Origin of the sequence: Natronincola peptidivorans (assembly GCF_900111615.1) — a bacterium.
Taxonomy (GTDB): Bacteria; Bacillota; Clostridia; order Peptostreptococcales; family Natronincolaceae; genus Natronincola_A; species Natronincola_A peptidivorans.
The window spans coordinates 1-57,671 of the sequence record NZ_FOHU01000017.1 but is presented as its reverse complement, the minus strand read 5'-3'; the positions used below and the strand labels follow the sequence as shown (position 1 = coordinate 57,671).

At 35.8% G+C, this 57,671-nt stretch carries 59 protein-coding genes, 1 rRNA gene, 1 pseudogene and 3 riboswitches (1 of these 64 running past the window's edge); of the genes and pseudogenes, 46 read left to right on the top strand and 15 right to left on the bottom strand.

Features of this window, described 5'->3' with window-relative positions:
* The 3 genes from BMX10_RS14735 to BMX10_RS14725 all read left to right on the top strand — a co-directional run.
* Positions 1-1,738, top strand: the 3' portion of a protein-coding gene (locus BMX10_RS14735) for a catalase (RefSeq protein ID WP_090445998.1). Its footprint begins 404 nt before the window's first position; the window shows 1,738 of its 2,142 coding nt (coding positions 405-2,142); its start codon lies off the left edge, out of view; its stop codon occupies positions 1,736-1,738.
* A 397-nt stretch (positions 1,739-2,135) separates the two neighbouring features.
* Positions 2,136-3,131, top strand: a complete 996-nt coding sequence (locus BMX10_RS14730; RefSeq protein ID WP_090445995.1) for a hypothetical protein — start codon at positions 2,136-2,138, stop codon at positions 3,129-3,131.
* 170 nt (positions 3,132-3,301) lie between these two features.
* A complete protein-coding gene (locus BMX10_RS14725) occupies positions 3,302-4,531 on the top strand; it encodes a serpin family protein (RefSeq protein WP_090445992.1) in 1,230 nt (409 codons plus the stop codon).
* Positions 4,532-4,586: 55 nt separating this feature from the next.
* Here the strand turns inward: BMX10_RS14725 and BMX10_RS14720 are convergent, their stop codons facing one another.
* Positions 4,587-6,242, bottom strand: coding sequence for a polysaccharide deacetylase family protein (locus BMX10_RS14720; protein WP_090445988.1), 1,656 nt, complete (start codon positions 6,240-6,242; stop codon positions 4,587-4,589).
* A 451-nt stretch (positions 6,243-6,693) separates the two neighbouring features.
* Positions 6,694-8,439: a DUF4153 domain-containing protein gene (locus tag BMX10_RS14715; protein WP_170834843.1), complete on the bottom strand. Its 1,746-nt coding sequence runs from the start codon at positions 8,437-8,439 to the stop codon at positions 6,694-6,696.
* A gap of 206 nt (positions 8,440-8,645) precedes the next feature.
* Here BMX10_RS14715 and BMX10_RS14710 point away from each other — a divergent pair, with 206 nt between their 5' ends.
* Positions 8,646-9,197, top strand: coding sequence for an ion transporter (locus tag BMX10_RS14710; RefSeq protein ID WP_090445982.1), 552 nt, complete (start codon positions 8,646-8,648; stop codon positions 9,195-9,197).
* Positions 9,198-9,444: 247 nt separating this feature from the next.
* A complete protein-coding gene (locus tag BMX10_RS18360; protein ID WP_090445979.1) occupies positions 9,445-10,401 on the top strand; it encodes a LysM peptidoglycan-binding domain-containing protein in 957 nt (318 codons plus the stop codon).
* 228 nt (positions 10,402-10,629) lie between these two features.
* Here the strand turns inward: BMX10_RS18360 and BMX10_RS14700 are convergent, their stop codons facing one another.
* Positions 10,630-11,613 carry a D-cysteine desulfhydrase family protein gene (locus BMX10_RS14700; RefSeq protein ID WP_090445977.1) on the bottom strand — a complete coding sequence of 328 codons (984 nt, stop codon included), beginning with the start codon at positions 11,611-11,613 and terminating at the stop codon, positions 10,630-10,632.
* Between the two features lie 259 nt (positions 11,614-11,872).
* On the opposite strand from BMX10_RS14700, the gene BMX10_RS14695 reads away from it, so the two are divergent.
* The 3 genes from BMX10_RS14695 to BMX10_RS14685 all read left to right on the top strand — a co-directional run bounded on the left by BMX10_RS14695 (position 11,873) and on the right by BMX10_RS14685 (position 13,880).
* A complete protein-coding gene (locus tag BMX10_RS14695; protein ID WP_090445974.1) occupies positions 11,873-12,475 on the top strand; it encodes a hypothetical protein in 603 nt (200 codons plus the stop codon).
* 180 nt (positions 12,476-12,655) lie between these two features.
* A complete protein-coding gene (locus tag BMX10_RS14690; protein WP_090445970.1) occupies positions 12,656-13,048 on the top strand; it encodes a hypothetical protein in 393 nt (130 codons plus the stop codon).
* Between the two features lie 52 nt (positions 13,049-13,100).
* Complete coding sequence (locus BMX10_RS14685) at positions 13,101-13,880, top strand: J domain-containing protein (RefSeq protein WP_090445967.1); 780 nt, start codon at positions 13,101-13,103, stop codon at positions 13,878-13,880.
* 176 nt (positions 13,881-14,056) lie between these two features.
* On the opposite strand, the gene BMX10_RS14680 is transcribed toward BMX10_RS14685, so the two are convergent.
* Entirely contained in the window at positions 14,057-14,434 is a 378-nt protein-coding gene (locus BMX10_RS14680; protein ID WP_090445964.1) for a rhodanese-like domain-containing protein, read from the bottom strand.
* A gap of 684 nt (positions 14,435-15,118) precedes the next feature.
* Between BMX10_RS14680 and BMX10_RS14675 the strand changes: the two genes are divergently transcribed.
* A complete protein-coding gene (locus BMX10_RS14675; RefSeq protein WP_090445962.1) occupies positions 15,119-15,523 on the top strand; it encodes a hypothetical protein in 405 nt (134 codons plus the stop codon).
* A 31-nt stretch (positions 15,524-15,554) separates the two neighbouring features.
* Here the strand turns inward: BMX10_RS14675 and BMX10_RS14670 are convergent, their stop codons facing one another.
* Complete coding sequence (locus tag BMX10_RS14670) at positions 15,555-15,812, bottom strand: hypothetical protein (RefSeq protein WP_090445958.1); 258 nt, start codon at positions 15,810-15,812, stop codon at positions 15,555-15,557.
* A 637-nt stretch (positions 15,813-16,449) separates the two neighbouring features.
* Positions 16,450-16,537: riboswitch (cyclic di-GMP riboswitch) on the top strand.
* Between the two features lie 288 nt (positions 16,538-16,825).
* Here BMX10_RS14670 and BMX10_RS14665 point away from each other — a divergent pair.
* The 4 genes from BMX10_RS14665 (at position 16,826) to BMX10_RS14655 (ending at position 19,927) form a co-directional block, all read left to right on the top strand.
* A complete protein-coding gene (locus BMX10_RS14665) occupies positions 16,826-18,133 on the top strand; it encodes a methyl-accepting chemotaxis protein (RefSeq protein WP_090445955.1) in 1,308 nt (435 codons plus the stop codon).
* A 43-nt stretch (positions 18,134-18,176) separates the two neighbouring features.
* Positions 18,177-18,341 carry a hypothetical protein gene (locus BMX10_RS18100; protein WP_170834842.1) on the top strand — a complete coding sequence of 55 codons (165 nt, stop codon included), beginning with the start codon at positions 18,177-18,179 and terminating at the stop codon, positions 18,339-18,341.
* A gap of 397 nt (positions 18,342-18,738) precedes the next feature.
* A complete protein-coding gene (locus BMX10_RS14660) occupies positions 18,739-19,305 on the top strand; it encodes a hypothetical protein (RefSeq protein ID WP_090445952.1) in 567 nt (188 codons plus the stop codon).
* Between the two features lie 196 nt (positions 19,306-19,501).
* Positions 19,502-19,927 (top strand): hypothetical protein, encoded by a 426-nt coding sequence (locus BMX10_RS14655; protein ID WP_090445949.1) that lies wholly within the window; start codon positions 19,502-19,504, stop codon positions 19,925-19,927.
* Positions 19,928-20,328: 401 nt separating this feature from the next.
* Here BMX10_RS14655 and BMX10_RS14650 read toward each other — a convergent pair whose 3' ends face one another.
* Positions 20,329-20,826 (bottom strand): flavodoxin family protein, encoded by a 498-nt coding sequence (locus BMX10_RS14650; protein WP_244272733.1) that lies wholly within the window; start codon positions 20,824-20,826, stop codon positions 20,329-20,331.
* A gap of 398 nt (positions 20,827-21,224) precedes the next feature.
* Here BMX10_RS14650 and BMX10_RS18355 point away from each other — a divergent pair, with 398 nt between their 5' ends.
* The 3 genes from BMX10_RS18355 to BMX10_RS14635 all read left to right on the top strand — a co-directional run bounded on the left by BMX10_RS18355 (position 21,225) and on the right by BMX10_RS14635 (position 22,193).
* Positions 21,225-21,377 carry a nucleotidyltransferase family protein gene (locus tag BMX10_RS18355; RefSeq protein WP_244272730.1) on the top strand — a complete coding sequence of 51 codons (153 nt, stop codon included), beginning with the start codon at positions 21,225-21,227 and terminating at the stop codon, positions 21,375-21,377.
* Between the two features lie 146 nt (positions 21,378-21,523).
* The gene (locus BMX10_RS14640) at positions 21,524-21,829 is read left to right on the top strand and encodes a nucleotidyltransferase domain-containing protein (RefSeq protein ID WP_090445943.1); all 306 of its coding nucleotides are present in this window, start codon (positions 21,524-21,526) and stop codon (positions 21,827-21,829) included.
* Positions 21,801-22,193 carry a nucleotidyltransferase substrate binding protein gene (locus BMX10_RS14635; protein ID WP_090445940.1) on the top strand — a complete coding sequence of 131 codons (393 nt, stop codon included), beginning with the start codon at positions 21,801-21,803 and terminating at the stop codon, positions 22,191-22,193. Before BMX10_RS14640 ends, BMX10_RS14635 begins: the two co-directional genes overlap by 29 nt.
* A 166-nt stretch (positions 22,194-22,359) precedes the next feature.
* Here BMX10_RS14635 and BMX10_RS18095 read toward each other — a convergent pair whose 3' ends face one another.
* Together BMX10_RS18095 and BMX10_RS14630 are read right to left on the bottom strand one after the other, a co-directional pair.
* Positions 22,360-22,533 (bottom strand): hypothetical protein, encoded by a 174-nt coding sequence (locus BMX10_RS18095; protein ID WP_170834841.1) that lies wholly within the window; start codon positions 22,531-22,533, stop codon positions 22,360-22,362.
* The gene (locus tag BMX10_RS14630; protein ID WP_090445937.1) at positions 22,523-22,789 is read right to left on the bottom strand and encodes a hypothetical protein; all 267 of its coding nucleotides are present in this window, start codon (positions 22,787-22,789) and stop codon (positions 22,523-22,525) included. The genes BMX10_RS18095 and BMX10_RS14630 overlap by 11 nt, the downstream gene beginning before the upstream one ends.
* A gap of 411 nt (positions 22,790-23,200) precedes the next feature.
* Between BMX10_RS14630 and BMX10_RS14625 the strand changes: the two genes are divergently transcribed.
* Together BMX10_RS14625 and BMX10_RS18495 are read left to right on the top strand one after the other, a co-directional pair.
* Positions 23,201-23,593 (top strand): hypothetical protein, encoded by a 393-nt coding sequence (locus BMX10_RS14625; RefSeq protein ID WP_090445934.1) that lies wholly within the window; start codon positions 23,201-23,203, stop codon positions 23,591-23,593.
* Between the two features lie 196 nt (positions 23,594-23,789).
* The gene (locus tag BMX10_RS18495; RefSeq protein ID WP_280140780.1) at positions 23,790-23,924 is read left to right on the top strand and encodes a hypothetical protein; all 135 of its coding nucleotides are present in this window, start codon (positions 23,790-23,792) and stop codon (positions 23,922-23,924) included.
* Between the two features lie 544 nt (positions 23,925-24,468).
* Here the strand turns inward: BMX10_RS18495 and BMX10_RS14620 are convergent.
* Together BMX10_RS14620 and BMX10_RS14615 are read right to left on the bottom strand one after the other, a co-directional pair.
* Positions 24,469-25,158, bottom strand: coding sequence for a radical SAM protein (locus tag BMX10_RS14620; RefSeq protein ID WP_090445931.1), 690 nt, complete (start codon positions 25,156-25,158; stop codon positions 24,469-24,471).
* An 18-nt stretch (positions 25,159-25,176) separates the two neighbouring features.
* A complete protein-coding gene (locus tag BMX10_RS14615; protein ID WP_090445928.1) occupies positions 25,177-25,884 on the bottom strand; it encodes a B3/B4 domain-containing protein in 708 nt (235 codons plus the stop codon).
* Positions 25,885-25,940: 56 nt separating this feature from the next.
* A riboswitch (guanidine-I (ykkC/yxkD leader) is annotated at positions 25,941-26,036 on the bottom strand.
* Between the two features lie 318 nt (positions 26,037-26,354).
* On the opposite strand from BMX10_RS14615, the gene BMX10_RS14610 reads away from it, so the two are divergent.
* From BMX10_RS14610 to asnB, 4 genes are all read left to right on the top strand, one after another.
* Complete coding sequence (locus BMX10_RS14610; protein ID WP_244272729.1) at positions 26,355-27,128, top strand: L,D-transpeptidase family protein; 774 nt, start codon at positions 26,355-26,357, stop codon at positions 27,126-27,128.
* Positions 27,129-27,207: 79 nt separating this feature from the next.
* Complete coding sequence (locus tag BMX10_RS14605; RefSeq protein ID WP_090445923.1) at positions 27,208-27,933, top strand: hypothetical protein; 726 nt, start codon at positions 27,208-27,210, stop codon at positions 27,931-27,933.
* A gap of 13 nt (positions 27,934-27,946) precedes the next feature.
* A complete protein-coding gene (locus BMX10_RS14600; RefSeq protein ID WP_090445920.1) occupies positions 27,947-28,330 on the top strand; it encodes a CBS domain-containing protein in 384 nt (127 codons plus the stop codon).
* A 149-nt stretch (positions 28,331-28,479) separates the two neighbouring features.
* Positions 28,480-30,321 (top strand): asparagine synthase (glutamine-hydrolyzing), encoded by a 1,842-nt coding sequence (gene asnB, locus BMX10_RS14595; RefSeq protein WP_090445917.1) that lies wholly within the window; start codon positions 28,480-28,482, stop codon positions 30,319-30,321.
* Positions 30,322-30,393: 72 nt separating this feature from the next.
* Here the strand turns inward: asnB and BMX10_RS14590 are convergent, their stop codons facing one another.
* The gene (locus BMX10_RS14590; protein WP_090445914.1) at positions 30,394-31,224 is read right to left on the bottom strand and encodes an undecaprenyl-diphosphate phosphatase; all 831 of its coding nucleotides are present in this window, start codon (positions 31,222-31,224) and stop codon (positions 30,394-30,396) included.
* A 216-nt stretch (positions 31,225-31,440) separates the two neighbouring features.
* Between BMX10_RS14590 and BMX10_RS14585 the strand changes: the two genes are divergently transcribed.
* The 10 genes from BMX10_RS14585 (at position 31,441) to BMX10_RS14540 (ending at position 42,130) form a co-directional block, all read left to right on the top strand.
* On the top strand, positions 31,441-33,300 hold the full coding sequence (locus tag BMX10_RS14585) for a sigma 54-interacting transcriptional regulator (RefSeq protein ID WP_090445911.1): 1,860 nt from the start codon (positions 31,441-31,443) through the stop codon (positions 33,298-33,300).
* Positions 33,301-33,665: 365 nt separating this feature from the next.
* Entirely contained in the window at positions 33,666-34,967 is a 1,302-nt protein-coding gene (gene lysA / locus BMX10_RS14580) for a diaminopimelate decarboxylase (RefSeq protein WP_090445908.1), read from the top strand.
* Positions 34,968-35,011: 44 nt separating this feature from the next.
* On the top strand, positions 35,012-36,100 hold the full coding sequence (locus BMX10_RS14575) for a dipeptide epimerase (RefSeq protein WP_090445905.1): 1,089 nt from the start codon (positions 35,012-35,014) through the stop codon (positions 36,098-36,100).
* Positions 36,101-36,226: 126 nt separating this feature from the next.
* Complete coding sequence (locus BMX10_RS14570) at positions 36,227-36,844, top strand: nucleoside recognition domain-containing protein (RefSeq protein ID WP_090445901.1); 618 nt, start codon at positions 36,227-36,229, stop codon at positions 36,842-36,844.
* A gap of 15 nt (positions 36,845-36,859) precedes the next feature.
* Complete coding sequence (locus BMX10_RS14565; protein ID WP_090445898.1) at positions 36,860-37,396, top strand: spore maturation protein; 537 nt, start codon at positions 36,860-36,862, stop codon at positions 37,394-37,396.
* Positions 37,397-37,486: 90 nt separating this feature from the next.
* A complete protein-coding gene (locus BMX10_RS14560; protein ID WP_090445895.1) occupies positions 37,487-38,416 on the top strand; it encodes a S66 peptidase family protein in 930 nt (309 codons plus the stop codon).
* Complete coding sequence (locus tag BMX10_RS14555) at positions 38,416-39,648, top strand: M20 metallopeptidase family protein (protein WP_090445893.1); 1,233 nt, start codon at positions 38,416-38,418, stop codon at positions 39,646-39,648. Before BMX10_RS14560 ends, BMX10_RS14555 begins: the two co-directional genes overlap by 1 nt.
* On the top strand, positions 39,611-40,477 hold the full coding sequence (locus BMX10_RS14550) for a serine hydrolase (protein ID WP_090445890.1): 867 nt from the start codon (positions 39,611-39,613) through the stop codon (positions 40,475-40,477). The genes BMX10_RS14555 and BMX10_RS14550 overlap by 38 nt, the downstream gene beginning before the upstream one ends.
* Before the next feature lie 173 nt (positions 40,478-40,650).
* Positions 40,651-40,884 (top strand): thioredoxin family protein, encoded by a 234-nt coding sequence (locus BMX10_RS14545; RefSeq protein ID WP_090445887.1) that lies wholly within the window; start codon positions 40,651-40,653, stop codon positions 40,882-40,884.
* Positions 40,885-40,957: 73 nt separating this feature from the next.
* A complete protein-coding gene (locus BMX10_RS14540; RefSeq protein WP_090445885.1) occupies positions 40,958-42,130 on the top strand; it encodes a permease in 1,173 nt (390 codons plus the stop codon).
* A 92-nt stretch (positions 42,131-42,222) separates the two neighbouring features.
* Here BMX10_RS14540 and BMX10_RS14535 read toward each other — a convergent pair whose 3' ends face one another.
* A complete protein-coding gene (locus BMX10_RS14535; protein WP_090445882.1) occupies positions 42,223-42,591 on the bottom strand; it encodes an ArsR/SmtB family transcription factor in 369 nt (122 codons plus the stop codon).
* A 262-nt stretch (positions 42,592-42,853) separates the two neighbouring features.
* Here BMX10_RS14535 and BMX10_RS14530 point away from each other — a divergent pair, with 262 nt between their 5' ends.
* The 7 genes and pseudogenes from BMX10_RS14530 (at position 42,854) to BMX10_RS14500 (ending at position 49,068) form a co-directional block, all read left to right on the top strand.
* Entirely contained in the window at positions 42,854-43,546 is a 693-nt protein-coding gene (locus BMX10_RS14530; RefSeq protein ID WP_090445879.1) for a DUF421 domain-containing protein, read from the top strand.
* Positions 43,547-43,549: 3 nt separating this feature from the next.
* Positions 43,550-43,930, top strand: coding sequence for a DUF4363 family protein (locus BMX10_RS14525; protein WP_090445876.1), 381 nt, complete (start codon positions 43,550-43,552; stop codon positions 43,928-43,930).
* 94 nt (positions 43,931-44,024) lie between these two features.
* Entirely contained in the window at positions 44,025-45,296 is a 1,272-nt protein-coding gene (locus BMX10_RS14520) for a LysM peptidoglycan-binding domain-containing protein (RefSeq protein WP_090445873.1), read from the top strand.
* Between the two features lie 201 nt (positions 45,297-45,497).
* Positions 45,498-45,692 carry an H-type small acid-soluble spore protein gene (locus BMX10_RS14515; RefSeq protein ID WP_170834840.1) on the top strand — a complete coding sequence of 65 codons (195 nt, stop codon included), beginning with the start codon at positions 45,498-45,500 and terminating at the stop codon, positions 45,690-45,692.
* Positions 45,693-45,831: 139 nt separating this feature from the next.
* Positions 45,832-46,191 carry an ArsR/SmtB family transcription factor gene (locus tag BMX10_RS14510; protein ID WP_090445867.1) on the top strand — a complete coding sequence of 120 codons (360 nt, stop codon included), beginning with the start codon at positions 45,832-45,834 and terminating at the stop codon, positions 46,189-46,191.
* A 114-nt stretch (positions 46,192-46,305) separates the two neighbouring features.
* Positions 46,306-48,390 (top strand): annotated as a pseudogene (locus tag BMX10_RS14505) (heavy metal translocating P-type ATPase); the annotation flags it as partial.
* A 138-nt stretch (positions 48,391-48,528) separates the two neighbouring features.
* Positions 48,529-49,068, top strand: coding sequence for a peroxiredoxin (locus BMX10_RS14500; RefSeq protein ID WP_090445862.1), 540 nt, complete (start codon positions 48,529-48,531; stop codon positions 49,066-49,068).
* Positions 49,069-49,158: 90 nt separating this feature from the next.
* On the opposite strand, the gene BMX10_RS14495 is transcribed toward BMX10_RS14500, so the two are convergent.
* From BMX10_RS14495 to ytaF, 3 genes are all read right to left on the bottom strand, one after another.
* Positions 49,159-49,764, bottom strand: coding sequence for a flavodoxin family protein (locus tag BMX10_RS14495; RefSeq protein WP_170834839.1), 606 nt, complete (start codon positions 49,762-49,764; stop codon positions 49,159-49,161).
* A gap of 236 nt (positions 49,765-50,000) precedes the next feature.
* Positions 50,001-50,375 carry a DUF1622 domain-containing protein gene (locus tag BMX10_RS14490; protein ID WP_090445856.1) on the bottom strand — a complete coding sequence of 125 codons (375 nt, stop codon included), beginning with the start codon at positions 50,373-50,375 and terminating at the stop codon, positions 50,001-50,003.
* A gap of 165 nt (positions 50,376-50,540) precedes the next feature.
* Positions 50,541-51,179, bottom strand: coding sequence for a sporulation membrane protein YtaF (gene ytaF / locus BMX10_RS14485; RefSeq protein ID WP_170834838.1), 639 nt, complete (start codon positions 51,177-51,179; stop codon positions 50,541-50,543).
* A 145-nt stretch (positions 51,180-51,324) separates the two neighbouring features.
* Positions 51,325-51,451: riboswitch (FMN riboswitch) on the top strand.
* A 207-nt stretch (positions 51,452-51,658) separates the two neighbouring features.
* Here ytaF and ribD point away from each other — a divergent pair.
* The 7 genes from ribD to BMX10_RS14450 all read left to right on the top strand — a co-directional run.
* A complete protein-coding gene (gene ribD / locus BMX10_RS14480; RefSeq protein ID WP_090445850.1) occupies positions 51,659-52,741 on the top strand; it encodes a bifunctional diaminohydroxyphosphoribosylaminopyrimidine deaminase/5-amino-6-(5-phosphoribosylamino)uracil reductase RibD in 1,083 nt (360 codons plus the stop codon).
* Between the two features lie 6 nt (positions 52,742-52,747).
* The gene (gene ribE, locus BMX10_RS14475; protein ID WP_090445847.1) at positions 52,748-53,398 is read left to right on the top strand and encodes a riboflavin synthase; all 651 of its coding nucleotides are present in this window, start codon (positions 52,748-52,750) and stop codon (positions 53,396-53,398) included.
* Positions 53,399-53,415: 17 nt separating this feature from the next.
* Positions 53,416-54,630, top strand: a complete 1,215-nt coding sequence (locus BMX10_RS14470) for a bifunctional 3,4-dihydroxy-2-butanone-4-phosphate synthase/GTP cyclohydrolase II (protein ID WP_090445844.1) — start codon at positions 53,416-53,418, stop codon at positions 54,628-54,630.
* A 2-nt stretch (positions 54,631-54,632) separates the two neighbouring features.
* Positions 54,633-55,097 (top strand): 6,7-dimethyl-8-ribityllumazine synthase, encoded by a 465-nt coding sequence (gene ribH, locus BMX10_RS14465; RefSeq protein WP_090445841.1) that lies wholly within the window; start codon positions 54,633-54,635, stop codon positions 55,095-55,097.
* 316 nt (positions 55,098-55,413) lie between these two features.
* Positions 55,414-56,721, top strand: a complete 1,308-nt coding sequence (locus BMX10_RS14460; RefSeq protein WP_090445838.1) for a DUF1576 domain-containing protein — start codon at positions 55,414-55,416, stop codon at positions 56,719-56,721.
* A gap of 4 nt (positions 56,722-56,725) precedes the next feature.
* Positions 56,726-57,067, top strand: coding sequence for a hypothetical protein (locus tag BMX10_RS14455; protein WP_090445835.1), 342 nt, complete (start codon positions 56,726-56,728; stop codon positions 57,065-57,067).
* 471 nt (positions 57,068-57,538) lie between these two features.
* Positions 57,539-57,671 (top strand): 16S ribosomal RNA (locus BMX10_RS14450); the annotation flags it as partial.

The following is a 57,671-nucleotide window of genomic DNA, read 5'->3' as shown; positions in this document are numbered from 1 at the left end:
AAGAGGTTTTGCAACTAAATTTTATACAGAAGAAGGTAATTATGACCTTGTGGCCAATAATATCCCTGTATTTTTCATCCAGGACGCCATTAAGTTTCCAGATGTGGTACATGCCATCAAGCCAGAACCTCATAATGAGATACCCCAGGCTTCTGCTGCCCATGATACATTTTGGGATTTTGTTGTAAACACTCCAGAGACTGCCCACATGATTATGTGGCTGCTCTCCGATAGAGCCATTCCCCGAAGTTTTAGGATGATGGAGGGTTTTGGGGTCAACACCTTTAGGTTTGTCAATCAGCAGGGGAAGGCGCGTTTTGTAAAGTTTCATTGGAAGCCTTTGCTAGGTGTACATTCTCTAGTTTGGGACGAAGCTCAAAAACTGGCAGGCAAAGACCCAGATTATCATAGAAGGGATCTATGGGAAGCCATCAACATGGGTGAATATCCAGAATATGAACTAGGAGTACAAATGATAGAGGAAGAGGAAGAATTTAATTTTAATTTTGATATCCTTGACCCAACTAAAATCTGGCCGGAGGAAATTGTCCCTGTTAAACGAATCGGCAAGATGACCCTAGATGGCAATGTAGACAATTTCTTTGCAGAAACAGAGCAGGTGGCATTCCATCCTGGTCATGTAGTGCCTGGGATTGACTTCAGTAATGATCCGCTATTGCAAGGGAGATTGTTTTCCTATTTAGATACCCAGCTTATTCGGCTAGGGGGGCCAAATTTTCATGAGATTGCCATTAACCGTCCTATAGCTCCTATTCATAATAATCAGAGAGACGGGTATCATCGCATGACGATTGATTGTGGGTCTGTCAGCTATTCACCAAATTCTTTACAGGCTAATGCACCAATGCCAGCCTCTGAAGCTGAAAACGGATATGTTCATTATCAGGAGAAGGTAGAAGGACAGAAGGTACGACAGCGCAACGAGAGCTTTAATGACCATTTCTCACAGGCAACCCTATTTTGGAATAGCATGTCCAGTACCGAGAAACAGCATATTGTTGAAGCCTTTCACTTTGAGGTGGGAAGTGTTATGGACAAAGAAATCAAGCAACGGGTGGTAGATATGTTCAATAATGTAGACGGTCAATTGGCTGTACAAATTGCAGCTGGTATTGGAGCAATGCCGCCAAAAGCTCCAATGATCCCAACGGTTACTAATCAATCTCCAGCTGTAAGTCAGGAGAATACCATCAAGGATGCACGCAGCAGGAAGGTGGCTATATTATTAGAAAATGGATTTAATCATACTGAGATATCTCAGGTGATGGAGTCCCTAGCAGGTGCTGGAGTGCAGACAGAAATTATCAGCAAAAACCTAGGCATGCTGACTAGTGTTGAGGGGCAGCAGCTAGAGGTTGGTAAGAACTATGTAACCACTGGGTCCATTAAATACGATGGACTTTATATACCTGGAGGTCAGCAAAGTGTAAGTACCTTAACGATGCAGGGAGAGGCACTACATTTTATTAATGAGACCTTTAAGCATGCCAAAACAATTGGAGCTACAAGTGAAGGAGTAGATTTATTGATGGCCTCTGCTATCCAAGGTGTTGCTATGGCCGGAGCAGATACACAAGATCAGCTCATGTCAGAGATGGGTGTAGTAACAATACGGAACGCTTCAGACATCAATACCTTCACTCAAGAGTTTATCAATGCCATTGCCCAGCATCGTCATTGGATTCGACAGAATAAAAAACAGATGATTCCTGCATGATGATCAATAACCAATTTAGCAAAGGCAGAGAAACAATTAAATTTATACAAGCTTTTTTAAAAGCAAAAGATAGAAAATGCAGCAGCATGAGTACTTATAGAGGTTATCAGGTTAAGATAGAAGGATAAATAATAAAAAAGCAGTGGCTTATAGGAATATATACTCTTAAGAAGCCACTGTTATTTTTTTTAACTACAACATATTTTATAAGTAAGGGTTAATAGTAAAAAATCTTTTGTAAAAACTATGGCAGGGATAGTGGATTTCAGATAGAAATTATATATAGGATCACATTAAATTCTTTAGCATGTGAGTAAAGGACAATCCATTATCGTAGGAATGACAAAGATACCTGATAAAACATCATTTCTATATGTTGTAGAGGAGAGAAAATACTATGTATTCATCAAAAAAGTTTTATTTTGGCATCAGTATCCTTATTGCAGTAGCTTTAACAATTCTTCTGCCTGGCAGAGCTTTTGAAATGACTTCAGGAGGAATGGTGAGATATGAATTTGGGCTGCCTTTTCATTATATAACCATCTATCAATACCAGTCCACAAGCAACTGGTTGATTCCTAATCTTTTTAATGGGAATAGGGGTCTTGGGGTAGATCCATTGCCATTACTAATGAATGCATTTATTGTATATCTTATTATAGATTTTATTAGACCCTCCTCCTCTCTAGAGGAGAAAAGAGTGTTGGATAAAGAGTTTTTAAAATATCTAGGCATCCTGTTTATAGGTTTTTTACTAATCCATAGATTACCTCATAACTCCTATTCTGTGATGCAGTATATCATCCCGCCCATATCTTTGCAAAGTGGAGGAACTCTATATTTATCCGGTTTGCCTATTGCAATCCTTTTTATCTATTGTCTTGTAAAAATAATTAATCTGCCAAGGTTTGCTGAGAAAAGTAAGTTCTTTATTTTTTTAATCCTTATTTTGGCGATTATGCCTTTGATGAGGGAGAGTATTCATCTCACCAGAAGCGCTTATCATGCTGTTGTAGGAAGTAATTTAACAGCAGTGGACTGTAATTTTGATAATAGCAGTATAAATATAGGTACAGGAGAAGATAGAGAAGTATTTATTAACGTAAGACTAGAATTGGTAGACTATGGTAGGAATCATAATCAGTTTAAAGTGCGGGTTCATATCCCTGAGAAATGGAAAGCTTTTTTTGATGTGGATTCTTTACAGTTAGAAAATGTATATACTACTAATGGTTATAGAAATACCATAAGGATTCAAGAGGAGCTGAAGCTGCAAATTGCTGAAACCTATACTGAAGCATATATATGGGATCATGGATGGTACAATGAGACCTTTCATTATGAACTATATAACGATGAAGAAAGCATCATGATTGTAGATCATGGGAGATAAAAAATTTTTTAGCCGTCTATAATTGATACATACCTTCTGGTAGGTAGCATTCTTTAAACCTAAGTGGATATCAGGACAAAAGGGAAAAGTTGCTTACTTGGAACTTTTATAACACATTTTACGTCTAAAGAGTAATAGGGTATATATCAATAAAAGAGGAGGTGCAACAAATGAGAAAGATAATCTGCAGCATGATAATAGCTTCCTTATTGGTTGTTTCACTAGTAGGATGTAGTATAAGCTCAAATAGAAGCAATGGAAATTATGCTTATGATGGAGATAAGATTGATGCAAGATTTTTAGAAGGTAATCAAAGATTTACTTTTGATATTTTTAAGGAGCTTAATAGAGAAGACCAAAACCAAAGCATTTTTATTTCGCCGTTTAGTATTTCAACCGCGCTATCTATGACCTATCAAGGCGCTGGGGGGGCAACCAAAGAAGGGATGGCAGAAGCATTAAATTATATAGGAATTGAAATGGAAACTCTTAATGACAGTTATAGGAAATTGTTAGCTTATTTAGAAAATATTGATGATCAAGTACAGCTGAATATCAGCAATTCTATATGGGCTAGAGAAGGTGGCGGCTTTAATGAAGACTTTCTTGATGTAAATAAGGATGTATTCGATGCCTATGTTACTGAGTTGGATTTTTCAAGGGCAGATGCAGCAGACATCATTAACACATGGATTGAGGATGCAACAGAGGGGAAAATAGACAAAATGCTGCAGCCTCCAATTCCTGGTAATGTCGTCATGTACCTTATCAATGCTATTTATTTTAAAGGAGAATGGACAGAAAAGTTTGATGAAAATAGAAGCTTTGAAGGAAGCTTTCATACAGAAGAAGGTCAAATAAGAGATATAACAATGATGAGCAGGAATGAGACAACGGAATATGGTGAAGGAGATGGGTTTAAGGTAGTTAGACTACCTTATGGCAATGGTAAAACTGCTATGTATAGTATCCTACCAGATGAAAATACTTCCATTAACGATTTTATTGAAGCTATGGATGCTGATAAATGGCGTGAAATAAGGGAAAGTATTTCTGAGGAAGAGGATGTGGTGCTACGAATTCCAAGATTCAAGATAGAATATGGGATAAAAACCTTAACGGATAGCTTAATTCAGCTGGGAATGGGAGAAGCCTTTAACGAAAAGGCTGATTTTTCCAACATTAGGCCAGGGATCTTTATTGAAGATGTACTTCACAAAGCCGTAATCGACGTCAACGAAGAAGGGAGTGAAGCGGCAGCAGCAACAGTAGTAATAATGGCTGAATCAGCTGTAATGGATCCAACTACTTTTATTGCAGACAGACCCTTTCTCTTTATCATTGCTGATGATGCATCAGATACAATACTTTTTATAGGGAAATTATTTGATATTCATTAAAGAAAGTAAAGGATCTCATAAGACATGTCTAAATATCAACAAATAATTTCCTTCATCATTTTATTTTATTTAAAAATCCTCTTATACTATCATAATAATCTATTCTGATTCTTCTTAAATCGTACATTCCTTGTAACCTATCGGCCTTACCATAGGTTGTTCTTACCGCTGTTTTATAGCCTAAATCCTTTAAGGTTTGTCTGGCATAGGGAGTGACGCCTCCTATTGGATAGCAAAAATGCTTTATTTCTGAGCCGATTATATCCTCTAAAGCTTCTTTTGATTCTTTGTATTCTTTTACTATATTAGCTTTACTGCTATATCTTGCATCGAGGTGAGTTACTGTATGACTGCCTATTTCCATACCTTCCTCATACATTTCTCTAAGTCTATTAGAAGTTCTTAAATGATCTACATCTATCATAGAGGTTATAATATAAAAGGTTCCAGTCATACCCCTTTTACCTAATTCCACTGACACAAAGTGATAGTGAGAAGCATACCCATCATCAAATGTCAGAACTACAGGTTTGGGCGGTATGGGTACATGATGAGCCCAGTGACTATATAGCTGATCCATGGTGATTGTGTTGTATCCTCTTTCTTTTAAAACATCCAACTGCTGTAAAAAACTATTTTGGCTTACATATAAGCCAGTTGGGCCTTCCTTTGGCAGCGTGTTTATTTCGTGGTACATTAGGATTGGAATAGGATTTCTTTCAATGTACTCAGGTCTTTCCGGAATGACAGGATTAGACAATCTACTGATGATTTCTACTGCTTCTTGTCGTGTTAATACTTTGCTGGGAAATAGATGACCATGAGCATCTGCAAGAAGGATTCCTTCGCTATACAGCTTTAACATATTGATATTTGAAGTGTCATTAATTTCATATCTATAATACAAATAATTGTCATAGGTTACTTCTATATCTTCGATTAAAAGATCAGCTAATATTTTTATGGTTACTGGCTGCCTACTGGGGGAGTATTTACCTAACAGAGAATAAATAAAGCTCTTTGTCGCCAATGCCTCCTCATCATAGAGATCAATCACTACCGGCATAGACAAGGGTTCTTTCTTAATCTCCTGGAACCATAGATCAATAAAATAAGCCATCTCTCCTCTGGTTACTTCTACTTCTGAGGCTTCTTCATTTACTTGATTTAATCCCCAGAGTGCTTCTAATACTTCTGCTCTAGTTGCATTTTCTTGCAGTTTAAATTCATGAGGAGATTTAGTTTTCATCACACCCTCCTCTAATACCAAAACAATAGAGGAATAGGACCAGTGATTTTCGTCCACATCCTCTAGATGGAGAGGTATATTTTCGACTTCTTTCAAATCTAATAGCTTGGCTAAAATGACAGCCAGTTCTCCTCTTGTAACAGACTTGTATGGAGCAAATAACTCTTGGCTGACTCCCGTCATAATGCCTGCATTGGCTACCTTATAAATACTCTCATAATAAGGATTTGTATTCAGGGAATAGACATCTAAAAATTCATTTATTTCTATTACTTCGACATCTTCTGCTATTTCTACTACTCCTACATCTTCTATATCTTGTACACCTTCTACTACTTCTACCCCTGCCTTGATTTTCTCTGCCGCTTCTATTTCCTCAGCTAAAACGGGGTCCATTATTACTATGAATGCTATTATTATGAATAAAACCAGCATTAGTCTACAGCGTATTCTTAAATACATAGGTATCTCTTCTCCTTCTCTTATAGTATGTTTAAGCTGTGTTATTATTGAAGTATTAAACAAGCTTTCGGGTCTTTATAAATATATATATTAAAGAAAACCTTCAGCATGCCACATTTTTGCATTCTTTGTTTTTGTCTATTGCCAGACATGAAGATTCTTAATATCTTCTTGAGAAAATTTTTGAAGAGAAAGGTTCAATATTTTTTTGAAATAGTACGCCTATGCAGATAAAATCTAGGTGCTATAAAGAAGCATAAGTTGGCATAGTGTAGGCAAGAAGTATTTCCTATAGATTCAAAAAAAGAAGCCTATGAAATGTATAAGATTCGGTAGGATGATTAAAGAGTAAAATAAAGAACTCCTCTGTTTTTATAGACAGAGGAGTCCTTTGATACCATTTTTATTAAATTGAAAGACTGGTTCTTTATGAAAAGAGTGGTTTGAAGTACTATTTTATCTTTACAAAAACATAATGCTCCATTCCATCAATAGTGAAGGTATCGTCGGCCATGTTTTTGAAGCCATGGATATTTCTAAAGATTATATAAATCTGGGCTTTTTCATTTTCATCGGTAAAGGTCATTTCCTCTTGAGAAAGGTTATTTCTTTGGGTTGGACTTTTTTGATGAAGGTCAGCCACTACTGTTCTCAAATCTTTTTGATATATTACTTCTTCATTATGTTTTATTACAAATTCATGATTTTCGTTATGAGAAATGGAATAGTTATCATCCATGGATTGAAGGTTTTCTTGCTGATAGCTTATATATTCTGCAAAATAATCAAAGCTTCTTATATCAATCACAATACTCCTGTTATCTAAATAATAAGCAAAGTACTCATTATTTCTAAAATCTCCTCTTCCCCCACCCATAAAGGGGAAACCAAATAAATCATCCATATCATCTAGCTGAAAATCTTCTGGTAGATACCTTATGTCATGTAAATCATAATTATTGTTAAAATACATAATGATGCTATTGATTTCTTTTTTATCAGCTTCCACCAACTCTTTTTCTGGTTCTTGTATGCCAGATTCAGAGTCAACCATACCATAGGCTAGAAGTATCTCTTCAAATCTATGATTTTGACTGAGCTTTGACACAGAATAAGCACTCCAGGGCCCAGTAACGGCCAAAAACCCTATAATAGCCAAGGATATGGTGATGATAATGGTATGGATATTCTTCTTTACGGCATAATAAATCATTACACCTGTTACCCATAAGCCCACTATCAGCACAAAATATCTACTTTCCGTTATCCCATAAGCGTTAATTCGAGTGGCGATGGCCACAAACATCATAGCCACCAGCGGAAGAATTGCTTTCGGGAAAAAAGCCAGAAAGAATTTAACCCATTGATTTGAATTCTTTAAAGGATAAATGAAAAAAAGAATAATAACACTTATTATGGAATACCACAAAACCAAATTACCTATAATGCCTTGAGGTAGTTGCATCGTGATGATGCTTTTTCCAAAGTAAGCATATAGGATAAGTGTGTAGACAGTCAGGAGGGGGAGGATAATAAATTGTAGCAAAACCCCTAAAACTTTTGGATAACTATCTATTATAATCTCTTCATTCCATTTAGGTATATCTGACAAGAAAAAAGCTGGAGCGAAAATTCCTGCCACTATAACAGCCATGTCGAAAAAGAGTTTTCCAGGTATATTTGCATTAAAAAGCAAGTTGATGGTTCCTAATATTGCTGCAAGGCCTAGGTAGAGAATAACAGAATATACATAAGAAACAACAAAACGGCTAAAGAGTCTGATGACATAAAGCTCATAGTTCTCCTTTCTATGTAAATAAGGTATAAAGCTAAAGAGGAGATAAAAGCTAATGGTATAGGCTGTATACCTTGTGCTTGTCACCATGTTTAAATCATTCAAAAGAAAAAGGTAATATACAAATAACAGAATGATTACTGCGAAATGATATAACACTTGATGACGCTTACTTGTATCTGTTTTTCCTTCAAAATACACATGAACTGACAAAGTTAAAGGAATCCCCAAGGCTAAGGTCATAGCAATACGTGAATAGGTTTCTTGTAGATGGTAACTGCTATGATTCATGATCATAATAATTATTGTTACTAATCCTGCTAAAAGTAATGACATAGGAAAGCGTTTATAGCTAAAGGAAAGCTTGTTGATGAGTTTTTTTAACTTTGAAAAGATTTTCATATTTATCATCCTTTTAAACTGTTTTTATAGTTATTATATCATTTTATTAGAAAAGGGATATAAGATGATTGACTGATACTAGATTACTAATAAATTTGACTACTTCCTCTGTTAATAAGAAAATATAAGGTGTATACTAATGATAATATGACCTTTAATTACTTGGAGGTTTATCACAGATTTTTAATTGAAGGGGGAAGCATATTTTGAACAAAATCATCCAAAAAATCAAAAAGATAGTTAGTAAATATGTCAGTATACCTAAAACGTTATATAGCAAGCTAATGGATGTATCCTCAAAAGAAGCAATTTATGAAAGTGTGCTTATATTTGCTACTATTTTAATATTAGCCTTATCAACAATCGATATGTTCTTTATCCATAATCTAACTTTTACAAAATTTGTAGAAATACTAGATTTAATCATTTGTGCAGCTTTTGCTACTGATCTGTTTTTAAGATATAAAAAGTCAAAGCAGCATCTTACAAAGCTTCAATTTATAAAATCAAACTTCATTGAACTTTTTGCTATTATACCATTAGATGTTGCTTTTAGAGCTTTTAGATTAGTTAGGATTTTTAGGCTTGCAAGATTATCAAGGCTTTCAAGGTTAGGTAGAGTAGGCAACTTAATGTTGAAATTCATCAATAAATTTGCCAATCCTAGCTATTTGAGATATAAAAGATTTAAAACACTTATACAAGCAAAGGGTATGGAAGAAGAAAAAGTTGAAAAAGGTGAAGATGTCAAAGAGTAAGAATAGAAATAATAATAAAAGCTTATCTCCAAAAAACATCAATGCCTCGATAATTCTCTATAGAATAGACACAGAAAACATTGTTAATTAAACTTTCCTAATGATTTACAAAAATGTGTTTTTATACTCACTTTAAAACAGATCCAGTGATACTACTAGAACACTATTTACCTCATAGGAATATATTATAGTAGAAAATATTGAAACAATATATTCTACTATAATAAGTAAAGAAGGAGGTAAAATTATGTTTCATGGTTACTATAATCAATCGACGTGCCCCCCTGGAACAATACCATATATTATCCGGGCAGGAGACACTTATTTTGGATTAGCAGCTAGATTTAACACTACTGTGCAAGCCATGATAGCAGCCAATCCCACTGTTAATCCTGATATGTTGATGATTGGTCAGCAAATCTGTATCCCAGTGACAGCACCACCACCACCAACCACTTGTCCAGAGGGAACAACCCCTTACACTATTAGAGCAGGAGACACCTTTTATAACATTGCTAGAAGGCTAAATATATCACTAGATGCTTTGGTAGCAGCGAATCCTGGTGTAGATCCAGATAGATTGTTTATCGGGCAAGTAATTTGTATACCAGCAGCACCACCACCAACCACCTGCCCAGTGGGAACAACCCCTTACACCATTAGAGCAGGAGACACCTTTTATAACATTGCTAGAAGACTAAATATATCATTAGATGCTTTGATAGCAGCGAATCCTGGTGTAGATCCAGATAGATTATTTATTGGGCAAGTAATTTGTGTGCCAGGGGTGACACCACCACCTACACCCGTATGTCCTACCTTAAGACGCGGCAGTAGAGGGGATTCAGTAAGAAAGCTGCAACAGTTATTAGCAGATGCTGGCTTTGATCCAGGTCCTGTTGATGGTATTTTTGGACCTAGAACAGAGGAAGCAGTAAGAGCATTTCAAAGAAACAAGGGTCTTACTGTTGATGGTATAGTAGGTGTGGCTACATGGACTGCTTTAGGTGTAGATTGTGCTGCTCCACCGCCGCCAACTACTTGTCCAACAGGAACTACTGCTTACACCATAAGGTCAGGTGATACCTTTTATAATCTTGCTACAAGATATAATACAACTGTAGATGCTATAAGAAGAGCTAACCCAACTGTAGATCCAGATAATTTACAAATCGGGCAAGTGATTTGTATACCAACAACGTAAGTATAGTGAGGGCACCTAATTTCGGTCAGATGAAGCATCATGAAATCGGATGGCAACTGAATTCTATCCCATTAGACCAATTTTTCTAACTAAAGATTAAGAAATCCTAGATGACATTAAGACATCTAGGATTTCTTGATTCTATCCATTGGATAATTTGCAGGAGAATGAAATTGAAGGGCATTTTATTACACATAGGCAAAAAATATTTGAAGAAACAGCTAAAATCTAATAAAACTGGTTTCTGCTAGAAAATAAGCTAAAAATCCCTCCAGTATGGATAAATAAAAGCTTTTTATAATCCTTAAAGGTACCTTTTCTAATTTCCTCTACCAATCCGTACATTGCCTTAGCTGTATATACAGGATCTAGAATGATACCTTCCAGCTGCGCCATTTGCTGGATGAAGATTAGCTCCTCAGGTCTGCTTAAAGCATAGCCGTCTCCCACATAACCATCAATGATCCGCAGTTCTTCCTGTGTATATTGAATTTCTTTTCCTGTATACATAGCGGCTTCCTGTAAAAGCTCATTAATCCTTTTTTTAAAATAATCTGCATCTCCAGCAATATTGATACCATAAATATCAGCGTTACTTTTATTGATTTTATTAGCATAAAATAATCCAGCATAGGTACCACCTGAACCTACTGTTGTGACGATAGCATCAAAATGGATACCCATTTCCTTTTCCTGATGAAGAATCTCTTCCATGGCTTTATAGTATCCAAAGGTGCCAATGCCATTGGAGGCTCCCTCTGGCAAAATATAAGCCTTATGTCCTTTTACGGCGAGGGATTCTTTGATTTCTTCCATAATCATTCCTCTTTTTTCCATATACTCTTCTAGGGTAATGAAATGGATATTAGCTCCAAGGATTTTATCTAAAAAGTAATTGCCATCAATTTCTTCATCACTATTGCCCTTAAGAACTAAATAGGCACCCATCCCTAGCTTTGCTGCAACAGCAGCTGTTGCTCTAGCATGATTGGATTGGATACCACCACAGGTAATTAAATAATCACAGCCTTGATTTAATGCCTCCTGAACAGCAAATTCCAGTTTTCTTACCTTGTTACCAGAAACCTCTGTCCCGGTTTGATCATCTCTTTTCACGTATATTTCCAGATCTCCTAGACTTTTACTCAGCCTTTCCAGCTTTTCAATTTTTGTCGGCAGATTTGCAAGACTTAATGACTTAGGTAACTTCAATAGATATCCCTCCTTAATTACTTTTGCTTAAAGTATATCATTTTTTAACCTTGGAAGGATATATTTTTGCCGAATGGTTTAAAGATATAGAGATTAGAGAAGAACAGAACTGCAATGAATAAATTATGCAGCTGGATATGGTATACTAGAGGGGTAGATTTAGTAAGTATTTAACTCTGCCTTCCCGTTTTTTGGTTGTTTCAAATAGATAAAGGGAAATAAAGAGAAGCTGGGATGAGAAGAAAGGGTGATTGTATTGATGAACAATAAAATAGAATACAATGTGGATAAAAAGAAACAAAGGATATACTTAATCATACTTTTAGTCATAGCTATACCTTTGGTAATTTTCTCTATTAGCAGTTTAGTAGAAGCCAGTAAAAATGTTGCTGTTTATAGAAATAATATTGAAGAGATAACAACAAATGGAATAGGTACAGATGCCTTTATAAGCCACTTAAGGCACCAACGGGCTGTTGAGGAAAGAAATATGAGCATCTTTTTTTTCGTATTAAGCATTAGCATGTTATTTTTCATATTACATTTTCATTTTTTTACAGATAGAAAACTAATATTAGACGAGAAGGGAATAAACCTATATTCAATATACAAAAAAGAACCATCAAAGGTTTTCTTATGGAAGGATATAAAGTCCATACAGTTTGGTGAGATGTATGCTTCAGGAGGGAGAATAGTAAGGTATAGGATGAAGATTAGATATACAAGAATGATAGGGACTGTGTTGAATAATGTTAGTGAAACTATACCTATTAGAAAATTCCAAAAGCACGATGATTTGATAAAGAATATCCAGGAGCTTGGAGAAGTAAATAATATCGAGGTATTTCATATGAATGATTAGAGTTATTAAGAAAAATCAGTATGAATACCTTGGTTACAAAGAAAGCTAAAGTGCTTGAGGTATAGCATTTTTAAATATATAATGATTTAAGAGGCGAGGCTACCTATTTGATGCATACAAATTCTGTAAAAAAAGATAAGATATAAGAGACGATAAGTAGAGCTACTAGGAGTGATGATAATGAACTGGTTAAGAAAGTTTATGGCTGGAAGATATGGAGGGGATCAGCTCTCTCTATTTTTACTGGTTTTATCAATAGTGCTAACATTGATAAGCCGAATTGCTGGAATAACAATATTGATTACCGCAAGCTATATTCCTCTATTTCTGGCTGTTTATAGAATCCTTTCAAAGGATTTGCAAAAACGCAGTATGGAGAATTATAAGTTTGCCATACTGGTAAGCCCTCTTTACTCTAGGCTTAAACAAGGCCAAAGACGTATCAAAGATTTAAAGACCAATAAATATTATAAGTGCCCTAAGTGTAAGACGATGCTGCGGGTGCCAAAGGACAAAGGAAACATCTTGATTACATGTCCCAAGTGTAAAGAGAAGTTTACTAGAAAGACCTAATCAGACTAGCCTTTAGCAAAGCTTAAGGGGGATAAGGAGAGGATAACTGTATATGAGACTAATCAAAAAGATTTTAGGTAAAGTATTATATGGAATAGCTAAGATGATTTCTGCAATCATGGACTTTTTCATACAGCTGATTGTGAATATGGTAGTATTTGTAGGAAGTTTTTTCAAAGGCTGTTTGGCTTTAATGAGTATGGGAGGCTGTTTGTTTTTTTTGTTATTCGCTAATCTGGGTTTAAGAATTTTGATGCATCCTATGGGATTATCTACTATATTGTTTTTACTGGCATTTTTAATGTTTGGAGGCAAATTGGCAGCCTATTTGAAATACATAAAGTATATCATAACGGAGTTTTTGTTTAATACAGCTAATTATCTTATGGATGGAATAAATTATCAATATAAAGGTTTTAATGAATTCAAAGAAGCCTACAGAAAAGCAGAAGAGGATAGAATAAGAGAACAGCAGCAACGTTATTATGAGCAGCAAAGAAAATGGGAGGAACGCTTCAAGCAGCAATGGTATCAACAACATCACCAAGGGGGTCAAGGGGCCTATGGCGGCCACAGTCGCCAGGGAAGCTATGGTCAGGGATTTATAAATCCCAATGTTGAGTTTAAAAACAAGTATGAGAGAAGCTGTGATATTATAGGGGTTCCTTATGATGCAGATAAAGCTCAGATGAAAAGTGCTTATAGGAAAAAGGCAAAGGAGTATCATCCAGACCTTAGCAAAGCTCCCAATGCAACAGAGATTTTCCAAGAGATTTCTGCTGCATACGAGTTTTTGAGTGATGAGCATATACAACGTTATAAAAATATATAAGTCATTTTTGGTAAAGGATATTTAGCATCTAATGATACAGGATCTATGCTTCATGAAAGGCTGACTAAGTTAGGCGGTGAAGTGATGTTAAAGAGGGACATGCATTATGTCTCTCTTTGTTTAAGTGATAAAAGCCACTTTCTGTAGTAAGAGAAAGTGGCTTTTTCAGTATGATATTATTTGATTTCATAAGGCCAGCTATTTATACCTCCAAGATCATATACATTTTTATATCCCAGTGATAATAATAGGTTTACAGCAGTTTTACTTCGATTACCTGACCTGCAATAGACAATAATTGTTTGTTCCTTGTTTGGAAGTTTCTTTTCAGCTTCTTTTTCTAAGGAACTTAGCGGAATTAATAAACTTCCCCCAATATGCTTCTCTTGATGTTCTTCCTTAGTTCTAACATCTAATAATATCACATCTTTGCTTTGCTCTAACATGGTTTTTGCATCAGCAGGTTTAATTACCTGATATCCCTCTTCTTTTTTATTGTTATAAAGAACAAAAGCTATAACGAATATTAAGACAGTGATAATCCATTTATTCAACTATATCATCTCCTACTATGATTGATTAATTAAGAATATTCCTATTTCTAAGTGAATCACGCCCATTACACCCTTGCCCCCTGGGATCCGGATAAACTGTAATATTATTATAATATCAACATACTTAATTGTCAAAGCCGTTTAAAGAAATAAAATTAAAGAGGAATGCCCTTTGAGGTACCTCCTACCTCTTGAAAATAGAGACTAAAATGGTTGCTAAAAAACAGCCTATTTTCTTTGTCTCTTAACTACCACATGTTACAGAAACAGAAAAATAATGGTATAATAAGGGATGATTTGCAAAAAATTATCCTCTAATAAGACAGGTGTGACTTAATCTTTCTTGAATGAAAGCACGATGCATCAGATGGAAAATCCGCCATTATCAGGCGGTCAAAGACCGCCCCTACACATTGACAATATGCAATTGTAGCGACCAATACCTGGCGACCACAGGTCGCCCCTACAATATACGATACCACACAACAGATAGGGGTACCACGCACCATGTAGGGGCGACCTGCGGTCGCCCGAATATGTAATATATTACGCATGATCTTTTTAAAGCGAATCAATTAAAAAAGGTGGAAAAAATATTCTATAGACAATATCACATCTGGATAGACAGGCAAAGAAAATAGCTATTTGCTTATAAACAGAAAGTTGAGAGGGGAATGATGGAAAATGAAAAGAACATTAGTTAGTTTGATTATGGTTTTGGTTTTATTATTCTTGACATCGTGTAATACCACCAATGATATAATCACTCTAAAGGACGGGACTTATATTTTGGAACAAACAGGACCAGAGGCAGCTATGGCTCCTATATCTCCGTGGATTACTATTTCTGATGTTAATATTTCCTTCGTATATGACTCGTTAAGCAGTTATTTACCAGTTGGAGCTTATACAATAGAGGAAAATGTATTAACGATGATGACCAATGATGGATTGTATAAGTATGTATTTCAAATAGATGGAGATAAACTTATTTTTCTAAAAGAGGAGTCGTCAGAGGTGAAATTGACAGATGATAGACTTGGAATTAAGATAACGGATAATGCAGAGTTTAAGCTGCAAGAAAAATAATTTCAATTAGGCAAGGAGAACAATACCTATACTAAAATTTCTTAATTATCATTTTTAAGGGCTTATATAAAGCCAGCAGGAGGATTAAGACAATTATATATAGTATGACAGAATAAGGATCTCCTGAAATAAATATTTCTGTCGGACCATCTGCTCCACCGATGATGCCTATACTTGAAGCATGATTAGGGGAACGGGTAGATCTAACTACTATTCCCGTAATAAATAGAACAATAAAACAAAAGAGTAAATGCTTGTTAAAACTCCATTTAGAAAGTATATTTTTCATAAATTTATTCTCCTTTACTGCTGAGGAATTTTTATCTATTCAATAATAACACATAAAAGGTGTTAAATGATAAGATTCTACACTTGTACTATAGAATGCTATTCTACTCCTTTTATAGTACCACCCTTACCTAAATATTACAAACATACTATAGGTATCTGTTAATGTAAGAATTATTTTATGGCATATCATCTTTTAAATGAAGGGTAGAAAAGAGCCATGGGAGAAGATTTAAAAAAGGTTATCAATGTCAGAGACAAAGCAGATTGCTAAAAAGGTAATCTGTTTTATTTTTTAGTTATACAATATTTCCAACCTTAAAAAAATTTTAGGATTTCTTAAGGTTGAACTATTATGTGCAGTTGTCGATATATGATATAATTATGCTAAACATGTAGAATTATAGGGAAATATGCCGTAAAACTAAACTTCATTTCTTAACTATCTAAGTGCAATTTTCGTATACTTATATATATTTATAATTATCAAATTACAGCTCTTCTAATCTGAAATGTTCATCAATGTAAAATTATTAACTGTAGATTTATATGTATTTAGATAAACTACTAAGAGATACATAAGATTATTTTATAAGGGACAATAGTGAAAATTAAGCAACTTCTAAAATTGAATATTGTATCGATAAAGGCACAGCTATTGAAAGATAGTGTCGCAAAGCTATGGGTCTAAGGAATAACTTATTCTATGATTGCCAGGTTGCCAAAATACAAAGCAGAATTAATTACAATAATTTTTTCTGCAAATTTTGTATGTAAGCGCCTGTCATGAAGAAAATGAGAGGTGATTTTTTATTGTGATTTAGGGAAAACGTTACCAAACACTCGATATCAAGAATTATTACTTAATTATCTTAAAGACATAAAAAAATGGATACTAGGAATGGAAAGATAGCATGCTGTTTTAATTGTTTTCTAAAGAGTTGTATTTAAGAAGCTGATGGAGATATTGTTAATTAGCAATCTTTTTATTAATTCACTTAAGGGGGAGTTCATGTGGAAAAGGTAAATATAATAGAAATTAAAAATATAAGGAAAGTTGGATTAGGTATACAATTTAAGTTAACTGTTTTTATTATTATTGCATTTGCTATTGTTAATGTAGGCAATTCTGCCTTTATACACTATGCATCACAAATCTTTGACAACCCAACCATTCTCAACGTGGCTTCAACACTTACTTCTATTCTTCTAGCTGGATGTGTTGCTTTTTTTATCATAAGATTGTTTATAAAGAAGCCATTAATTGAACTGACAGAATTGGGGAAAAAAATAGGAAACAATAATCTCACTGAAAAAATACAGAGTAAAAGAAAAGATGAGTTTGGACAGCTATCAGATATTTTTAACCATACTGTTGATAATTTACGAGTCTTAATTGAACAAATACAGGATGCCACCCAAACAATTACGTCATCCTCTCAGAAATTAGCTGATAACGCTAAAGAACTAGATGATTCAAGTGAAATTATATCTAATAATACGCAGGAACTAGCTAATGGAGCCAATGAACAAAGTGAAAGTGTTGCAGATATTGGAGAAGCTGCTACTGAAATGGTTAAAAGTATACAAAACATTAATGAGAAGTTAAACATATTAGATAAATCAACAGACTCGGTTATGGGGAAAGCCGAAGTAGGTAATATAGCAGTAAATGAGAATATTAATGTAATGAAAGAAATAGCTGATTTTACAAGTATTTTAGAAGAAAATATTAGAGTATTACAAACTGACTCAGATAAAATTGCACAGATACTAGAAATGATAAGCAGTATTGCTGAACAAACAAATTTATTAGCATTGAATGCTGCTATTGAGTCAGCACGAGCGGGAGAAGCAGGTAAAGGGTTTGCAGTGGTTGCAGAAGAAATTAGAAAGCTAGCCGAACATTCTAGAGAAGCCACTAGAAATATAGAAACCTTAATACAAAACAGTCAGCAAAACACTCATAAAGCTGTTGATTTGATGATTGACGCAAATAAACAAGTAGAAAAAGGTAAGGAAATATCACATAAAACGAAAGAAGCCTTCAGTAGTATTATCGAAGGCACCAAAGAAAGCAACGTACAGATTAAAGAAATTAACAACCTATCTAGTGATATAGCAAGTATAAGTCAACAAATAAGTGCTAGTATCCAAGAAATATCGGCAGTAATTGAACAGTCAGCAGCAGTTACTGAAGAAGTAGCCAGCAGCACTGAACAACAGAGGGGTGAATTTATGAAGATGACGGATTCTATTGGAGAATTAACAGCAATAGGCAAAGAATTAACTGATTTAGTAGCACAATTTAAAACAAAATAAATATGCTGCTTAGCGAGACAATAGTTTAAAGGAGGGCTGCTTCATGGAACTCGTAGCAATCACATATCTTATGTTGGTATTTGCTATAATACTATTGACTGTTGGATTTAGTAAAGAAAGTAAATTTCTTAAAGTCATTGCTATTATCGCAGGAGGATTCTTTACTTGCATGGGGCTATGGTCATTATCATTGTATTTTTTGCTGTAGAATAACGAGCTTGTAGTTAAGTAACCAATTTTTTCTAATAAATACAAACTAGATTGTTGATAAAGCAGTCTAGTTTTTTGTCCCTTAACTGCAACATGCTACAGAAATAGAAAATTAATGGTATAATAAGGGAACGGTTTGCAAGTATTTATCGTCTAACAAGCTAGGGATTGCTTAGTCTACTTTGAATGAGGTTCTGACATACTAGGTTGAACTCACTACACAGGTCAGAAAACACCTTGATATGATTGGTATTACCCACATGGCAGAAACACAATAGTTATATAATAGTGACATATTTATAAAAACACTACCTAACACCACCATTCCCGTAATTATATATTTTACTGAGCCAACGGCTGTAGAGATTTAGACAGAAAAAATTGGAGGGAAAGAGATGAGCATTGTGATTATAATACTAGTTTTGACCTTAATCAGTATTGGATTATTTTTTAAAGGTATATTTTTATTTAAACAAAGTCGTACAAATGCATTGATTATGATGATGCCCATGGCTATATCTATTCTGATTGTAATAGGAGGTTTTTACTGGTTTTCACATACTACTTCTCCAGAATCTCTAGAACTAAAGATATATGGAGAAGGTCCTCAATACACATTGAAGGGTCAATGGAAAGAAAGACATGATCCTTATTCTTACGGTACCGATTTATTAGTGTTCTATATACCAGCCAATCAAAGCATTGAGGTAGAAGATAAAACTAGCGTGGAGAAGATAGTTCATGAGGGACTTCTTGAGGAAGTTATGAATGTGTTAAGAAGCAGTCCTCACTATCCAGCGGGACTTATACCACAATTATATCCAATAGAGCTACAAAGGAACTTTGAAGTAGAATTTAATATGTCTCAACTGACTTTAGATGAGGTGGCTATTCAATATGTTCATATAATAATGGAACCTATGGGTCCAACTACATATTGGATCAAGCCTCTTCAATATTAATCAAAGAAATATAATGATATACTGGATAAGAAAGGGGAATACATCTTATTTTTCAAATGTGGAAGAAGATGAGTAAATCTTATGAAGTGGCTATATAACAGTTGATGTAACTGCATAGTAGGGGCAAAGATACAAAAAAAATTTGCATACTTGATAAAAAATGTGAAGTGAAGACATTTATGGGGGGAGGGTTAAAATGGAGAACAAGATAACAATGACAATGGTTCTATCTATTTTGACTGTTGTTGCTGGCATGATTTTAAATTTTCAAGAGTTCTTGATGGGAAGTCCTGCAACTATAAAAAATCTAATAGTTACATTGGCATATATAATCATTTGGATTTTTATTTTAGTGATCAGTATACAAAGCAAAAATCATAGAGTCATAAAGTACTTGTCTATATTATGGATTCTAACATCATTTGTCTCTATAGTTACAGCATATGTTAATATTACAGGGGCTTCAGCATATTGGGTGATACCTCTTGCGATACTACTCTTAGGTCAATGGTATGGAATCCATTTTTTTGTCACAAGTTTTTTAACATCTTCCATTATAGTTGCATCGATATCTTTAGTGATGTCCATGATTTATATTATAATGATTAGACGCACAAAATGAGTGGATTTTATGGCTTATATTATGGTGATTCATTATTGAATAACTTTTCCACTTTCTTTTCTAATTCTTCAATTCTAGATTCCTGATTCATAAAAACTGTAATTAACACTGCTAATAGGAATGCAATAAAAACAACAATAGCCCAGATATTATCTGAAAAACTTCATTTCACATTTTCATTTTGTATGCCTCAAAAAGAGTTAAGGCAAAAGTGGAATTCGTGTAGGGGACGACCTCTGTGTCGTTCCACGCTGTTAAATACAAATTCTAACGCGGAATGCCACAGTGGGCCTTCCCTACAAAACTATATAAACCCTTCTGCGTCTTGTTCATCTTAGATGCCTCAAAAGAAAATGTAAATTGTATGAGCTATGAATAGCTTTGGTTGAATCTCTTAGGTTTTATAATTGTGCTGCCAAATTCTTCGCCATTTTTTTACATTCACTATTTTCCACATCTTTCCTTGTACTCGCACCAAAAGCCAGAACCATACCGCCTTCCTGCCAATGAAGATAGTGGCACATGGCATAATAATTTGCTTTCAAAGCATCCATTGCCCATTTATCCTTATCAGTACAAGCAGCGATTAAAAAAAGCTTTTTGGGGTTATCACGTAAGACTGAATTCACAGAAAAAAATCGGTCAATAGTGCCCTTGAGTTGAGCTGTTATATTAAAATAATAGACGGGTGTTACTAAAACAATCACATCAGCTGTTAATAGATGGGGATATATTTGGGACATATCATCATCATATATACATCTTCCATCATTTTCGCGACAATAATAACAACCTATACAAGGGTGGACATTCAATTTTGCTGTTGCAAAACGAACTACTTCATGACCTCCTTCCTTTGCACCTGCACAAAACGCATCCCTTTCTATAGTAACACCCACATCCAAACATTACAAACAATACACCACTATGTAGGAATTTACTGTAGATTAAGTCATGAAGATGGAGAAATAGGCTCATGGAAAATTGTCAACAAAGCCCAATGGGGGACTGGATTTGGTACTAGCTGGATGGGGCTGAATGTGCGCTGGTTGACTTCCTAGGAAGAACACCTTTGGGGTAAGCCTCTACCCCTTGAAAGTGAAGGGCAAAGGGAGATTTATGGGAGAAGATAAAACAAGTAGGGCTATTGGTACGCATAAATAAAGCAGACTACTGAAATTAGGCAGTCTGTTTTACATTCTATAGACAAATACACACAGCAAATAAAGCAGTATGGGAATATTTGTTTATTTATCCTTAAAAAAGAGGTATAATATAGATGATAAAAATATAGAGGGTGATAAAAACGAGTACAAAAGCGTTGGTTTTTCAAAAGAGAGAAGATATATTAAGCTTAGCAAACAAGTATGGTGTAATAAAAATTCAATTATTTGGTTCAGTGGCAAGAGAAGAAGAAAGTTCAGACAGTGACATAGATTTTCTTGTTTAATTTCAAGAGGAGCGGACTTTATTTGACTTAATTGCGTTAAAGAATGAGTTAGAAGACCTTTTGAAAGTGAAGGTAGATGTTGTCACTGAAAAGCTCCTGTTCAACAGGGTAATATATAAAATTTAACCTAGAAAGCAGAGATAAAAATGAAGGATTATGTTTTAGTGGATATAAGAGGAGTGGCTACTAAATATAAAATTGAAAAGATTATTCTATTTGGTTCTAGGGCTAGAGGAGATTATTCAACAGTGAGTGATTATGACATTGCAGTATTTGGAAATGGATTGTCATCCATGGACAAAGCATTGTTTTGTTCTGAAATTGAGGAAATTAACACATTGAAAAAAATTGATGTAGTATTTATAGATGAAAGTTTAGATGATAAATTCATAGAGAATGTTATGAGAGAGGGTGTAACTATATATGAACAAACTAGAAACAAAATTGATTAACTTCAAAAATGCTTTAAAAAGGTTGAAGGAAGCGGCTGAAGAATTAAAACAGGAAGATGCCAGTAATGTCATTCGTGACGGTCTTATACAAAGATTTGAATTTACATATGAACTTTCTTGGAAAACCACAAAAGAGTACCTAGAGGATATAGGCATTATGGATAAAAATTCTCCTAAAGCAGTTATTAAAGAAGCCTATGCTCAAAAACTTATAGTTAATGAACAAGATTGGCTAATGATGTTGAGTGATAGAAATATGACCTCCCATGTGTATAAAGAGGAAATGGCTGAAGAGATAGCAGAAAGAATAGTAAATCGCTATATTAAAGAGTTTGAGATGCTTTTAGAAAAGTTGCAAAGTTAATGGATAAGTATCAAGTTGGAAAATAAGATTGAAAACTTTGCATAAATTATTGCTTAATAAAGAGGATGTATAGAAAAAGTCCTCTTAGTAATTGCACTCTGTGACAGTCACTTTTGGCAATCTACTTTTGCTGACACTTTTTGAAAATTAAGTCTGCATATTAGCCTTATATGTGTATTTCTAAAGTATTTAGGTCAATAATTGCTTTTGACTTCATAAGGAGGTCTAAGCCAATGGATCCATTAATACTACCGTTTTCTATATCAATGACTTTTTCTTTTCCTTCAAAATTAAGAGTAATAGAGGTAAAAAGCAAGCCATCTCTAAAATCAATTTTCATGATTACTAATTCCTCTAACCCCAGGGCTTCTTACAACTTCTATTACAATGGTTTCCTCAGCAGTATGATAAACGAATTTCTTACCTTTGGAACGAACTAATTCACGTGTAGCCTCTTTAGAATCGTCAATAGGCTTGATAATGGCGACATCTTCAACATATTTTTTATTCCCTTTAATGTGGAATTCCAATTCTTCTAAAACTACATATTGATTGGGATAAAGTCTCCTTATCTCTGACCATTTGACAAGAAACACCTCTTAATCTTTCATTATATATTTATTATAGCATGTTTAGGGGATAGGTTAAAATAGAAGGATATATAGCCTTAGAAACTAGTGCAGGAATGAGGAGCTAAGAAGAGGAGTAACATTAGTAAGGAAGAAAATTGTAATATCTAGGACTTGTTTGATGTAAAATGAGTAAAAACAATAAAATAATTAGTTATGCGTTTATAGAATTAGGTACAATTAATTTATAATTAAATACGTGAGGTGATTATTTATGAAAGGCTCTGTACTAGCAAAGTGTTGTTAATAGAATAAATGATTTCTCCATAAAATTGGAATTAAATTAATTAAATAACTAAATTTTTCATTTAAGCAAAGATAACAGAGCATAACAACATTTTTAGTATATAGTTTCTAAATTAAAAGGAGGAATCGCTTATGTTTATAAAAGCATTCGGAACAACTTTATCAATTGCAGCTTTAATCACTAGCGTTGCTATGATGACAATGGGTGCTAAATGGCAAAAAATAGAACAGGCTGCTTACGCATCTAGCAAAAGACCTTGGTGGTTTGTGACTGTATCTATTCTGTTACTAGCTTTTTACGCAATGGCTTTAATAGAATTTATTTCAGCTCAAAAAACTGTTGCTGGCTGGATACTGATGGTTGCAATACCCGTTCTGTGGATTGTGAAAGCTGCTGTTATTATTTTTAACCCTAGAGGGCGAGCAGCTGTATCTGGAATTTCAGGAGATCAGGCTTGGATAAAAATTGGTTTAGCCAGACTACCTATAGCTATACTTGTAGGCTTACTTACGTGGTTTGCATGAAAACTATACCAACGGATAGTTCGATTTAGTTTTAAAGTAATAGAAGCTTTTATAAAAGAAACAACATTTAGTTAGTCAGATCCATAAAGAATTGCAAATCTTGTATTATGAGTATTATTTTAGGTTCACAATATGCTGCACTATCTTTTTAAGGCGAATTAGATGGATTATATGCAATGGTAAGGAGGGAAAACTTATGTCAGCATTCAATATTGTTAATTTATTTATACTTCCAGTATTTTTGGCTATTCCAGCGTTTATACTGTACTTTATTATTAAGCTGGCTGTAAAAAATGCAATAAAGGAATTAAAAGAAGATAAAACTCTCTAAATAATGAGGAACATTATCTTTTCATAAGACGAATTAGATGAATCATGCGTAATATATTACATATTCGGGCGACCGCAGGTCGCCCCTACATGGTGCGTGGTGCCCCTATCTGTTGTGTGGTATCGTATATTGTAGGGGCGACCTGTGGTCGCCAGTTATTGGTCGATACAATTGCATATTGTCAATGTGTAGGGGCGGTCTTTGACCGCCTGATTAATGACACATCATCTTTTTAAGGAGTAACAGATGGAAAATATGAAGCAAGTTTGATTATGAGTTCAACTATTCGAAGGGGTAGTAGTATTGTTAGATTCAGTTCTTTTCTTAGCATTTTTTTCGAATAAGCTTTTTGCAATTCGTTGGACTGCATCGATTGTTTTTTCTCATAATCATACCCATAGCTTAATCTTTTTATCACATGCCTACGCATTTATAAATAAATTATTTTCATTTCACATTTTCATCCTGTACACTCAAAAAAGAATACGAAACAAATATCACCCTTAATTTTTCACAATAATAACAATAGTATTTATTAGTATTGCTAAATACTTAATAATGCATTAGAAATTTCCTTAAATCTTTCATCAGCTATACCAAGTTTTTTCTTAAATATTTCATCTTCCATTCTTGTAATAATTATCTTATCAGGAGATATTTCTTTAATAATATTTTTTATCTTATGAATGGATTCTTCATCATCGTTATAGCCCTTAATGATAGTAATTTCAAATATAAATTTCCCTTTGTATTGCTTATTAAAGGAAACCATGTTTGAAATGTATTCTTTTAGTGTATATCCTGCAATTGGTCTTTGGATTTTTTGAAAATCTTCTTCTGAAATTGATTTTATTTCTCCAATAATTTCATCACACTTATTGGCTATTTGTATATATTCATCTCTGCCCAGCAAATAGCCATTAGAAAGCAGCCTTACAGGTACTCTCTTACTTTTGATTAGGTCAATAATGTCACGGATTTTATCATGGACCAAGGCCTCTCCTTTTGAGTTAATAAAGATTAATTCTACTTTTTTATTTTCTATGATGTTTCCTAGTTCAATCAATGAACTGTCTATTTTATCAAATGACTTTTGGGTATCTACCTTGTTTTGTGACCTTCCAATAGGACAAAATATGCAGTCAAAGTTGCAATGCTTTTCTGGAAGTATGTTAACTTCCAGTACTCCCCTTCCATCTTCAATATAAATATCTTTATAACTGAAATAACTCATCCCTTTATCCTCCTCAAGTTAGTTTATTGATACTTCTTTATTATTAATATCAAGAATTGAAATCTTACATGTTCCACCTAGATTCTCCTGTACTGTTGTTGCTAAATCATTTAAGGCGTTCTCTAATTGCTTCAATCTCCTTTCATCAACTAACTCAATACATAAAAAGGCATTCTTTGTATTTTCAGTGAGCATTGTTCTTACTGCTTCTCGCCAATTCCAACACCTGCAAATAGCTCCCTCATTATCTTTATATATTATTTCACCTTCATAGGGTGGTGCATTTTCATCCGTTCCCAAGGTAATAAAATCTTCATTTCCAACTGCTTTAGTCAATCTTATATCCCCAACAAATGTGTTGATATCTTCACCGCCGCAGGGCAAGCCGTATCTTAATGAAATACAGTTATAAATATCAACTAGGGGATTAATCGTCCCTAAATGGTTTCCATTATACACTCGTTTTAGCAATGCCTCAATTGATGATCTTGCACCTTTCTTGGTTTTAAACTTTTGAAATGCCTCTCTCCATACTTTTATAACTTCGTTACTGCTAAATTCTTCATTCTTCAAATATTTTAAGGCTTCCTTTTCTGAATTATAAATCATATCCTTATATTTGTCTGTATCTTTTATAGAGTTATCTATACCATGGCAAGTAACAACACCAATCCTTGCATTGGGAAATAGGCTCCAAAAATCATCTTCAGCAACAAATTTTTTCATTAAAATACCTCCTCAAAAGTTTTAAAAATAAAAAAGCCATAGAAATATTATTAAATATCTCCCAGGCTTTTATCCTTCCGTGTACACAGTTAACTGTGCGTTTTCTCTCGGACCTGCCAGTTACAAACTGCGGAACCCTAGAAAACATACAAACATAATTAAATTATGGCTTGCAAGCTTAAAATTACAAACTAAATTTATCATAATATTAAGACTAAGTCAACTATTTGCCTTCCTTCACTACACCACCATGTAGGAATTTACTGTAGATTAAGTCATGAAAATGGAGAAACGTGAGAGTCCAACTCCATAGAGAACCAAGAAGTGATGTTAATGAAATAATGTTAAGAAATAAGCTTTAAAATAATAGATCAGAAATTCATAATCAAATTTCTATAACAAACAATTATAATTCCCTAGCCCTCTTCATAGATTATAATCAAAGCAATATGTCTTTAGGGGGAGTGGATGTGTATAAAAGGTCAAAAAAAATAATTATAATAATACTTTTTATAAGCATACTTACTTTAGGAAGTATTATTTTATTATACAATCAAAACTATTTGGCAAAAGTAGGAAGTGTATCTGACAAATATGCCAGTGAGTATTTTGGAGAATACATCCAATGGGAATACAAGATGCTCGATAACAATCCCGATTATAATGATTTAAAGATACTAGTGGATATAGAAGAGAAAAGATTATATCTTCTCAATGGAAATGAATTAATAAAAAAGTATCCCATAGCCAGTGGCAAACCAAGCACCCCATCTCCTTTAGGCTCATGGGAAATTGTCAACAAAGCCCGATGGGGGAGTGGATTCGGAACTAGATGGATGGGGCTGAATGTACCCTGGGGTAGATTCGGAATACACGGCACCAACAAACCAGATAGCATTGGCTATAACGCTTCAGCTGGGTGTATTCGTATGAACAATAAAGATGTTGAAGATTTGTATAAGTATGTGAAGCATGGGACACCGGTAGCTATAATAAATGGTTTACATGGTCCTTTTGGATATGGATTAAAAACCATCAGGCCAGGAAGTTTTGGTGCCGATGTGATGGAGATTCAAAGGAGACTTCAGGTATTAGGTTATTATGATAATGATTATTTAGATGGCAAATATGGGCCTATGATGGAACGAGCCCTATACGACTTTCAAAAATATCATGGGATTGATAAAAACCCTAATATTGAGTGGGAAACCTTTAGGGCTTTAGGCATAATTATGATGGATTAAAAAAGAAAAAAGGATTTTTACTAAAAAGAAAGAATGTTAGTTACATAACATATTTTTACGAAATAAAAGGAGAGAAATCATGGCTTTTAATGTATGCGACAAAAATGGGAAGCACTTGGGGATTATTATTAATAATGCACATGATGTGAAAAACGCAGCATTAGTTGCACTTACACATCTTACAGTGGAAGATGTTGAGATCGATTTTCAAGGAATAAAAAATATGATAGCCAATATTTACAACTGCAAAACTATGCTGGGAAAGATCAATGAAGACAAGCTAGAATTAGAGCTGAAACAGCTTTGGAAGGAGAAGTATAATGACCTGGGCAGCTATAATGAAACTTATCTATTAAAGCTCCTACTATTTGTAGATTTTAGAAGCTTCAATGGATTTATTCATTTAGATGAGGAAGCTATCCAAGGTTATATTTTTGTGGGCACCAATAATGTAAAATTTTATAATGAAAACTGTATTCAGATAGAGGAAGCGGTGGACTATATAGACATGGAGAACCATATTTTTAAGGACGAGAAACCCATATTTGCTAAAATTATTGATTATCCTGAGCTATCTATGGATGTTATGGGGGCAGAAGGACTACTTTTTGGTGGTGGATTAGCAGATTTAGGGGGTAGAAACCATGCCCATGAAACAAAGCTTAAGGTCATGAGTGGAAATGTCATAAAAACCTATAAATTTCCGATGCATCTATACGTAAAAAAGAACATGCCAATCATAATGTATGCTGAGAGCCAAGCAATAAAAGCAATTTTTTGTGATGGAATTATCTACAAAGCTTAAAGGGGGAAGAAAAATGCTTGCCAAAGATATTATGAGAAAAAAACTAGTAACTGTACGTCCTGTAGATACCATTGATAAAGCCCTAAAAGTAATGGTGGAGAAAGACATTAATGGTACACCGGTAGTAGATGATGAGGGAAATCTAAAAGGGATGATAGTAAAGGCGGACATCTACAGATTTTTGATTGATCCAGGACATTATGAAAGCTGTCCAGTGGAATGGGTAATGACAAAAGATGTGGTTACCGCAAAAAAAGAGGAAAATATCTATACCATAGCTAAAAGATTAAGACAAAATGATATTATCGCTATACCTGTGGTGGGAGAAGAGGATGCAGTAGTAGGGATCATAACTATTGACGATATCATCGATTATTTCTTAGAAAACACAAAATAAAAACAAAAACCTGCTATAGAAAAAATAGCAGGTTTTTTAGTGAGAAATTTCTCGACTGCCAGCTTTCTTTATATAGACAAACATCATTCTCCTGTATTTTCATATGATAGTATAGAATATCAATTTTACCAACGGAGGAGTTGAAGGCTGTGTGTGGTATCGTTGGATGGATGAATCTTAAGGAAAACATCTCAACACAAAAGCATATTATTGAAGAAATGACAAACAAGCTTAATAGAAGAGGTCCGGATGACATGGCAATCTATGAAAAAGAAAATGTACTTTTGGGTCATCGACGTCTTGTGGTAGTAGACCCAGAGGGTGGAAAACAACCGATGACAAGAAGACTAGGTGATAGAACTTATACCATTATTTATAATGGTGAGCTTTATAATACTGAGGATTTGAGAAAAGAATTAAAGGAAAAAGGTTATGATTTTCAATCTTATTCCGATACAGAGGTACTACTTATTTCATATATAGAGTGGGGAATAGATTGCGTAAAAAAATTCAACGGGATTTTTGCCTTTGGGATATGGGATGCCTTTAAAGAAAGACTCTTTATTGCTAGAGACCCGTTAGGTGTAAAGCCTTTGTTCTACACCAAGATAGGGGAGCACTTTATGTTTGCTTCCGAGATAAAGGCCCTTCTGGCACATCCATTGGTGGAGCCTATTGTTGGTGAAGAAGGATTAGCGGAGGTTTTTGGTCTAGGCCCTGCAAGATCTCCCGGTAACGGTGTGTTTAAAAACATTCATGAAGTTCCTCCTGCCTATTGGTTAGTATTTCAGGAGGGAGATTATAAAATAAAGCAGTATTGGCAGCTGGAAAGCAAAGAGCACAAGGACGATTTTCCAACAACAGTAGAGCACGTGAGACATTTACTGGTAGATGCTATGGAAAGACAGCTGGTATCAGATGTACCTGTTTGCACTTTTTTGTCTGGGGGAGTAGATTCCAGTACCATATCGGCAGTCACAGCTAATGCATTTAAAAGAGATGGGAGAGAACAGCTGAATACCTATTCCATTGATTATTTTGACAATGATTTATACTTTAAAGCGAATGAATTCCAACCCAACTCTGATGGAATGTATATTAAAATTATGAAAAACCATATAGGTTCTCAGCATCATAGCATACTACTGGATAACCCACGATTATTTCAAGCATTAGAGGACGCGGTGAAGGCCAGTGACCTGCCGGGAATGGCAGATGTTGATTCCTCACTATACCTTTTTTGCAAAGAAGTAAGAAAAAATGCTACAGTAGCTTTATCGGGAGAATGCGCAGACGAAATCTTTGGAGGATATCCATGGTTTACAAGGCAGGAAGACATTGAGGCGGATACGTTTCCATGGGCAAAGTCTACAAAGGAAAGAAAAGGTATTATGTCAGAAGCATTTCGTAATATTTCTCTAGAGGATTATGTAGCTACCAAGTATGAAGAAACCATCAAGGAAGTACCAAGGCTAGAGGGAGAAAATCCAAAGGCAAATAGAATGCGGGAGTTATTCTATCTCAATATGAAGTGGTTTATGATTACGTTGCTCAATAGAAAGGATCGAATGAGTATGGCCAATAGCTTAGAGGTAAGAGTACCCTTTGCTGATTATAGGATTGTAGAATACCTATGGAATGTACCATGGGAAATGAAGTATCATAATCAACAGGAAAAAGGACTTTTAAGAAAGGCCATCAAAGGAATTTTACCAGAAGAAGTATTGCAGAGGAAAAAGAGTCCTTATCCTAAAACCCATCATCCTCTTTACACAAAGATGGTACAGCAAAAGATGAAAGAAATCCTACAGGATACTACCTCCCCTCTATTAGATGTGATTAATATTCCTAAGGTGATGGAGATTGTAGAAACAGGAGGAGCCTCCTTTGGCAAACCATGGTTTGGTCAACTAATGACAGGACCCCAGCTTTTAGCTTACTTAATCCAGGTCAATACATGGATGAAGGAGTATAAGGTAAAAATAGTATAGTTACGTGTATATGCATAAAAAAGCCCAACACATTAAAATGTTGGGCTTTTTAGTAGTTGAAGTTCTAAGATGTTATCGGACAATATTGAATATAACAATGATACTGCCGATGGTCCAGGTATAATAAGAAAAGTAATAAAGCTTTTCTTTTTTAATAAAGTTAATAAGGGTCCTTATGGCAAAAATACCAGATAAAAAGGAAGCCAAGATACCAGCTAAAAGAACCGCAAAGGTCATATCACCAGTGCCATAGGTGATGGCATCTCTCATTTCCAATAAGACGGCACCTCCTATAGAGGGTATAGAGATTAAAAAAGAAAACTTTGTGGCAAGCTCTTTATTAAAGCCTCTAAACAAGGAACCTACAATGGTAGCACCGGAACGGGAGATTCCAGGGGTGATGGCTAACCCTTGAAAAACACCAACAATAACAGCGTCGAACCAATTCATTTGCTTAATGCTTCTTTTTCCACTGTGGATTTTTTCTGCTGTCCACAAAAGGGTTCCGGTAATGATGAGGGAGATACCAATGATGAGAGAAGAGTTGTAAAAGCCTACAAAAATATCCTTTAAAAATATACCCATCAAACCAGTAGGGATAGTCGCTATAATAATTAAAACCCCTAGTTTTCTATGTTCATTATTGACTTGGATTCCTTTACCCTTAAATACCTCCAGCAGCATGAGGATAAATTCTTTACAAATCAAATAAATATCTGAGGCATAGATAAAGAAAACCGAGATAAGAGTACCAAGATGAAGCATCACGGTTAAAAATAGAATTCTATCCTCAGGAAGATTTAACAGCATTTGTGTTACGGATAAATGGCCAGAGCTGCTGACGGGTAAAAATTCAGTCAAACCCTGGACGATACCTAATATAATTGCCTTTAGTACTGACAAGGTAAAACACCTCCCAAAAAATATTATGCAGTAAATTCAATTATATCACAATAGTATGCTGATTATTTCAGAGTTATATAAATTTTGTTTTTAAGAGGTGTCATAGAAAATTTCCATTGAAGATAGGGGATTTATTGTGTAGACTAAACTATATAAGGTTTTTGATAGAAGAAACCAAAAGGCTTATAAATTCTTTTACCTTGAGGAATGATATCAATGTTTGAAAACAATAGCTTAATCAAGCAATTTACCGACATGATGCTAGAGGGCTTTATTTTTATTGACCATAATGGGAAAATACAAATTTATAACCAAAAGGCAAAGGAGATATTTGGTATTTCTGGCCATCAAGGAATAGGACATGAGGCGGGTAAAATCCAGGATGGAGACATCGTCCTTATTGGTGACAACTGGCTTGGAAAGGATGACGGAAACCTTACGCCTGAAAACCTAAGCTATATTGGAATCCATGATGATACTATTGAGATGGGTGACGCCCTTGTTGCTATGGGAGCCATCAATAGCCCAGATATCAAACCTATTTATCAATGCAGTAAATCATCTAAAACAGTGAATAGCTTACAAGTAGAGGAAATCTTTTTAGGTAAAGAAATTAACATAAAGATAGACAATATAGAGAAATATATAAGGATTGCGGTGGAGGATCAGGAGTTTATATTACCCTTTAATACTGCCATCGGGCATATGGTGGTATTAGACAAAGTTACAAAAAAAGTAAAATTTTATCAAACTAAGGGATATACAGCAAGAGGAGAAGGTATCTACGACCTATTAGTAGGGAAGCCTTATCGAGGCAAAGGAGAAAATGCTGGAGATTTTGATGTAATCGGGAGAAATATTTTTGAAATTCATAGTCATAGCAGTACCATTGAGGAGTTTTATCAGGTGGCAAAGGGTAGAAACCTTAGTTATAAAGAAAAATTTACAGAAATCAATGGACGTTCCACCATATGCACATTAAAACCGGTAAACCAATTTGATAAAAGAGTGGGAGCTGTCTTAAAGGTAGAGGATATCTCTGAAATTAAAAAGGTCATTCGAGAAAGAGATGATGCACTTTTTACCCTTGAAAGAATGGAGGCTAGGTTAAAAGAGAAAGAAGAAATAGCCAACGTTTTACCAGAGATTGTTGGAGATAGTAGAGAAACCTACCAAGTGAAGCAAATGATCTATAAAGCAGCAAGATCCAACTCCACGGTTTTACTTCTAGGAGAAAGTGGTACAGGAAAAAGTATGCTGGCGAAGGCTATTCATAATGCTGGGAGGTATAAAGAACAGCCCTTTATTCATGTGAACAGCGGAAGTATACCAGAGAATTTGTTGGAAAGTGAGCTATTTGGTTATGAAGGAGGGGCTTTTACTGGGGCAAAAAGAGAAGGCAAAAAAGGAATGTTTGAGATGGCAGAGGGAGGAACCATCTTTTTAGATGAGATTGGAGAAATATCTGCTCCTCTTCAGGTAAAGCTATTGCAGGTATTACAAAACAGAAGCTTTTATCGGGTAGGAGGCAATGAAAGAATATCTATTAATGTAAGGATCATTGTGGCCACCAATAAAAATCTAGAAGATGAAATACTAAAGGGAAGATTCCGAGAAGATTTATACTATAGAATTAACGTATTTCCCATCTGGATACCTCCACTTAGGGAGCGTAGACAGGACATTTTTCCTTTGGTTAATGCTATACTTCCAAAGATTTGTGATAGAATAGGCTGTCAGCAAAAACGCATCTCGGGAGAAGCGCTGCACAAGCTGTTGGATTATGATTGGCCTGGAAATGTTAGGGAGCTAGAAAACATTTTAGAAAGAGCTGTGAATTTAACAGAAACCAACACCATCCTTTCAAAGCATCTAGTGACAGGAATCTATAGACCAGAAAGCTCCCAGGAAAGGAAAATAGCAAAATCTTTAAAGGAAACTATCTGGGAAACTGAAAAAAAAGTGATAGAGGAGACCTTAAAGCAATACAATGGCAATAGAAATAAAGCCATGAAGGCATTGAAGGTAGGGAAAACAAGCTTCTACGAGAAACTAAAGAGATACAAGATTGAGTAGTTCGAAAAACAGGAAAATAGTCTGGAAATGCGGACAAGCATTTAAAGTCCGTCTCTCATGATTTAATAGAAGGAACTCGTTTGATATCCATACTGATTCAATAGATGAACAGAAAAAAGTTCGAAAATACGAACAAAAATAGAACAAGATAAAATTTTTTATCTTGTTCTATTTTTGTTGAATATAATTCTATAGAATTGACTGATAATTAAGACAATATTAGAAAATCATCATTAGCTTGTCTATTTCTAGAAAAGGATAGGGTTTATAGTCATTGAAAGGAGTAGTAATGAGTATTTTGGTATAACTATTGCATAGGATTAATAGAAACAAAATTATTAACTTAAGAGGAGTTGACAGTAAAAATGGAAAACTGTAAGGACCATTTTAATTTTGCCGGTGGGGATACGGTAGCATTAGCAAAGAAATATGGAACGCCATTATATGTGGTGGCAGAGGAAAAAATCATGGAGAGGTGTGAGGAGATAAGAGAAACCTTTCTAGAAAAATATATCAACACAAAAGCTGCCTATGCCAGCAAAGCTTTTCTTACTATGGCCATGTGTAAAATCATTGCTAGAGAAGGATTAGGACTTGACGTAGTATCAGGAGGAGAGCTATATACAGCTATCAAGGCAGACTTTCCTATGGAAAAGGTTATGTTTCATGGCAATAATAAATCGTGGGAAGAGCTATATCTAGCAGTAGAAAATAATGTTGGCAGGATCATAGTAGATAATTTAGCAGAGCTGCAGCTATTAGATGAGATTGCAAGGCAACAAATGAAAACAGTTAAAATACTTTTCCGTGTTACTCCAGGCATAGAAGGACAAACTCATGAATATATTGTTACTGGACAAAAAGATTCAAAGTTTGGCATGCCTCTTGAACGTGAAAAAATCTATGATGCTGTAAGACAAACAATAGAGTCACAATATCTAGACTTAACTGGCTTCCATTTCCACCTAGGATCTCAGCTTTTTCAAAAAGATATTTATACTGATGCTATTGATGTTGTTCTGAATCTAATACATGACCTAAAGGAAAGGCTAGGATTTAAAGCTATTGAACTAAATGTAGGGGGAGGATTTGGAATACGTTATACAGATAATGATGAGCCTAAACCCCTCAGCTACTTTACTGACGCTATCATGGAAAAAGTAATAGAAGGATGCCAAAAGTATAGTATTACTACACCCACTATTATTATAGAGCCCGGTAGGTGGGTTGTTGGAGAAGCTGGGATTACACTTTATACCGTAGGAAATGTAAAGGAGATTCCAAATATACGGACCTATGCCAGTGTAGATGGAGGATTACCAGACAATCCAAGGCCTGCACTATATAGAGCAAGGTATGAAGCAGTGGTGGCAAATAAAAAGAACGCACCTCTTAGCATGAAGACTACCATTGCTGGAAAATGCTGCGAAAGTGGCGACATATTGATATGGGACTTAGATACTCCAGAAATAGAGGCGGGAGATATCTTGGCAGTATTAGCCACTGGTGCTTATAACTACTCCATGGCAAGCAATTATAATAAGCTGCCAAGACCAGCGGTAGTATTGATCAATCAAGAAGGAAAGTCAGAAGTCATCGTCCAAAGGGAAAGCTATGAGAACCTGTTGGAAAGAGAACTGATTCCTTCTCATTTATCAGAGGAGTAAGAATGAGCTAAATACTTCTAATAACTTTCTGGGGGAGGATGCTTATGAAAATCACAGCAATTCAATTGGGACATTTATCTGTTCCTCTCAAAACTCCATTTAAGACAGCCTTGAGAACTGTAGATAGTATAGAAAACATAGCGGTGAGGATTATGACAGATACGGGACATATAGGCTATGGCGAAGCAGCACCAACTGCTGTTATTACTGGAGATACTCTTTCCTCCATTGGAGGGGCCGTCAAGAATTACATCGCTCCTCAATTGATTGGACTGGACATAGAAAATTTGGAAGCGATAATGATGAAGTTAGACAAAGTATTGGTAAAAAATACTAGTGCTAAAGCTGCGGTGGATATTGCTTTATACGATTTGTTTGGACAATATTACAAAGCACCCTTATACAAGCTGCTGGGTGGATTTCGGAAGGAAATTACCACGGATATAACCATTAGTGTAAATATGCCAGAGGAAATGGTTAGAGATAGTATCTCGGCAGTGGCAAGAGGATATAAAACCTTAAAAATAAAGGTAGGAAAAGATGCAAGGATGGATCTAAAACGTTTAAAAGCCATTAGAGAAGCCGTAGGCGAAAATATACAGCTGAGAATTGATGCCAATCAGGGCTGGAAGCCTAAAGAAGCTGTATCTATTTTAAGGGATATAGAGGATGCTGGTCTTGCAATAGAGTTTGTGGAGCAGCCAGTTGCTGCCCATGATTTTGAAGGGTTAAAATATGTGACAGATCATGTAACTTTTCCAGTGATGGCAGATGAAAGTATATTTTCACCAAAGGATGCTTTAAAGATTTTACAGGAAAGAGCAGTGGATCTTATCAATATCAAGCTTATGAAGACTGGGGGAATCCACCAAGCTTTAAAAATCATAGCTATAGCAGAAGCCTATGGTGTAGAGTGCATGATGGGATGTATGCTGGAAAGTAAACTGAGCGTAACTGCCGCAGCCCATGTAGCAGCTGCAAAAAATATAGTGACAAAGATAGATTTAGATGGACCAGGACTATGCAGTATAGATCCCTTTGATGGGGGCGCCATTTTTAAAGGGGAGAGAATCCTTCTGCAGGAGATACCAGGGCTAGGCTTTACAGATGTCCCTGAATCCATATTTAGTTAGAGGGTCATAAATGTAGTCATACATTTTATATACTAAGGGGGTGGGGAAACTTAGAGGAGAATAAATAAAATAACTGCAGAATTTTAAAGTTAGCTTTTAAAAAAGAATGAAGGAGGAATTATTTTTATGATTAATGTTGTATGGTTTCTATTTATCGCAATAGGCGTTATCGTAGGCGCTTTTACTGGCAATATTGAAGCAGTTACAGATGCAGCTGTTAGCAGTGCCAGAACTGCAGTAGATTTATCCTTAGGATTAATCGGTGTGATGGCATTATGGCTTGGAATTATGAAGATTGCTGAAGAATCTGGACTTATAAAAACAATTGCAAAGGCTTTAAGATTTATCATGGTACCTTTATTCCCAGATGTACCTGAGGACCATCCAGCGATGGGAGCTATGATTATGAATATGGCGGCTAATGTATTGGGGTTAGGAAATGCTGCAACACCGTTAGGTCTTAAGGCAATGCAGGAATTGCAAGAGCTTAATCCCCATAAAGATACAGCTAGTAATGCAATGTGTACTTTTTTAGCTATCAATACTTCTTCTGTAACGTTAATCCCAGCATCTGTGATTGCGATTCGTGCTGCTGCGGATTCAACAAATCCAACAGAAATCATTGGTCCGGTTATTGTAGCAACATTAGCTTCTACGATAGCGGCAGTAATAGCAGTAAAACTATTACAAAGGCTACCAGTTTTTCAAATCAAAACAGAAAATCTTGAAGAAGCAACTAAATAAGAAGGGGGTTAATTTATGTTTGCTGATGTAGTTAATGTTATTTCTAAATTTGCAATACCTTTTATCTTGTTAACAATACCAGCCTATGGTTTCTTTAAAAAGGTCAAAGTATATGAAGCTTTTACTGATGGAGCAAAAGAGGGTTTTAATACAGCTGTAAGGATTATTCCTTATTTAGTAGCAATGCTGGTAGGTATAGGTATCTTTAGAGCCTCGGGAGCCATGGAAATCCTAGTGAATCTAGTGAGCCCAATAACCAGCCTTATAGGTATGCCAGGAGAAGTGCTGCCAATGGCCATTATGAGACCATTATCAGGTGGAGGGGCCTCAGGAATCATGAGTGAAATGATTAGCACTCATGGACCAGATTCTTTGATAGGAAGAATGGTTTCTGTTATGCAAGGCTCTACAGAGACCACCTTCTACGTGTTAGCGGTATACTTTGGCTCTGTAGCCATTAAAAAGACAAGACATGCTTTACCAGCAGGCTTAATCGCAGATGTTGTTGGACTTATTACAGCTGTACTGGTAGTAAGATTAATGTTCGCATAATAGGATATAATTACAAATAATAAGGGCTATGTTGGTAATAGCCCTTATTATTTGTAATCCATTTATCAAAAAGAAAGGTGGAGATGTAGCATGATAAAACCAAAGGCATTAACCCAAGGGGATACCATAGGTGTCATAGCACCCTCCAGTCCAGCAACTGAAGACAAGGTTCAGTTGGCGGTTGAAGAGCTTACAAAACTAGGCTTTAAGGTAAAGCTAACAGAAAGTTGTTATGCAACCCATGGTTATCTAGCTGGTAGTGATGAATTGAGAGCTGAGGATTTTAACAGGATGTTTAATGACAAAGAGGTACAAGGGATTATCTGCTTAAGAGGCGGCTATGGAGCAATGAAGATCCTACATAAGATAGATCAAAAAGCCATAAAAAATAATCCGAAGGTCTTTATAGGTTATAGTGATATTACTTCCTTACACCTTTTAATCAATCAAAACTGCAATCTTGTAACCTTTCATGGGCCAATGGCAGCGGCTGATATTGCTAAAGGCTTAGACGATTTTTCTAAAGAATCCTTCTTAAAGGCTGTTACTAAATCAGAAGCTATGGGACTGATAGGGAATCCAGAGGACTCAAAAATTGAGTGTATTGTTAAAGGAGAGGCAAGGGGTAAGATTGTTGGAGGAAACTTAGCTTTAGTTTCGGGTACTATGGGAACGCCCTATGAGATTGATACAAGAGGAAAGCTACTTTTCTTAGAAGAGATCGGTGAAGAGCCTTACCGTGTAGATCGTATGCTTACCCAATTGGCCTTAGCAGGAAAACTGGAGGATGCCGAAGGAGTTATTTTAGGAGATTGGAATGATTGTGATCCTCAAAAGCGTCAGGTGAGCCTAAGCTTAATGGAGGTTTTTGAAGAAATCATTGTTCCCTATGGGAAACCAACTATTTATAATCTAAAGGCTGGACATTGTACGCCTAAAGTTACCCTGCCATTTGGAGTGGAGGCAGCATTAAAAGCCACAGAGGGGAAATTATACATCGAGGAGGCTGCTACTAGCTGATGGTTGAAAAATCTCTTATATTAAAGGAAGCGGAAGCAATAAAAAACTGGTTATGTACAGTTAGAAGAGATTTCCATCAAAACCCTGAGCTGGGGATGGAGGAGTTTAGAACCCAAGAAAAAATAACAACCTACTTACAGGAGATGGGGATTGAAGTCATAACAGGCATTGCTAATACAGCGGTGGTTGCTATGATTAGAGGGAAGTACCCAGGTAAAACTGTTGCCCTCAGAGGAGACATGGACGCATTGCCGATAGCGGATAGGAAGAAGGTTAGTTATAGGTCGAAGATAGAGGGGAAAATGCATGCCTGCGGCCATGATGCCCATATGACGATATTATTAGGTGCTGCAAAGCTTTTGAAGGGTATGGAGGATAGAATCCACGGCACTGTGAAGCTTCTTTTTCAACCAGCAGAAGAGACTATTGGAGGTGCTAAGCCTATGATCGAAGCAGGTGTCATGGAAAATCCAAAGGTAGACGTTGTTCTAGGCTTACATGTAACACCAGAAATCCCAGTTGGAGAAATAGGGATAAAATATGGACAAATGAATGCCTCCTCTGACACGATAAAAATCGTGATTCATGGAGAAAGCACTCATGGGGCATATCCTCATGGTGGGATTGATGCCATTGTGGCAGCGGGTCAAGTAATTATGGCAGCACAGACCATTACCAGCAGAAATATTGACCCAAGAAAATCTGCAGTAGTTACTATTGGCACCATCACAGGCGGTACCCAAGGGAACATCATAGCCAATAAGGTAGAAATGGTAGGGACAGTAAGAAGCTTAGATCCTGATACAAGAAGAACGGTCCTCCATAGATTGACTGAAATCGTAGAACAGGTGACAAAGGGTTTAGGTGCAACAGGAGAATTCATAAGAGAAGAAGGATACCCAGCCCTGATCAATCATGACAATATCGTTGATATAGTAGGGGAAAATGGAAGACAGCTATTAGGAGAAAATAAGGTGAAAATAATTAAAGATCCTAGCCTAGGGGTAGAGGATTTTGGATATTTTCTGGAAGAGTCGGAGGGGGCTTTTTACAGACTAGGATGTAGAAACCAGAAAAAAGGTATTATTCATTATGGCCACAGCGATTTATTTGATATAGACGAAGACTGCCTATCGATAGGTGTAGCCCTGCAAGTAAAAAATGCTCTGACGATTCTAGGAGAGGAAGATATAGATGAGGAGATTACAGGAACGGATTCAACAGCATATTGATAAAATCAACGGAACTGTTGGAATTTATATAAAAAACTTAAATAATAATAAGACCATCATAATCAATGGAGATGAGAGGTTTCATTCCGCTAGCATCATAAAAATCCCTATATTATGGGAAGGGCTAAGGCAGGTGGAAATTGGAATGAAAACCTTGGAAGAGACGATTGCTTTAAAGAAAGAAGATAAGGTTGGTGGCTGTGGCGTGCTAACACTATTGCAGGAAGGGCTGGAGCTAACCTTAGAGGATCTATTGCATTTAATGGTGGACATTAGTGATAACACAGCAACCAATATGCTGATTGATCACCTTGGAAGGGACAATATTAACGCTACACTACAAAGCATGGGAATGAAAAATACTTACTTGGCTAGAAAGCTGATGATGGTGATACCGGAAACCTATAATTATACGACGCCTAAAGATATAGGAAGCATGCTAGAAAGGTTTGTTATTGGCAATGGCTTAAATAATGTCTATGCTGAGAAAGGTATGGAAATACTCTCCAAACAGCAGTTAAATGATTGTTTTTCTAAAGAGCTTCGTCTTTGCGGCACCTGTAATGAAAGGGTAGGACATCATAACCTGTGTCCTACTTGCAGTACCTTTGTAGGGGATGTAGATCCAAAACCCGTTAGATTTTCTCACAAAACGGGGAGCATCTCAGGCGTTGTTCACGATGCAGGTGTAATGGACTTGGGGGAGAGAAAGGTTGTATTAGTAGGATTAACAAAGGGTTTGGATAGTAATGAAATAGGTAAACAGCTGCTAGCAGATATAGGATTAGAAGTGTATCATTATTTCCTGGATGAGGAACAAACAAAGTAAAGGTCGAAACGAAACCCAGCACTCTAGCATTTTTAAGCTAAGGGTGCTATTTTTTAAAAAAACAGGAAATCCTTAAAAGCATAAAATTTTAAAAACACTATTGACAAAAAGGGAACAAAATCATAATATGAATATATAAGAATATTATTATAAATTAAAGGGAGGAATTACTTATGAATATCAAAGTCTTGGGTTCAGGCTGTAAAAACTGTACCACAGTAGAGAAGAATGTGAAAGAAGCACTACAGCAGTTGAATCTACAGGGAGATGTAGAAAAGGTGACAGATTTCAAATCTATCGCTGAGTATGGTGTGATGAAGACTCCCGGTCTTGTAGTGAATGATAAAGTTGTAGCTTCTGGGAAGGTGCCAACGGTAGATGAAATAAAGAGCTTGTTGGCAAAGTAAACGAGAAGCTTTATAAGGGGCTTATTCTTTGAAGGATAAGCCCTAGTGCTATTGTGACAGAAAGGGGTAAATTATGAGCGATAAAAAAAAGTTTGGTATCATTGTTACTGTTTTTTTAGCAGCATATTTTATGCCAATCGAGAAGACATTTTTTCAAGGTGCTATTATAGAAGCCTTTTATATGCTGAAGGATTATGCTAGAGAGCATGTATTGCTTTGCTTAGTGCCAGCTTTTTTTATAGCAGGTGCAGTGGCAGTGTTCATTTCACAGGATTCTGTTATTAAATACTTTGGTCCAAAGGCCAAGAAATGGCTATCCTATACGGTGGCCTCTGTATCAGGAGTGATACTGGCAGTGTGCTCTTGTACAGTGCTGCCATTGTTTGCAGGCATCTATTATAAAGGAGCGGGATTGGGACCAGCCATTGCTTTTTTATACTCAGGGCCTGCCATCAATGTATTGGCTATTACCATTACAGCTAGGGTATTAGGGTTAGAACTAGGAATAGCTAGAACTATAGGAGCGGTTATTTTTAGTATTGTAATCGGTCTATTGATGCATTTGATTTTTAGAAAAGAGGAAAAGGAAAAGGAAAGCGAAAATCCACATATGTTTACAGACGATGATGCAGTAGAAAAGCCCTTGTGGAAGACCATGGTATATTTCTTTTCTATGGTGGCAGTGCTGGTATTTGCCAATTGGGCAAGGCCGCCAAGTGATGAAACTGGTTTGTGGACTGCTCTTTTTAATATAAAATGGGTTTTAGCAGGAGGTTTTTTACTGGTAGTATTATATACCTCCGCTCAATGGTTTACCACAGAAGAAAGAAAGGAATGGTATCAAGAAACCTGGGGATTTGCTTTAAAGATACTTCCTTTGCTGTTTGCGGGTATTTTAGTAGCTGGTGTGCTTTTAGGGAGACCAGGATACGAGGGTCTTATTCCTTCTGAATGGGTAGCCAGCTTAGTAGGAGGAAATTCACTAAGTGCCAATCTATTTGCTTCTGTGGCAGGGGCTTTTATGTATTTCGCTACTTTAACGGAGGTGCCTATTTTGGAGGGGTTAATAGGCGCAGGTATGGGAAAAGGACCTTCTCTAGCATTATTGTTAGCAGGGCCGGCACTGTCCTTGCCTAATATGTTGGTAATAAGGAGTATCATTGGAACAAAGAAGACGGCAGTATTTGTAGCCTTAGTTATTATTATGGCCACTATTTCTGGTCTGATTTATGGAAATTTATTTTAATCTAAGCACTTTAAAAAAACCCAGTAACCTTACGTATAGAAACGTTGGTAACTGGGTTTTGTTTAGATTTTGATAGCTTATTCAGAATTATATTATCTTCTACTAGTAGTACAAGCTTTACAAATAGCTATATTAGGATCCTTCTCTATTTGGATCATGCGGTCACTCTCTTGATGAAAATTTTCAAGCTTTTCTAAAGGTGCTTCTAAAAAATTCATGAAACCACTAGATACATTTTCTATTAGATCTATATTTAGAGAATATATAGCTCTTTGCCCTTCTTTTTCAACCTCTACTAATCCTGCATGCCTCAAAATTTTTAAATGCTGAGAAATACGAGGCTGACTAATATTTAAAACTCCCTCCAGCTCGCATACATACATTGGTTTAAGAGATAGTAGTTTAATAATTTTTATCCGGGTAGCCTCTCCTAAAGCTTTAAAAATCACTTCAAAATCCATATTCATCCTCCAATACACAGTATTCCGATAATAATAATTTATTATAACATATTTGTTTCCTATTGTTTAGTCCAAGTTGATATCCTTTATATAGAATAATACTTCTACCAATTTACTACTTTATAAAATACCCATTTTTTCTTCTTTCTAATCTTTAACCAATAACATATTTATATAAATAATTTACATGGCAATACTAACATAAGCGGAAAAAACACAGGTCTTTTTTAAGGGGGAAATATTTAGGTTAGGAGTGTGAAGTATGCTCATTGTTTTTATCAGAGCACTAATACTGTATGCACTGGTAGTAGTAGTTATGAGGATGATGGGAAAAAGACAAATAGCTGAAATGCAGCCCTTTGAGTTAGTAATCACTATTATGATTGCAGATTTAGCAGCAACCCCCATGGAAAACACAGGGGTACCTTTAATTAATGGTGTTATCCCAATATTGACTTTACTATCAGCACAAGTAATAGTTTCTTTTCTGTCATTAAAAAGTGAAGTTTTTAGAGAAATAGTGTGTGGCAAACCTAGTATTATTATTGATAAAGGCAATATTATTCAATCGGAGGTAACTAGATTAAGAATAAATATGAATGATCTGTTAGAGCAGCTTAGATCCAAAAATTATCTTAACCTTAGTGATGTAGAGTATGCAATACTGGAAACCAACGGACAAATTACGATTATACCTAAGGTAGAGAAAAGAAATGTAGTGACAGAAGATTTAGGGGTAAAGGTACAACCAGAGGAACTACCTATTACGCTGATTGTGGATGGCAAGCTGATACCAAAGAATCTGAAAAAAAGCGGTTTTGATCAACCTTGGGTTATCAATCAATTGCAGGAAAACAATATTGAAAGAATTGAAGATGCTTTTTTCGCGTTTCTTTCCTCAGATAGAATGTTTTATGCTCAGAAAAAAGATAAAGCTTCAAAGCAAGGAGGTTAACCTATGAAGGTAGTAATTGCAACTATACTCATACTAATCACTTTTTTCGCAGTCGCCCTATATATGGAACAATATGTAAACCAAAGCGCAGAGATCTTGACTAGTGAATTAGAAAAGCTGGAGCAGGCCATTGAGAAAGAAGAATGGAAAGAAGTGCGCCAACATATGGAAAATACTGCACAGGGGTGGGGTGAAACAAAAAAAGTATGGTTAACCTTTTTAGAGCATAATGAAATTGATAAAATTGATATTGTATTCGCTAGACTACAAAGCTATGTAGGCAGTGAGGAAAATGTTGAAGCTTTAAGCTCAACTGCAGAACTGAAATTTCTCCTACAGCATATTGTTGAAAAACAAGGATTTAGATTGACCAATGTATTGTAAGTCTCCCACTATTTACTTGTAGATAAAAAGCAAACCTTCCCTTATCATGGATTATGTAAACCATTTTATTTAAATAGGGAGGAGTTTACTGTTTATGAAGAAATTATTGCGCTTCACTATAACAATAGGTATGATTATGCTATTGTTAATGCCTTCCTTTGCTGAAGCAGCGCAGGTTCATAGAGTAGCTAGGGGAGAGACTCTATTTCTCATTGCTCAAAGGCATGGAGTAACTGTAAATGAGTTGATTACTCAAAATGGCTATTTAAGAAATCCAAATAACATTTCGGTGGGACAAGTATTAGTTGTACCAAAACAGGAAGAACCAAATGTTTATATGGTACGTCAAGGAGATACTCTTTACAAGATATCTCAAAAATTAGGTGTATCTTTGACTGATCTAGCTATAGAAAACAATATTAGTAATTGGAATCATATTTATGTGGGACAAAAGCTTTCTGTTCCTGCTAATGGTGCTAATACATCGACAGGATCAGCGCCTTCTCAGGTCTCAGCTGATTATGTTGTGAAAAGAGGAGATAGCCTATATAAAATATCTCAGGAGCTAGGGGTGTCCATGGCTGCATTGGCTGAGGCCAACAGCTTAAAGGATTGGAATACTATTTATATAGGACAGGTTCTAAAGGTGCCTTCAACAGGAGTAACACCGCCAGCTGAAGCTCCAAAACAACCTGAAGCTAGTCCGCAATTATCAATGACTCAATTAGCTAGAATGTATCCTGATACCTACTATTTGAGAGGTTCAGCCAATACAACTAAAATTGCTTTAACCTTTGATGATGGACCAAACCCAAAATATACCCCACAAATACTAGACGTATTGAAGCAGCAGGGGGTTCCTGCTACCTTTTTTGTAATGGGTAGTAGAGTGGAAAGACATCCGGAAATCGTACAACGTATAGCTCAAGAAGGTCATGTGGTAGCCAATCATACATGGATTCACCCGGATCTTAGTAAAGTACCTCAAGTTACTTTACTAAGTGAGATGCAAAGAACTGAAGATATCATTCATAAGGTCACAGGATTAAGGACTAGTCTTATGCGACCACCCTACGGAAGGGTAAATCCAGAGGGAATAGAAAAGCTAAGAGATATGAATTACAAGGTTATTAACTGGTCTGTGGACTCTGTTGACTGGAGAGATCAGGATGTAGATCAAATATTAATCAATACCTTGCCAGGAGTAAGGCAGGGGGGCATCCTATTATTTCACGATGCAGGTGGAGATCAGCAAACAAGAGGAGCAACTGCTGCAGCCTTACCTGAAATAATTCATACCTTAAGATCCCAAGGTTATGAATTCGTAACTGTAGATGAGCTGTTAAATCTTCCAGCATATAAATAACTTTTCCAATGAGGCTATATCTTATTTTTAGATATAGCCTCAAACTATTTTGTTATAAAAAAGCAGTGCTAATTTTTCTCAGCAAGGACCTTTTCAATCTAAATATTTACATTTCATAGTCTAGAATCTTAAAAATGATGTAATAAATAGAGATCGAATGAGGAAGAATAGAGTTAAACAATAAAACAAGGAGGAATCATTTTGAATTTTAATAGAGCACAAGAAATTGTTAACTCACCAAATCATATTGAGGTGTTGCATCAGGGAAAGCCAGTATGGATTACAGGTTTAGATTCTCAAAGAAATGTAGCGGAGGTTCAAGAAGAAGCACAGGCAGTAGGCAATAAAAAGGAGGTACCATTAAAGGAATTAATAGAAAATGGCGTAGAAAAGTAGAGGTAGATAAATTTTATCTACCTTATTTTTTTTCGCTGAATATATTTTCATTAATTATTAAAAAGCTATTGCATTACATGAAAATTGATAGTAAAATATAAACATATGAACAGATATTCATATGAATGGAGAGGATAAAATGTCAAAGGATATAGAAGTCTGTGAAGTACAATGTATTCATGAGGAGGATGTAAAGGAAGTCAAAGAGACTATGCTAAAGGATGTGCTTTTACATGATATAGCGGATTTTTTTAAGGTCTTTGGGGAAGTCACCAGAATAAAAATGCTGTGTGCATTGCTTCAAAAAGAACTGTGCGTATGCGATATTGCAGCTGTATTAGATATGAATCAATCAGCAGTATCTCATCAGCTAAGAATTTTAAGAAGCCATAGACTGGTGAAGTTTAGAAGAGAGGGAAAGATACTATATTATTCCTTAGATGATGACCATATTAAGAAAATTTTGGACCAGGGTTTACAGCATCTTCGACATAGATAAAAAACTAACCAAGAATTTGAAATAAGGGGGAAAACCATGGAAAACATACCTATAGTAAAGCTCCAGGAGGAAATCACTAGGGATGCTTTTATAGTAAAAGGAGTAGACTGACCGGATTGTGCTCTCAAGGTTGAGAGGAGAATCCTAAAAATTGAAGGTGTAGAGGAGGCTAACTTAAACTTTTCTACAGCAAAGCTCTATGTAAAACATAGAGGTCAAGTGGAAGAAATATTACATGTTTTAAAGGAAACTGGACATGAAGGGCGGTTTATAGGGTCTAAAGACTCGAAAAAGGAAAAAAGCAAAGAGATTGCATGGTACCGAGACAAGAAAACCATGATGACCTTTATCTCAGGTGTTTTTATAGCAATAGGCTTTGCCTTCTATTTTTTAAGCCAGCACAAAGAGGTCTCCACCCTGTTCTTTGCTTTATCCATGGTATCAGGAGGGTATTATATAGCCAAGAGTGGATTATATGCAGCAAGGTCCTTGAGTTTAGATATGAATTTCTTAATGTTGGTTGCTGCCATTGGAGCGGCATTCCTAGGGGAGTGGTCCGAGGGTGCGGCTGTTGTATTTCTATTTTCTGTAGGAAATACGCTACAGGTATATACTATGGACAAAACCAGGAAATCTATCGCTCAGCTAATGGAGCTGGCGCCTAATGAAGCACTACTAAAGACAACTGATGGAGAGGAAATCATAGTTCCTGTTGAAGAACTGTCTATTGGAGATATGATTATTATCAAGCCAGGAGAAAAAATACCTATAGATGGTATGGTGTATAAGGGATACTCCTTTGTAAACCAAGCGCCTATTACAGGTGAATCTATCCCTGTAGAAAAAAAAGAAGGGAAGGAAGTTTTTGCAGGGACAATTAATCAGCAGGGACTACTGGAGGTAGAAGTAACAAAGCTGGTGGAGGACACAACCCTATCAAAAATAATGAATATGGTGGAGGAAGCTCAAGCACAGAAGGCACCTTCCCAACAGTTTGTAGATAGATTTGCAAAATACTATACGCCTATTGTAGTGATTTTGGCAATCATTATAGGGACTATACCTCCTTTATTTTGGGGAGTAGAGTTTGCACCATGGATAAAAAAAGCTTTGATTCTATTGGTGATTTCTTGTCCATGTGCCCTGGTGATATCTACACCTGTATCCATAGTTTCAGCTATAGGCAATGCTTCTAGGGAGGGAATCCTTATTAAAGGAGGGATTCACTTAGAAGAAACAGGTAAAATCAAGGCAATAGCCTTTGATAAGACTGGAACTCTGACGGTCGGGAAACCTTCAGTAGTGGATATAGATATTGTTGAAGGCTATGACAAAAAGCAGCTGATTAAAATAGCAGCTACCTTAGAAAAAGCATCAGAGCATCCTATAGGGATAGCCATTGTAGAAAAAGCTGTACTGGAAGCTATTCCCTTAGACTTACCTTTAGATGAATTTCAGGCGTTGATAGGAAAAGGCGTGAAGGGAAAGGTAAATGGCACCAATTATTGTCTAGGAAACGTAAGATTGTTTGTAGAGCAAAGCATTGACCTAAAGAATTTACAGGATAAAATTGACAAATATCAAAAGGAAGGAAAAACCGTTGTTTTATTAGGTCAGGAGAAAAAGGTCACAGGCATCTTTGCTGTTGCTGATGAAATAAGGAATATTAGTAAAGAAGCTGTAGAAGCGTTAAAGCAAGCAGGGATTGAGAAGACTGTTATGCTTACAGGAGATCACCCCAATACTGCCAAGGCAGTTGCAGAAGCTACAGGAATCCAAGAATATAAAGCACAGCTGTTGCCTGAAGATAAATTACAAGCTGTAAGAGAACTAGTAGAAAAGCATGGTAAAGTGGCTATGGTAGGGGATGGCATAAATGATACACCCGCACTAGCAACAGCTTCGGTGGGGATTGCTATGGGAGTTGCAGGAACAGATGCTGCTTTAGAAACTGCAGATATCGCATTAATGGGAGATGACTTAAACAAAGTAGCTTATACTATCGCCTTAAGCAGAAGGACATTAAGGATTATTAGGCAAAATATAACCTTTTCGATAGTAGTAAAAATAATATTTTTGATATTAACCTTTATGGGGGTAGCCAATTTATGGATGGCGGTTTTTGCTGACACTGGAGCTTCTATTATCGTAATATTAAATGGAATGCGATTGCTAAAAAATAGAAAGCCTACAAAATAAATGAGAACAACTATTAAATAAAAAAAATTATCAAAAAATATCTTTTCTGTGTTTAATGATACCTTTTGGGGGAATATATTAGGTGAAGGTTGTTCGCAATGAAAACCAAATTTAATAAAACATTCAGGAGGTATAAGAATGGCAGAAAGACTAGTAGGTGTGCAAGCACCATATTTTCAGATGAAAACCGTAGACGGACTAGGAAAGGATTTCGGTAGAGTAACAAAGGATGACTATAAAGGAAAATGGTTAGTGATGTTTTTTTATCCATTAGACTTTACTTTTGTGTGCCCAACAGAGATTACTGGATTTAACAAAAAAGTGGATAACTTCAAGAAAGCAAATGCAGAAATATTGGGAGTAAGTACAGATAGCGAACATTCTCATAAGGCATGGATTAATACTGCTCAAGATAAAGGCGGCCTCGGACAACTTGCCTTCCCTTTGGCATCTGACATGACTCAAAAAGTGGCTAGAGACTATGGTATTTTGATTGAAGAAGAAGGGATTGCTTTAAGAGGGTTATTCATTATTGATCCTGAGGGCATCTTAAGATATTCAGTTGTGCATGATCTTAATGTAGGAAGAAGTGTAGATGAAACACTAAGAGTATTAAAGGGACTGCAATCTGGTGGATTATGTCCAATTGATTGGGAACCAGGAGATGAACATTTATAAGGATAGACATTCACACAAAGCCCCCCATCTATTAGTTTACTATAGAAAAAAACCAGTTAACATACATAACTGTATATTAGCTGGTTTTTGCTATTGAGTTCTCATAGTTAATATCTTGTCTGCCAAGGAAATACCAATGGAGTATGCCTGTTGCAGAATTTTTTCATCCCTCATGATGGGATGCTCATCCACATTGGCTACAAAAAAATTACCTTCATAGCCTGTATTAATGGATTTAAAATATAACTCCATAATAGGAATAGCAGCCTCAAAAAGATCAGGGATTTCTGGCATCCCTGCTGTGCAGATAAAATAACCTAAGCGGTTTTTATCTTTATTAATTAAGGAGTTATTCAATATATATTTACTAGACCAGATGGCTTGGTTACGATCAATAATTGTTTTTAGCTGAGCACTAATGCTATTAAAATATAAAGGTGAAGCCATAATAATGATATCACTTTCATCAAATTTTTCATAAAGCCCCCTCATAGCATCTTCTAAAATACAGCCTCTTACTCTAGTGCAACCATCACAGGCCTTACAGGGTTGAACAGCAAGATCATCAGCATAAAGCTTTTCTATAAAGACCCCTAAACCAAGAGTATTTTCAATACCCTCTAGCATATGAGTAACAATAGTATCATTATTTTTCCCTTTTCTCGGGCTGCCTACAATAGCTAAAACCTTTATCATATATTTCCTCCTCATGCTAATTTTCGCGTAAAGTTAAATCTATTTTATCATAAAAATCTGAAAATTGCTTTTGAAATATAAAAAGTATAATGACAAAGTAGCTAACATGTATGTAATAGGAAAAAAAGAAAAGGGAGACAGAAAAAAACTCAAAGCCTCAGCATGAATATATACAACACTAAGGGTAGAAATAGGCAGAGATGTATTACAAAATTGATTATAAGTAGACAAAGTATCTACTGTTGTCTCTTTCTTCTAGTATAGTCCTTTATTTCTATATCCTGATGAAGCTCAGAGGAAATCTCCCAATGGATTACATAGGTGAGTATAACCCGCAAGATAATAATAGTACCCAGCACTTTTATTTCATCCATGGTACGTACTAAGATTGTTCTCAATATTTCTCCACCCAGCTTAAACTCAAGGCCTAGTGCTAGCCCTTTTGCTATCTCAATTTTTATACAGGTATCATTAAACTTTAGTCTCTCTCCAATGTATTGGATAAAACCCCTTAAGCAGGAATAGCCTATAATAAAAATACCAATGAACTCTAACACAAAAATTACGAATATAACAGTTACTTCAAGTAAGTGTTCAAATTGCTCTAGCATGGTAGTCCTCCTAGAAAAAGGTTATCTTATACTAATAGTATGTCCAATCTCTTTTGTAGAAATCTTAAAAGTCCTACTAAATTTAAACAGTAGGACTTTCGATGGAAGGAAAATATTTGTTTTTTTCTGTATTAATTGGAGCAAGGTTTTTCAGTTGACTGAAGTTTATGCTATCAATCTAGTTAAACCTAAGATAACCAATATGCATCCTGGAATAAAGGTAGTTTTTTCCTTCAAACGTGAGGCTATATAATTTCTACCAATGCAAATGCCTGACAGCAGGAAGACTAAATTTAGAACTGCTACCAATAACAAGGTAAACAAAATGATCATAATAGAGGAGAGAGAGACAGCAATCCCTATAACTAAAGAATCAATAGCTAAAGCGATACCTAAAAGGACAGCTTCCTTTGTATCAATAACACCGGAGATATCTAAGTCAGCATTAGAAGGATCTCTCAACACATTAATAGCAAGACCTAAAGAATTGATACTAATCACGGCGATTGAAGTAGGTTCTTGAACCTTTTCTTTAGGGTATTTATAATTTAGCCAGCCTTGTATTAAAAACCAAATACCCAGGGCAAGTAAAACGCCAGCTGCTATTATGTCAGTAACAAATGCTGGTACCAGCTTTGTCAAAAGGTTACCAGCAAAAAAGCCAAGGCTCAAAAGTGTAACAGAAATAAGATCTAATATAACCAGAGAGTGTAAAGGGACCTTGATATTTTTTATACCATAGGCAATACCAACAGTAAAACTATCCATACTAATGGCGATTGCAATCAAAAGACCTTGAACCATAGAATCCCTCCTAGAATAATATCTCCCTATTATATTATGTAAAGAGAAGAGAGGGGTTACAAAATATAAAGTATCGTGCATTTAAAACTTGAAAGGTATCAAGGAGTATGATATGCTTTGTTGATAAAAGTAAATAAATGATATTAGACACTTTCAGGGCAGGGTGAAATTCCCGACCGGCGGTAATGCTTTAAGCGAAGCCCGCGAACCTTTTAGGTTGATCTGGTGAGATTCCAGAGCCGACAGTAAAGTCTGGATGGGAGAAAGTAGACGAATTATATTTTGCTTAATACATATTATTGGGAGAAGATGTTTTGGTTCTTCTATTTAATAAAGTGAGCAAATATTATTTTATTGACTTAATACCCTGAGGTGAATCCTTGGGGTATTTTATTTTGCCCTGATATAAAAACTGCATAAGATTGGATTTGTCTACAGATTATAAGAAAAATGGAGGTGGTAGTTTGGAGGTTTATTATATGAAAAAGGCCCTTAGCTTAGCAAGGTTAGGTTGGGGTAAAACAAGACCAAATCCCTTGGTGGGAGCTGTGATTATTAAAGATGGGAGAATCATAGCAGACGGGTATCATCATTTTTATGGTGGAGATCATGCAGAAGTAGATGCTTTAAAAAAAATTGATTTTGCTGCAGAAGATGCTACCATGTATGTTACCTTGGAGCCTTGTTCCCATTATGGCAAAACACCTCCTTGTGTTGAAGCGATTATTAAAAGCAAGATAAAAAAAGTAGTAGTTGCTTTAGAGGATCCCAACCCTGAAGTAGCTGGCAAAGGGATAAAAATATTGAGAAACCATGGGATTGAAGTTTTAACGGGGATTTTAGAAGAAGAAGCAGAAGAGCTTAATGAGATATTTATTAAATATATCACCACTTTAAAACCTTTTTGCATCTTAAAAACAGCTATGACATTAGACGGAAAAATTGCAGCCTATACGGGGGATTCTAAGTGGATTACAGATGAAGATGCAAGAGCTTATGTACATCATATCAGAGATAGGGTAGCAGGGATCATGGTAGGAATTACAACAGTAGAAAAGGATGATCCACTGCTGAACACTAGAATTTCAAATAAGAAGGTAAGTCAGCCTACAAGAATTATTGTAGATAGCAAATTAAGAATTTCCCTTGAAGCAAAGGTAGTAAAAAGTGCAAAGGATCAAAAAACTATCATTGCAACAACAGATAAAGCATCCAAAGAAAAAACAACTCAATTAATAGAATTAGGGGCTCAGGTATTGACAGTGGAAGAAAAGAATGGACAAGTGGATCTTGAAAAGCTAATGGTGCAGCTAGGCAAAAGGAAAATAGATAGTGTACTTCTAGAAGGAGGAGGAACCTTAAATTTTTCTGCCTTAGAAGCCAGAGTTGTGGATAAAATCATGTATTTTATTGCCCCCAAAATCATAGGGGGCAGAGATGCAATCACACCAGTAGAGGGAGACGGTAAAGCATTAGTAAAAGATGCCTTTATGATAGAGGATATTTCTCTTAAAAGATTTCAAAAGGATATACTTGTTGAAGGGTATACCAAAAGGAGGTGAGAGTATATGTTTACTGGAATTGTCGAAGAAATCGGTAAGATAAGGAAGATAGATAAAAGTGGAGATGGTGCCAGTATCATCATTGAAGGGAAAACAGTGTTGCAGGGGGTTAAGCTAGGAGATAGTATAGCTACCAATGGTGTATGTCTTACAGTAAACAAATTTGATACTTCTAGCTTTCAGGTAGATGTGATGGCAGAGACTATCCGTCGAAGCAATTTCAAAAACTTTAAGGCGGGGGATTTGGTAAATCTTGAAAGGGCAGTTGCTGTAGGGGATAGACTGGGAGGTCATTTAGTTAGTGGACATATTGATGGTGTAGGCGTTATTAGTCATTATGAAAAAGAAGACAATGCTGTATGGATTACGATTAATGCATCATCTGAGCTATTAAAATATATTATCTTAAAAGGATCTATTGCTGTAGATGGAGTAAGCCTTACAGTAGCTTATGTGGATGAAAAATGTTTTAAAATTTCAGTTATTCCCCATACCAGAGATGAAACGATTCTAATAGATAAGAAGATTGGCAGTATAGTAAATCTAGAGTGTGACATGATTGGAAAGTATGTAGAAAAATTAATGCTACATACAAAAGACAAAGAAGGGAAAAAGGATATTACATTAGATTTCTTAGCGGAACATGGCTTTAATTAATAAAGGAGGAAAAACAAATGCAATTTAGATTTCATACCATAGAGGAAGCGTTAGAAGATATAAAGACTGGAAAAATGATTGTGGTAGTAGATGATGAAGATAGAGAAAATGAAGGGGACTTAGTGGCAGCTGCACAATTTATCACCCCGGAAACCATTAATTTCATGGCAAAATATGGAAGAGGTCTGATATGTTTACCTATGCTGCAAGAAAAGCTAAGAGAACTGCAACTGCCGCAAATGGTTCAAAATAATACGGATACACATGAAACGGCCTTTACAGTCTCCATAGATGCAGTCGAAACCACTACGGGTATTTCTGCCTATGAGAGGGCTGTCACCATCCAAAAAGCTGTAGCCTCTGATGCTAAGCCTGAGGATTTTAAAAGGCCAGGACATATCTTTCCTTTGTCAGCAAAAAAAGGCGGTGTTTTAAGCAGGACGGGACATACAGAGGCAGCAATAGATTTAGCTAGACTGGCTGGTCTGTATCCAGCAGGAGTTATATGTGAAATAATGAATGAGGATGGCACTATGGCTAGGGTGCCAGAGCTAATGGAATTTGTTGAAACTCATGACATGAAGATTATTACCATAGCAGACTTAGTTGCTTACAGAAGGAAAAATGAAAAATTAGTTGAGAGAGTAACAGAGGCATACATGCCCACTAAACATGGAAACTTTAAAGTGATAGGCTATGTAAATCGCATGAACCAAGAGCATCATGTAGCTTTAGTAAAAGGAAATATAGATAAAGAAGAACCTGTATTAGTAAGGGTTCACTCAGAATGCTTAACTGGAGATGCCTTTGGCTCATTGAGATGTGATTGTGGAGAACAATTTGATGCAGCTATGGAAAAAATAAATAAAGAAGGCAAAGGAGTACTTTTGTATATGCGGCAAGAGGGCAGAGGGATCGGCCTAATAAACAAATTAAAAGCCTATGCTCTGCAGGATAAAGGCTATGATACAGTAGAAGCCAATCTTGCCCTTGGTTTTCCTGAAGACATGAGGGAGTATGGGATCGGTGCTCAGATATTGCAAGATATTGGGGTAAAAAAAATAAAGCTTTTAACCAATAACCCTAAAAAACTAGTGGGTTTATCAGGCTATGATCTAGAAGTAGTTGATAGAGTCCCTATACAAATGAATCATAATGAAAGGAACGTTAAGTATTTAAAAACAAAACAGGAAAAACTGGGACATTTATTAAAATTTAAAGAGGAGGAATAAATATGAAGATCTATGAAGGTAAATTAATAAGCAAAGACATAAAATTTGGTATTGTTATTGGGAGGTTTAATGAGTTTATAGGAAGTAAGCTGCTAGGGGGAGCTATAGATGCTATAAAAAGACACGGGGGAGAGGAAGAAAGTATAAGCATTAGTTGGGTGCCAGGGGCCTTCGAAATACCCTTAGCAGCTAAGAAGATGGCTAAGTCTGGGAACTATGACGCAGTTATTTGTCTGGGCGCTGTCATAAGAGGGAATACACCACATTTTGATTATGTAGCTAACGAAGTGACAAAAGGCGTTGCTCATGTAGGGTTAGAGCTAGAAATTCCAATAATATTCGGCGTACTTACAACTGATACTATAGAGCAAGCTATTGAGAGGGCTGGTACAAAAGCTGGTAACAAAGGATTTGAAGCAGCCACCACTGCCATCGAAATGGTAAATTTGCTGAAATCCTTAGAGTAAAATGATGGCAGGAAACTGAATCGTTATAAATACCCAGAGAGGATACAAATAGTGAGAATATTAAAACATACTAAACGTGTTGAATTTTTCATGCCTATAACATATAATAAGTAGTGGTTAAAAGAATAACTATATTTTGTAAACTTCTAAAAATATAAATTATTTAGAGATTTATAATGGTTTTATCAGAGAAGCCTGAAGCAGTTTTATAAGGAGAGTATTGAATTCCATAGTTTCTATGCCATCAGGTATAATTTTTCAGACGGCTTTTTATGGATGAAAGTTATGTTACTCACATAAGGTAAGGGGGAGAATTATGGAAAAGTCAGCACAACTAAAAGCCCAGGCTCCAGAAGGAAGTTATGAAGATATGAAAAAAGAAGTTATTGAAGTAGCAGAAAAGGTAAAGTATAGTACTATATCTGCATATGCAGTATTTATCTTATTGGCTGCTTTCGTATTTAATAGTCCTAATGAGATTTTGCAAGGGATAAGTAGTATTGTTGTTGCCCCAAGTATACTGGTAACAGATTATATGGCAGTTGGCAATATTGGCGCAGCTTTTTTTAACAGCGGGATCTTGATGCTTTCTGCCATCTTTATTGCAAAGCACAATAAGGTAAATATGAATGGACCTGTTATAGCAGCTGTATTAACAATAGGGGGCTTCGCCCTGTTTGGTAAAAACATATATAATGTATGGGCAATCATTTTTGGGGTATACCTTCACTCAGTTTTTCAAAAAGAGAAATTTAGCAAATTTATTTTAATTGCTTTTTTTGGTACAGCATTAGGGCCGCTGATTAGTCAGATTACTTTTGGATTTGGTTTCTCTCCGATAAAAGCAATCATTTTGGCAAATGTCCTAGGTGTCACAGCTGGATTTATATTGCCTCCACTTGCCAACCACTTTGTCAAATTTCATCAGGGCTTCAATTTATACAATATTGGATTTACAGCTGGCATGGTAGGAACATTTTTTATGGCGATGTTTAGAGCCTTTGACCTTCAAAATCCTACAACATTAATAATTGCAGAAGGGTATAACTATATCTTAGGCAGCTTTTTATATGTATTGTTTGGTTCTATGATTGTTATAGGATTCGGTTTCAATAACAAGAGTTTTAAAGGGTATAAAAATCTATTGAAGCATCCTGGCAGATTGGTAGCAGACTATGTTAGCTTAAGCGGATTTGGACTAAGCCTCATTAACATGGGGGCTCTTGGATTTATAACAACCTCCTATGTTCTTTTAGTAAATGGCCAACTAAATGGGCCGATTATGGGAGGTATATTTACTGTAGTTGGGTTTGGTGCTTTTGGAAAGCATGTAAAAAATATAATACCTGTATTAATAGGCGTCTATATAGCTTCGTTATTTCAGGTATGGGATACAAATTCTACGGGAGCATTGTTGGCAGCGTTATTTGGAACTACCCTAGCCCCTATTGCAGGACAGTTTGGATGGAAAAGCGGGATTGTTGCAGGGATATTGCATATGGCTATGGTAATGAACGTTGGGTACCTCCATGGGGGCATGAATTTATACAATAATGGATTTTCTGGTGGTATGGTGGCGGCTGTTTTGGTGCCCATAATGGACTCCTTAAAAAGGGAGGAATAATGTTTTGACCCATGATAAAATGAAAGCTATTAAAATGGTGGACGAATTAATAAGCTTTTACTTTAAGATTGGCATAACAGACATCCAAATTGATCTTCAATACAAAGAGGGAGAAATTGAAATATCCCTAAAGGGGCACTGTCTACACCCACCTCGAGAAGAATTAGAAATGCTTACAGAAGTTTTAAACGCTCCTAGGCAAGAGGAATTAGAAGAATACTATTGGGAACTTGTAGGAGAAAGTGATCACTATCAAGAACTAACATTATTAGGGTCTCTAGTAGACTATGCAGAAATTGATTATCATAAGAATCAATTAACTATTAAAGTATGTAGAAAAAGATAGGATCAGACTAAACTAACCTATTAAGATCTTCTTCAAAACAACTGTTCTGGGAGATCTTTTTTTCACCCTTGACAGTGATAACCTACCGCGCTATAGTATTAATTCCACCTTAGCCTATAGGATTCAACAAAAGTTTTAACACTTACAAAAAACTTTTAAAAACCTATTGACAAACCCGCAGATATTTGATATAGTAGTAAAAGTCGCCGCTGAGGAAGGGGCGCAGGGTAAGAAGAAAAAGCCAGCAAAGAAAACACTTTAAAAGGCAGGAAAAAAGAGAAGTATAAGAAGAACAAAAAAAGAAACAAAAAAAGTGTTGACATAATGTAATAGATATGATATATTAATAAAGTCGCCAAAAGCGGCGGCGCAAGAAAAAAGGTCTTTGAAAATTAAACAGTATAGATATTAAGCCAGCAAAAAAGCATCTATCTTTAAGAGATTAAAGATAGAACCCAGAAATTCAATTTTTTTATTAAGAGTTTGATCCTGGCTCAGGATGAACGCTGGCGGCGTGCCTAACACATGCAAGTCGAGCGAGAGAAATTTTCAGAAGCCTTCGGGTGGAAGAAGATGGATCTAGCGGCGGACGGGTGAGTAACGC

What these genes read in the sequence shown, in the direction of transcription:
- BMX10_RS14730 (WP_090445995.1), top strand. Translation starts at nt 2,136, where the DNA reads ATGTATTCATCAAAAAAGTTTTATTTTGGCATCAGTATCCTTATTGCA.
- BMX10_RS14725 (WP_090445992.1), top strand. Translation starts at nt 3,302, where the DNA reads ATGAGAAAGATAATCTGCAGCATGATAATAGCTTCCTTATTGGTTGTT.
- BMX10_RS14720 (WP_090445988.1), bottom strand. Translation starts at nt 6,242, where the DNA reads ATGTATTTAAGAATACGCTGTAGACTAATGCTGGTTTTATTCATAATA.
- BMX10_RS14715 (WP_170834843.1), bottom strand. Translation starts at nt 8,439, where the DNA reads ATGAAAATCTTTTCAAAGTTAAAAAAACTCATCAACAAGCTTTCCTTT.
- BMX10_RS18360 (WP_090445979.1), top strand. Translation starts at nt 9,445, where the DNA reads ATGTTTCATGGTTACTATAATCAATCGACGTGCCCCCCTGGAACAATA.
- BMX10_RS14695 (WP_090445974.1), top strand. Translation starts at nt 11,873, where the DNA reads ATGAACAATAAAATAGAATACAATGTGGATAAAAAGAAACAAAGGATA.
- BMX10_RS14690 (WP_090445970.1), top strand. Translation starts at nt 12,656, where the DNA reads ATGAACTGGTTAAGAAAGTTTATGGCTGGAAGATATGGAGGGGATCAG.
- BMX10_RS14685 (WP_090445967.1), top strand. Translation starts at nt 13,101, where the DNA reads ATGAGACTAATCAAAAAGATTTTAGGTAAAGTATTATATGGAATAGCT.
- BMX10_RS14675 (WP_090445962.1), top strand. Translation starts at nt 15,119, where the DNA reads ATGAAAAGAACATTAGTTAGTTTGATTATGGTTTTGGTTTTATTATTC.
- BMX10_RS14670 (WP_090445958.1), bottom strand. Translation starts at nt 15,812, where the DNA reads ATGAAAAATATACTTTCTAAATGGAGTTTTAACAAGCATTTACTCTTT.
- BMX10_RS18100 (WP_170834842.1), top strand. Translation starts at nt 18,177, where the DNA reads ATGGAACTCGTAGCAATCACATATCTTATGTTGGTATTTGCTATAATA.
- BMX10_RS14660 (WP_090445952.1), top strand. Translation starts at nt 18,739, where the DNA reads ATGAGCATTGTGATTATAATACTAGTTTTGACCTTAATCAGTATTGGA.
- BMX10_RS14655 (WP_090445949.1), top strand. Translation starts at nt 19,502, where the DNA reads ATGGAGAACAAGATAACAATGACAATGGTTCTATCTATTTTGACTGTT.
- BMX10_RS14640 (WP_090445943.1), top strand. Translation starts at nt 21,524, where the DNA reads ATGAAGGATTATGTTTTAGTGGATATAAGAGGAGTGGCTACTAAATAT.
- BMX10_RS14635 (WP_090445940.1), top strand. Translation starts at nt 21,801, where the DNA reads ATGAACAAACTAGAAACAAAATTGATTAACTTCAAAAATGCTTTAAAA.
- BMX10_RS18095 (WP_170834841.1), bottom strand. Translation starts at nt 22,533, where the DNA reads ATGAAAATTGATTTTAGAGATGGCTTGCTTTTTACCTCTATTACTCTT.
- BMX10_RS14625 (WP_090445934.1), top strand. Translation starts at nt 23,201, where the DNA reads ATGTTTATAAAAGCATTCGGAACAACTTTATCAATTGCAGCTTTAATC.
- BMX10_RS18495 (WP_280140780.1), top strand. Translation starts at nt 23,790, where the DNA reads ATGTCAGCATTCAATATTGTTAATTTATTTATACTTCCAGTATTTTTG.
- BMX10_RS14620 (WP_090445931.1), bottom strand. Translation starts at nt 25,158, where the DNA reads ATGAGTTATTTCAGTTATAAAGATATTTATATTGAAGATGGAAGGGGA.
- BMX10_RS14615 (WP_090445928.1), bottom strand. Translation starts at nt 25,884, where the DNA reads ATGAAAAAATTTGTTGCTGAAGATGATTTTTGGAGCCTATTTCCCAAT.
- BMX10_RS14605 (WP_090445923.1), top strand. Translation starts at nt 27,208, where the DNA reads ATGGCTTTTAATGTATGCGACAAAAATGGGAAGCACTTGGGGATTATT.
- BMX10_RS14600 (WP_090445920.1), top strand. Translation starts at nt 27,947, where the DNA reads ATGCTTGCCAAAGATATTATGAGAAAAAAACTAGTAACTGTACGTCCT.
- BMX10_RS14585 (WP_090445911.1), top strand. Translation starts at nt 31,441, where the DNA reads ATGTTTGAAAACAATAGCTTAATCAAGCAATTTACCGACATGATGCTA.
- lysA (WP_090445908.1), top strand. Translation starts at nt 33,666, where the DNA reads ATGGAAAACTGTAAGGACCATTTTAATTTTGCCGGTGGGGATACGGTA.
- BMX10_RS14575 (WP_090445905.1), top strand. Translation starts at nt 35,012, where the DNA reads ATGAAAATCACAGCAATTCAATTGGGACATTTATCTGTTCCTCTCAAA.
- BMX10_RS14570 (WP_090445901.1), top strand. Translation starts at nt 36,227, where the DNA reads ATGATTAATGTTGTATGGTTTCTATTTATCGCAATAGGCGTTATCGTA.
- BMX10_RS14565 (WP_090445898.1), top strand. Translation starts at nt 36,860, where the DNA reads ATGTTTGCTGATGTAGTTAATGTTATTTCTAAATTTGCAATACCTTTT.
- BMX10_RS14560 (WP_090445895.1), top strand. Translation starts at nt 37,487, where the DNA reads ATGATAAAACCAAAGGCATTAACCCAAGGGGATACCATAGGTGTCATA.
- BMX10_RS14555 (WP_090445893.1), top strand. Translation starts at nt 38,416, where the DNA reads ATGGTTGAAAAATCTCTTATATTAAAGGAAGCGGAAGCAATAAAAAAC.
- BMX10_RS14550 (WP_090445890.1), top strand. Translation starts at nt 39,611, where the DNA reads ATGAGGAGATTACAGGAACGGATTCAACAGCATATTGATAAAATCAAC.
- BMX10_RS14545 (WP_090445887.1), top strand. Translation starts at nt 40,651, where the DNA reads ATGAATATCAAAGTCTTGGGTTCAGGCTGTAAAAACTGTACCACAGTA.
- BMX10_RS14540 (WP_090445885.1), top strand. Translation starts at nt 40,958, where the DNA reads ATGAGCGATAAAAAAAAGTTTGGTATCATTGTTACTGTTTTTTTAGCA.
- BMX10_RS14535 (WP_090445882.1), bottom strand. Translation starts at nt 42,591, where the DNA reads ATGGATTTTGAAGTGATTTTTAAAGCTTTAGGAGAGGCTACCCGGATA.
- BMX10_RS14530 (WP_090445879.1), top strand. Translation starts at nt 42,854, where the DNA reads ATGCTCATTGTTTTTATCAGAGCACTAATACTGTATGCACTGGTAGTA.
- BMX10_RS14525 (WP_090445876.1), top strand. Translation starts at nt 43,550, where the DNA reads ATGAAGGTAGTAATTGCAACTATACTCATACTAATCACTTTTTTCGCA.
- BMX10_RS14520 (WP_090445873.1), top strand. Translation starts at nt 44,025, where the DNA reads ATGAAGAAATTATTGCGCTTCACTATAACAATAGGTATGATTATGCTA.
- BMX10_RS14510 (WP_090445867.1), top strand. Translation starts at nt 45,832, where the DNA reads ATGTCAAAGGATATAGAAGTCTGTGAAGTACAATGTATTCATGAGGAG.
- BMX10_RS14500 (WP_090445862.1), top strand. Translation starts at nt 48,529, where the DNA reads ATGGCAGAAAGACTAGTAGGTGTGCAAGCACCATATTTTCAGATGAAA.
- BMX10_RS14495 (WP_170834839.1), bottom strand. Translation starts at nt 49,764, where the DNA reads ATGATAAAGGTTTTAGCTATTGTAGGCAGCCCGAGAAAAGGGAAAAAT.
- BMX10_RS14490 (WP_090445856.1), bottom strand. Translation starts at nt 50,375, where the DNA reads ATGCTAGAGCAATTTGAACACTTACTTGAAGTAACTGTTATATTCGTA.
- ytaF (WP_170834838.1), bottom strand. Translation starts at nt 51,179, where the DNA reads ATGGTTCAAGGTCTTTTGATTGCAATCGCCATTAGTATGGATAGTTTT.
- ribD (WP_090445850.1), top strand. Translation starts at nt 51,659, where the DNA reads ATGAAAAAGGCCCTTAGCTTAGCAAGGTTAGGTTGGGGTAAAACAAGA.
- ribE (WP_090445847.1), top strand. Translation starts at nt 52,748, where the DNA reads ATGTTTACTGGAATTGTCGAAGAAATCGGTAAGATAAGGAAGATAGAT.
- BMX10_RS14470 (WP_090445844.1), top strand. Translation starts at nt 53,416, where the DNA reads ATGCAATTTAGATTTCATACCATAGAGGAAGCGTTAGAAGATATAAAG.
- ribH (WP_090445841.1), top strand. Translation starts at nt 54,633, where the DNA reads ATGAAGATCTATGAAGGTAAATTAATAAGCAAAGACATAAAATTTGGT.
- BMX10_RS14460 (WP_090445838.1), top strand. Translation starts at nt 55,414, where the DNA reads ATGGAAAAGTCAGCACAACTAAAAGCCCAGGCTCCAGAAGGAAGTTAT.